Below are 40,835 nucleotides of genomic sequence, written 5' to 3' on the forward strand. Positions count from 1 at the left end.
GGTCCAGCTCAGCGGCTCTTTGCTCATTGGCCTGCAGGGCTTGTCGAGCAGTGGAGGTCTGGGTCTGAACCTCGGTTTAGGCCTGGGTGAGTTGCGTCAGTTGCTGTTGTTGCGCCTGCAGGTCCTGCAGAGTGGCGCTGAGCTGCGTTTGGGCCTGCTCGCGCGCTCGTGTAACCTGGGCCAGCTGTTGCTGAGTTGTCTGAAGCGATTGCTGCAGGGTTCCGAGCTGAGCCTGAAGCTGGTCACGAGACTGAGCTGCCTGGGTCAGCTGCTGCTCGGCGCCAGCTACCCTGGCCCGCAGGTCCGCCAGGGCTCCTCCGGTGCGCTGCTGCTCATCGAGCTGCCGTCGCAGGGTGACCTCAGCCTGCTGCAGGCGGGTTATTTCCGTTTTGGCATCCTGCCGCTGGTCGGAAGAGGAGAGCGCTACGCCAAGGGCTAGAAGCCAGCCCAGGATGGCAGCCCCAGCCAGCACCAGAGACACGGGCCGCTTCAGCTCGGAGCGGTAATCGATGGGCATCATGGTCCTCCTGCGCGAGGGCTGCTCGATCTAACGCAGAACCGTCACGAGCGTTGCCCGCTCCGGTACCCCAAATCAACCCTTCTGTTCAGGCTGGCATCAACTGCGGAACGCCTGGCTGCCCTACGGATTGTCCGTATCGCTGCACGACCTGACCAGGAGACCGACCATGGCTGATAAGGATTTGAAAGCTCTCTTTTTGCATCAGCTGAAGGACACGTACTTCGCCGAGAACGCCATCCTCAAAGCCTTGCCGCAGATGGCGGAAGCCGCTCGGGCCGAGGAGCTCAAAGGCGCCTTCGCCGTTCACCTGAAGGAGACAGAAGGGCAGGTGAAACGTCTGGAGCAGGTATTCCAGCTGTTGGGCGAGAAGCCTACGGGTGTTGGGTGCAAAGCCATTCAGGGCATCATCGAGGAAGGCCAGGAAATCCTGCAGGAGTTCAGCGGCGGCGAGGCTCTGGATGCTGGTCTGATCGCGGCTGCCCAGGCGGTGGAGCACTATGAGATCACCCGCTACGGCACCTTGCTCGCGTGGGCCAAGCAGCTTGGCCTCTCGGAGGCTGAGGGACTCATCCAGGAGACCCTGATCGAGGAAGAAAACACCGATCAGATCCTTTCTGAGTTGGCTGAGGATGCTATCAATCCTGCCGCCACCGAGTGAGCCTTTGGGAGGTATCTTTCCAAGCTTCGACGCTGACGGGCGAATGGAAACAACGCTGCCCTGGTCCTTCTTCGCTCGTGATGCGGTGACGGTCGCACGCGATCTGATTGGAGCCACCCTGCTTGTGGACGGGATCGGCGGCCGGATTGTCGAGACTGAAGCCTACACCGGCGATGATCCTGCCTCCCATAGCTTTCGTGGTCCGACGCCTCGGAACGCAGCCATGTTTGGTCCTGCCGGCCATGCCTATGTGTACCGGTCGTACGGCATACACTGGTGCCTGAACTTTGTCTGTTTGTCAGGAAGCGCGGTTCTCGTCAGGGCTGTTGAGCCAACCAGGGGCATTGAAGTCATGAAGGTGCGACGAGGTGTCGAGGACTTACGCCTTCTCTGCTCAGGTCCTGGTCGTCTGTGCCAGGCTCTGAGCGTGACAATCATCCACAATGAGTTGCCGCTGGACAAAACACCCTTCCAACTCCTCGGCCAGAGGAGCCCAGTTGAGGTTGCTGCAGGGATGCGGATCGGGATCACCCGCGCCACTGACCTGCCCTGGCGGTTTGCTCTCGCAGGTTCGCGCTTTCTGAGCCGAAAGATCTGATGCCACCCAAGAACAGGATGATCCTACCATCCGCGCCGCGGTTCCCCCTGGCGTGGGTCATCGGTGAAGTCCGGCGGAGCGCCATAGGGCTCACCACGGCGGGAGTGGTGCGGCTTGTCCGGCCAGTGCGGGTCGCGCCGTGGTTCCGGTTCGGACAAGCCATTCAGAAGGGTAAGGCCCCCCGCAGCACGGAGCGAACCGCATCAGCAGCCATATCGGCGATGTCGCGCAGCCGGAGGTTACCAACATCGCCACTGGGGCGATGCTGAGCCTGTCCATAAGGGGTGTACTGATCTGCAGGGGAGCGCTCCGGCATCAGGCCTGAGAACACGCCTGCTCCACCCAAGATCACGAGCAGAACCAGAGGAACGACAAGGCGGAATGCTAACCCTACGATCCTGGACACAATGATGTAGCCAATGACCAGGACAATTGCAGTCACGATGACGCTGGTGCTCAAGGTGCTTGAACCCTCATGATGTTCAATGCGGTGCGAAGGCCATCCAGGATATCGACGGCTTTTTTGTGAGCGCGGTGGATGAGAAGCGACACGGATTGGCCGAGTTCTGCATCTCCAATTGGATCCAGACGACTCGGGCGGCGGGAGTACGGCCGGCCTGGGGCAGATTTGCACTTGCCGCGCTGGTTTGTGACAGTGTGCAAGACACCGATGCACTCGCGCACCATGGCTGACGTCCAGGCTCGTCGCCTGCCAATCATCCTCTCCCGCGGACTAAAGATCCTGCTTCCTGCTTCGTTCGCAATGGCTCAGCTTTCCCACTCCCCGCAAAGGCGCGACAACATGTTCGTTCTTTGTTCTTTCTTTCGCCACATAAATCCTTAGAGTTCGGCTCCTCTATTAAGCACTGGATTCGGGATGACCACGGATAAGACAAAAGCGATCGAGACTGCCGTCAGTCAGATTGAACGGGCCTTTGGCAAAGGTGCCATCATGCGCCTTGGCGGTGATCAGGTTGTCGAAGTGGAGACCATCTCCACCGGTTCGCTTGGGCTCGACATCGCTCTCGGCGTCGGCGGTCTGCCGCGCGGCCGGATCATTGAGGTCTACGGACCGGAATCCTCGGGTAAGACGACGCTTGCGCTCCAAACCATCGCCGAGGCTCAGAAGAAAGGCGGCGTCTGCGGGTTTATTGATGCCGAGCACGCACTCGATCCTGCCTACGCGCGAAAGTTGGGCGTCAATCTTGATGATCTCCTGATCTCTCAACCGGACAATGGCGAGCAGGCGCTGGAGATCGCCGACACGCTCGTCCGCTCAAGCTCTGTGGATATTCTCGTCATCGACTCGGTGGCCGCCCTCACGCCTAAGGCCGAAATCGAGGGCGAGATGGGCGAGAGCCGTCCTGGTCTTCAGGCTCGTCTCATGAGCCAGGCGCTGCGCAAGCTTACCGGTTCGATCAGCCGCACCAAGACGATGGTGATCTTCATCAACCAGATCCGCATGAAGATCGGCGTCATGTACGGAAGTCCTGAGACGACCACCGGCGGCAACGCGCTGAAGTTCTATGCCTCCGTGCGCCTCGACATCCGCCGGACTTCGACCCTGAAGGACCGGGATGAGGCGATTGGCAACTCGGTGCGCGTGAAGGTCGTCAAGAACAAGGTCGCTCCGCCCTTCAAGCAGGTCGAGTTCGACATCATGTTCGGCGAGGGCATCTCGATGATGGGTGAACTGATTGATCTTGGGGTCAAGGCCAACGTGGTGGATAAGTCCGGCGCCTGGTTCTCCTACGACAGCCAGCGGCTGGGGCAGGGCCGTGAGAACGCCAAGACTTTCCTGAAGGACAATCCCGAGATTGCTTCTGAGATCGAAGGCAAGATCCGGCAGAATGCCGGTCTCCTGATCGCGGAGCTGCAAGGCAACGACGATGTGAGTGCATCAGAGGATGCAGCCTAAGGCCTCTCTTGCTGCATAACGCCGACCTTTTGCGGATCGGAGAGGTCTGCATCGCCTGCAATGTAAAAGGCCGCCCTATGGTGGGCGGCCTTATCAGTCATTGAAAACCTAAGGTGAGCTCAGGCTGCCTCGGCGACAGGGGCGGGACCGGCCTCGTCCATTGCACGCATGTAGACATCGAGCAGGCTGTCGTGCTCGTCGCGCTCATCCTGATCCTGCTTGCGCAGCTTGATGATCTCCTTGAGGATCTTGACGTCGAAGCCCTCACCCTTGGCCTCGGAGAACACCTCCTTCTTGGCCTCGTTCAGGTCCTTGATCTCGTTCTCGATCTGCTCGATGCGGACCACGAACGAGCGGATCCGATTGCCCGGAACTCCAACAACGTCACTCATGGCTTCTCCTTTGCCGTATGTGGACCGGCACTATCCGGCACCGGAGTAAGCGCCGCGTTAACCTAGAGCATCGGACTGAAAGGCAGATTCAAGAGGTTTCGGTCTGGGCTGAAGTGTGATTCCCTTGTGAGAACAGGAGGTGGATCATGACCCAGAGCTTCTCCTTGGATCTGCGCGTACGGGTTGCAGCCTTTGTCGAGGCGGGCCATTCCTGCCGGGCAGCAGCCCGCCACTTCGGCGTCAGCGACAGCTGCGCCATCAAGCTGATGCAACACCAGCGGCAGTCCGGCTCCCTCGCGCCGGCCCGGCAAGGGCGCCCGCCGGGACGCGGCAAGCTGGTGGCTTATGAGACCTTCCTGGTCCGGATCGTTGAAGCCGAGCCGGCCATCACCATGCCCGAGCTCGCCGCACGGCTGCTGGACGAGCACGGGATCGTCGCGGCTCCCGCGATGCTCTCGCGCTTCCTGTGCCGGTGCGGCTTCACGTATAAAAAAACACCTGATGGCCGCGGAGTGCGCACGCGCCGACGTGCGGGATGAACGCCACGTCTGGCGGACACAGCGTCAGGCCCGCATGCGCCAACAGCCGCACCGGCTGGTCTTTCTCGACGAGACCTACGTCAACACCAAGATGACGCGCCTGCGCGGGCGCTCGCGCCGGGGCCAGCGGTTGCGCATGAGCGCTCCCTTCGGCCACTGGAAAACCCACACCTTCATCGCGGGTCTGCGCTGTCACGAACTGAGCGCACCCTGGGTCATCGATGGTCCGATCACGCGCACGGCATTCGAGGTACACATCGAGACGCAGCTCGCGCCAACGCTGAGGTCAGGCGATGTGGTGATCCTCGACAACCTGGCGGTTCACAAGAGCGAGAAGGCCGCCCAGTGCCTGAAGCAAAGAGGCGCCTGGTTCCTGTTTCTGCCTGCCTACTCGCCCGATCTGACCCCGATTGAGCAAGCCTTCGCCAAGATCAAGGCACACCTGCGCAAGGCCGAGGCCCGAACGCTCGACGCGCTCTGGCGCGCCCTCGGTGACATCTGCAATCTCTTCGAGCCACGGGAGTGTTGGAACTTCCTCAAAGCCGCAGGATATGCATCCGTGTAACCGTCCGATGCTCTAAAGTGTCACATCACATCTGGGCTGACTTCTGGTGCAGTAGGATTGTACGGGAATGGGGTAGCAGGATGAGAATGCTCGAGCTTCTAAGGCTTGGCTTCCTCAATGCTGCCCATACGAGGAGCGCGCCCGCGCTCCCCATTCCTTCTTGGGGAGAGAGGTCGCGCCGTTCTCACACAACCAGGCTCCAGAACGAGCTTTTGCGGCCATGGTGGGCTTTGAGGCGTCTTACGTAGGCGTCACGAGCCTCGAACTTGCCGAAGTCCTCAATCTGGTCAGCAAGGTTCTCGCACTCCTCAAGGTGGCGAGCAGCGTGCTGGTACCGCTTGGTCCTGTTTCGCTTCAGGGCAAAGTCAATTAAGGCCCGGCGGAGAACAGTGGCCGCAAGAGGATCTTTTACTTCCAGCGCAGCCGCGGCCGGCGCCAGGATCTCGTAGAAGTCACCGTTGAGTTCGTCCGCACGGGTAAGCACCAGGTGCGCGGCTTGGTCCAGCGCCGGCCAGGTCACCAGAAAACCTAAGGCATGGTGCACGCTCGAATGGCTCAGGGCATGAGCGATGGCCCGCTCCTCAGCCTCAAGATCCTCAAAGTCGGGCAGGCGCTTGAGATAGGAGCGCAGATGCTCCGGGTTGAGCGAGCGCTCGAAGCAGAGCCAGCGGAACGCCTGCGCCTCATCTGCTCGTCCGAGGGCCTCTAGAACCGCAAGCCGCGTCTGCTCCCATTCGACGGGGATCCAGCCGGGCCTGTCCTGATCGATGGCATTGACGGCAGTCCAGGCTTCCTCAGCGCGGCCTGCAGCCAACAGCCGTTGTGCGATCTCCACAGCAACACTCGAAACGCCTCGAGCCTTCTCACTTTGCTGGGCGATAAAGGCGTCCACATCCCCCTGCGCATCGGCAATCGCCTCCAACGCCAGTCGAACAACGCTGCTGCGATGGCGCTCGGCCAGATCGTCGGCGTACAAGGGACCGCCCATACCCCAGCCGACGACCTTCCGGTCTTCCGCACGAGGCTTCTGCTGTGGCTCCTGTGACAACTTAAGGACGAGTTGCTTAAGGTGGTCGAGGCCTGTGGCGCCCAGTGCTGGAGCCAGAACCTCAATTGGGCGGTCATACTGACCATACTCATTCTCGATCAGAGCACGGCAGGCCTGCTCGGCGAGCACATTGGGGGTGGCATTCGCCGCGATGGCAATGTCACCGAGATCACGGCAGGCAGCCTGAAAGATCGCGATCACGCTGCCACTGCTGTCGTCACAGCGGTTGAAGATCGAATTGGCAAGCACCATGAAGCGCCAGAGAAGGTCCAGCGCTTCAGCTGCATCGACTTTGGCTACCTGACTGATGGCCTGTTTTTGGGTCTCGAGATCCGCCACAAGGACTTTGCGGTGGCGCCAATCGATGAAGGAGCGGGATTGGGCAATGGCTGTCAGGCGCTTGCGGATCTCCTGTGCCATATCGGCAGGGCTGGCGGCGCCGGCCAGTTCCAGCCGCAGGCGGCGTTGGGCGGCTGCATTGCCCCGGCTGATCTCGATCAGCAGTGCAGCCAGGCGCTCGGACCCAAGCGCCTCCTGCGCCCTTTTGGCAAAACTGCGGATCGAATGTTCGGTCTCCTTGGACCCACTGGTGGTTTGGTTTCCGGACGCGGTGGGGCCTCTCACGGTTGACAGCCGGAGTGGCAGGGGAGCACCCTTCGAGGGTGGGGGCACGCCACAAGGATGGCCGCCATGGACAACTTCGACCACATTCAGAATTGGAAGCTGAAACAGGGCTCGCACACGTTCCCGGGCCAGGACGGCGGAACCTGCATCAACGAAGCGGCTATCGTCGCGGCGGGTTTTCCGTACCGTCCCGTCCGGTCCGTGCAGGACATGCCGGACTGCTTCTCGCGCCCGATCTGTGCGCTGGCGATGCAACTGAACGATGAAGCCACCGATGAGGAGCGGCAGCATCTGCTGCCCTTCGTGACCCGTCTAGCCTGTGCCGACACACCGGAGGTTGAGCGCAAGCGGGAACTCTATATCTCCTCCCGATTGAGATACCATCTCCCGTTCCGAGCGCGGCTTGATATCCTTGAAGGTGCGCTCGCTGTTGGACATCAGGCTGACTTGCTGGAGCCGGAGGAGGTGAGGACACGCATGGCTGTCGTTCAGCAGAACGCTGCAGCACCTACCTCTGTGGCTGACCATCCCATGTTCGCCAAAATCAAGAGCTGGTTCGGCTCGGCCAAGAACAGAGAGCCCGTGAACTGACTGTACTATCCCTCCGAGGGGCGCGGGAGAAGAGGCTAGGATGTGGGACTGCCCCGCATCCTGGGTCAGAAGGTTCTAAAATGGCGTGCCCTTAGTTCATACGCCAGGAGCAGGCCTCTTGGATCATGAGGTTTTGGAATTATACGACGATATTTAAAAGTAGTCTGTTGTCGTTGAGCTGCATAGCACAAAAAATACTTAGCAATACAGAGTCTATTTGAATCTCTCTGTGTCAGAGCTTGAGTCTAGCTTGAGTCTTAAATGGCGGAAATGCGGTAAGTCCACTGCAACGTGACTGGATCCATCCGAGCGCTCGACTCATTCTGACTCAGCTTTTCAGTGGAAATCACAATCAGGATTAATCGATTTTTACAGATCGACTCCACACGTAACACCTAATCGGTTCATCTCTCATGTGTTGCGAGAGAGTGGGGTACGCAACGTCCGATAGCTTGAGGCAGCAAAATCATCAGCGCTTCCGAGAGGTCTCTCGCCAGACGGACTTCCGGGAGATCGTCGTGTTGGTGCTCAAAGAAGCCGGTGGCGAGATCAGTTCCGGCACAAGAGAGCGCATCGGTCTCATCGGACTGCGATTATCCCCGATCTCGCAACACTCTTCGAACGGGAGAAGACAACCGTGAACTAAGGCTAGGCAAAGCAAAAGGCCCACGAAGCTGGAAACTTCGAGGGCCTTTGGAGTCACCGAGGGACGGCGACCGGATTAATTTGGCGACAATCCTTATGCCATCCCGACAAGCTGCGTGTCAAGAACATCGGTTTCGGTGAACGCTCCCGCTTTGCCCTCACATTGGAGGGAAGCGATGCAACCCGCATCGTCTGGAGGCCGGCGGCTGAGACACGCTGCTTTGGCCGCGAGGAAGTTTGCGCTCGAAACTGGGCGCACTGTTACACGAAAGGAGCTTTCAGCCTCTGCTCGCGATGCTGAAAGAGCGCTCCGTCTGAGCGCGCCGCAACGACTGGTTTTAAGCCAGCTCGTCGTCTGTTGGGGCGAACACCACATGGACAGGCTTCTCGTCTGGTCGTCCAACCAGCGGCTGACGGCGGCCACCGGACTGTCGGAGCGGTCGATCCGCAATGCCATCCGGGCGCTGATTGAGCTTCAAGTGCTCATCCCGAAGGACTCCCCGAATGGCAAGCGCTACGCCGTTCGGGACGAAAAGGGGAATGTTGTCGATGCCTTCGGCTTCGATCTAACGCCGCTCTATGCACGCCGAGGCGAGTGGGCCGCCGCCACCGCTGAGCAACAGCAGCGAAAGGAACTTCTAAAGCGCTCCTTTGACGAGATCACGGTCTGCCGTCGTGCCACTGAAGCGGCTTTGAGTGCACTGGCGCAGTACTACCCCGCTGGTGATCGTGCTGCTCTTGAGAGCCGCCTCAGCACGCTGAAAGCTCGCACCCCAAAACGCCCCGGGGCGACACTCCCGGCCGGGCTCGTCGAGGTCTGGAACGAGATCAGACAGCTCGCTGAAGAAGCCTTCTATCAGGCAAGCTGTGACGGCACGACATGCCGACACATAGAGGCAGAGAATGAATCCTTGAGTAAGACTTGTCACAATGGCCGCCAGGATGACATGGAGCCTGCTGCTCAGACCGCTTTACCCACTGAGCTGTCGCTACCAATCATGATCATCGAAGCATGCCACGTGATCTCCGATTGTGCTCACCCGATCCGAGACGCTGCCGACCTTGTTTCGGCCGGACGCTTCCTTCGAGCCTCCTTGGGAGCCCACCCAAGCGCCTGGACTGAGGCCGTCGAGGCCATCGGAGCCATCCATGCTGCAACAGCTGTGATCTACGTCCTGCAACTCTATGACGACGATGTCTCAAGCGGCAAACACAGCATCCGAAACCCTAGTGGGTACTTCCGGACTATCATTCGCCTTGTTAAGAGAGGCGAAATCGACCTCCAGACTGAGCTGCTCGCCTTGCGGAGACACAAGCTTGCTCAAGGGGACAAAGTTGGTCGGCCGGGGAGTGAAGTATGTTGTGGCCCGAGTCGAAAGACTTGGGTGCATGAGGTACCCTTCCAAGGAAGCGGGCAGCAGCCAGCCCTTACCCGTGTCTGGCGCACGGGTCATCGGCAGGGCGCGAGCGGGTTGCCACCTGAAGGGCAGCTGATGGCTGTGACGTAGGGACTATGATTGGGGCAAAGCCCCTATGGGAGGACCATTCTTATGGAACTTGGACTCTACACCTTCGGCGACGTGGGCGCCGATCCGGTGACGGGGCGCCGGGTTGGCCCGGCGGAGCGCCTCCACAACCTGGTGGAAGAGATTGTCCTGGCCGACCAGGCGGGACTGGATGTGTTTGGTCTCGGCGAGCATCACCGGCCCGACTATGCAGTTTCAGCGCCTGCTGTGGCGCTGGCAGCCGCAGCGACCCAGACAAAGCGCATTCGGCTGACAAGCGCCGTGACGGTGCTCAGCTCCGATGACCCAATCCGTGTGTTTCAGCAGTTCGCCACCCTCGACAATCTCAGCCAGGGGAGAGCCGAGATCATGGCCGGCCGCGGCTCCTTCATCGAGTCTTTTCCGCTCTTCGGCTACGACCTTGATGATTACGACACGCTCTTTGCCGAGAAGCTGCGACTCCTGATGCAACTCAACGAAAGCGAGCAGGTCAGCTGGCCAGGCGGGAAACATACTCCCCCGATCACAGACCGTGGCGTCTATCCGCGGCCCTATCAGGAGAAACTCCCGATCTGGATCGCGGTCGGCGGGACCCCGCAGTCCCTTGCTCGTGCCGGGGTGCTCAATCTGCCTTTGGCGCTCGCCATCATCGGGGGAGAGCCAGCGCGCTTCGCACCCCTGTTCGACCTCTACCGGCAGGCGGCCCAGCGCGCAGGCCACGATCCGGCAGCCCTAAAGACATCGATCAACGTGCACGGCTTTGTCGCTACGACTACGCAAGAGGCTGCCGACACCTTCTATGCCCCGCAGGCGGAGGTGATGAACCGGATTGGGCGGGAGCGCGGCTGGCCGCTGACGAGTCGTCAGCAGTTCGACGCGGCCCGTGGACCGCGCGGCGCACTCTTTGTCGGAAGCCCTGCGGAGGTGACAGACAAGATCCTAGCCGCGCATGAGATCTTCCGATTCGACCGCTTCTTGATCCAAATGGCCATTGGTGTAGTGGACCACCTTAAGCTGATGGAGGCGATTGAAATTTTCGGAACGAGGGTGGCGCCGGAGGTGCGAAAGGCGCTCCGATCATAATGGTAGACGGTATGAACTGATTTCTGAGGAATGGCAGGAGGCAGTCGTTAGCGACCGCACTCCCGCGAAGATCATTTGCTATTGCCTCTTACGGCACGCACCGCCGCATCACCCGCGCAAGACGCTGCGAGAACGCCTTCGCGTCGGCCGGCAATTCCCCATCCAGAATCCGAGCCTCGTCCAATAGAAGATGAGCCGCGTCTTCACGAAGCGTCTGCTCACCCTCGCCCAGGTTAGCCAAGGCCACGACGAGGTCATGGCGCGGGTTGATCTCCAGAACGGGTTTGGCCGCTGACGTCAGCTGACCCGCGCGGGCCAGAAGCCGCTCGAGCTGGCGGTCCATGCCAGTCTCGGACGCCACGAGGCAGACGGCGCTTTCAGTCAGCCGCTCGGAGGCGCGCACATCGGCGACGGACTCCCCAAGGGTAGCCTTCACGGATTGAATGAAGCCCGTCACCACCTCCGTTGCCGGCGCGCCCGCATTCTCCTGAGCCTCGAGCAGCGGGATCTGCGCCAGGTCGGCACCGCCCTGGGTCACCGACTTGAACGGCTTGCCCTCGTAATCGACGCCAGCCGTGACCCAGAAACTGTCCACCGCATCCGGAAGCAGCAGCACCTCGATACCACGCGCCCGGAAGCCTTCGAGCTGCGGCGAAGCCTCGAGCCGGGCGAGATCCGCACCCGTCACGTAGTAGATAGCGGTCTGGTTCTCCTTGAGGGAGCCAACATAATCCTTGAGCGAGCGCCATGCGCCACCGGATGCGGTGGTCTTGAACCGGGCCAGGCCCAGCAGAGTCTGGCGCCGCTCGAAGTCCTCGTAAAGACCTTCCTTCAGCACCGGGCGAAAGGTCTCCCACACCTTGGTGTAGGCCTCCGCATCGTTCTGCGCGAGCTTCTCGATTTCACTGAGAACCCGGCTGGTCACACCCTTCTTAATCGCGGCCAGAAGCGGGCTCTCTTGGATCATCTCGCGCGAGACATTGAGTGGCAGGTCAGCCGAGTCGACCAGTCCGCGCACAAAGCGCAGGTAGCGCGGCAGGATCTCGGCCTCGTCGGTGATGAAGACCCGCTTCACATAGAGCTTCATCCGCCCGTGGCGATCGGGATCGAACAGGTCGAACGGCGTGGAGCCCGGCACGAAGGCCAGCGCCGTATATTCGTGGCGCCCCTCGGCCCGGAAATGCACCGTCAGGGCCGGCTCGTCGAATTGGCCAGCCACGCTGCGGTAGAAATCTGTGTACTCCTCAGGTGTGATCTCAGAGCGCGGCTTCACCCAGAGGGCAGCCCCATCAGCGACCTCCTGCGGCTCCGCTCCGGGCTTCTCAATAAGGGAGATCGGTACGGGGACGTGACCCGACTGCGACTTGACGATGCGCTCCAGCGTATAGCGCTCGGTGTAGGAGGCAGCGTCCTCCATTAGGTGCAGGATCACCCGGGTGCCGCGGGCCGGCGCCTCGTCCGTTGCAATCGGCGCGACTGTGTATGATCCCTTGCCGTCTGAGGACCAGATCGCCGCCTCGTCTTGACCTGCACGTCGTGAGACGACGTCGACCCGGTCGGTCACCATGAAGGCCGAGTAGAAGCCGACGCCGAACTGGCCAATGAGCTGGGCCCCTTTGTCCTCCTGGACCGCCTGGATCCGATCCATGAAAGCTTTGGTGCCCGATCGCGCGATCGTACCGAGTGCCTCAATCATCTCATCGCGGTTCATGCCGATGCCGTTATCCTGAATCGTCAGGCGGCGGTTCTCGGCATCGATCAGCAGCGTGATCCGGGGCTTGGGATCATCGCCGAGCAGGGCGGGATTGGAGATCGCCTCGTAGCGCAGCTTCTCGCAGGCGTCGGCCGCGTTCGAGATCAGCTCGCGCAGGAAGACGTCCTTATCGGAATACACCGAGTGCACCATCAGGTGCAGCAGCTTGGCGACATCGGCCTCGAAGGTGTGGCTCTCAGGAACGGGAGTGGTGTCAGCAGGCGTCATGGCGTGAGATGAACCTTGTTGCTCCGGCGGGCGATGAGATGGCGGCGAACGGTCAAGATTTGAAGCCTGAAAGCCTCGGGTGAGGCCAGCTGTGTAGAGATCTAGCAGGTGCCGCTTAGCGCGCCGAACGGAACCTCTCGAAGGCAGTAATCTTCTGGGTGTAAGGCTCGACCTCACGCCGGTAAACCTCACGCCGAAGAAACGCGAGCTCCACCTCGCCGGCCTCCTCATCAACCTCCACCCACCACGATTTTGGGCGTCCATTGGTTCCGTCATTCCAGCGGTAGCCTCGCGCCTTCAGCACGTCCTTCATGTCGAATGGGCTGCTCTCCGCCCAGATGCGCAGAAGCGACTTCCGAGCCGATGCCAGCAAGTGTTTGAAAGGGAGACCAGCCTCCGATGGTAGGGGGGAGGCCAACACCTCAAGCAGGGCGTGGCAGTCCTCGACAGCCCGGTGCCCCTGGTGGAACCAACCACACTGCGTCAGGAGATAGCCCAGCTTTGATCCCTCGAAGCCGAACCGGTTCCAGGCGATCTCGGAATGAGAGCAGGCCCAAGCCTTGACCTGGAAGTCCTTGGACAGGCGCTCACAGAAGGGCCGATCAAAGCGAGCGTTGTGCGCGATGATCAACTCCGCCGGCGCGATGAACTTCTCCACGGCCTCAGGGTCGAGCACCTGGCCGGCGACCATGTCAGGCGTGATCCCGGTCAGGCGAGTGATCTCAGGACTGATAGCTACACTCGGCTCACGTAAGCCATTGAACGTCCCGATCACATCGCTGATCCCGCCTTCCTCATCATAGGTAAAGGCGATCATGCCGAGTTCGATGACCTCGTCCCTCGTATGATCGAGACCGGTGGTTTCGGTGTCGAGGATGACGGCGATCTTCTCGCACTGGCGAGCGGTGCGGGACACGGCAACGGGGCGTGGTATCAATCGGCGCAGAACGCGATAGTCGCCTGTAGCCTCCAGCATCCGGGCGGCGGTCTCGTAATCAGGAGCCTTGAAGACCTCACTGCGATGCTTGGCTTTAATGACAATCTCACCGACGGGACCCGTCTTGATAGGACCCGGCGGTGCATCGTAGTCTAAGAAAAGGTCAGCCTGGCCCCGCATTCCCACACCTTCTGCCCGCCAACAGGACAGGCCCACGCGTGGGGCCCGGCGGGGCAGCAGACTAGAGGGTGTGGGTCGCCAGAACGTTAATGCACAAGGTATGCGGGAGGGGGTGGTCCGCTCCTATGCGTGTGGGCAGATCAGGTATACAAGATTGCAGTGGGAGTGCCTTGAGCCCAGTCCGGATTTACAGTCCGACTCTTGTTTTCCGAGGCACCCATTACGATTTCACGTGGTCCTTGTGGTGAGCCCGGACCATGATAATTCATTTCCCCTTCGACAACACCTACGCACGCCTGCCTGATCGGTTCTATGCGCGCGTAGAACCCGAAGCCGTTACGGCTCCGAGGCTCATCCGACTGAACCGGGATCTCGCGTTACACCTCGGCCTTGACCCTGATCGTCTCTCCAGTCCTGAAGGCGTTGAGCTTCTATCCGGCAACCGCGTTCCGGATGCGGCTGAGCCCATCGCCATGGCCTATGCGGGTCATCAGTTCGGGAACTTTGTGCCGCAGCTCGGTGACGGCCGCGCCATTCTCCTCGGTGAAGTGATCGACCGCAATAGCATCCGCCGGGACATCCAGCTCAAAGGCTCAGGGCCGACGCCGTTCTCGCGCCGAGGTGACGGGCGGGCGGCGTTGGGACCAGTCCTGCGCGAGTATCTCGTCAGCGAGGCAATGGCCGCGCTTGGGGTGCCGACAGCACGTGCGCTCGCTGCAGTATTGACAGGAGAAACCGTTATCCGCGAGACGCCGCTTCCCGGTGCGGTGCTCACCCGTGTCGCCTCAAGTCATGTCCGAATCGGCACGTTCCAGTTCTTCGCAGCCCGGCAGGATGTGGAAGCGCTGCGCCAACTCGCCGACTACATCATTGCCCGACATTATCCGCAGGCCGCCGAGAGCGACAGACCGTATCGCGCGTTCCTGGACCAAGTCATTGCTGCCCAAGCAGACCTTATCGCTCGCTGGCTGCATATCGGCTTCATCCACGGGGTCATGAACACCGACAACATGTCCATCGCCGGCGAGACGATCGACTATGGCCCGTGCGCTTTTATGGATACCTACGATCCCGCAACGGCCTTCAGCTCCATCGACCGGCAGGGCCGCTACGCCTATGGCAACCAGCCGCGCATTGGCCTCTGGAATATGACGCGGCTGGCTGAGACGCTTCTGCCGCTCCTGTCCCAGGACGACGAGAAGGCCGCCGCCGAGGCGAATGAAGCACTCGAAGCTTTTCCGGGCAGGTTCGAGGCGGCCTATCACGCAGGGCTCAGGCGCAAGCTCGGGCTGCTGAGGGAGCGCGAGGACGACCCGACGCTTTCCGGGGATCTCCTGAAGGCCATGGCCGAGAACCAGGCCGACTTCAGCCTGACCTTCCGGCGGCTGAGCGATGCGGCCGCTGGACCCGAGGGAGACGAGGCCGTCCGAAACCTTTTCATCAATCCGCTTGCTTATGACGCCTGGGCCGCCCGCTGGCGGGAGCGGTTGAGCCTTGAGACAGGGGACGGCGCGAGCCGCCAAGCTGCTATGCGAGCCGTCAATCCAGCCTTCATTGCGCGCAACCATCGCGTGGAGGCGGTGATACAGGCTGCGGTGGAGCGGAACGACTTTGCTCCTTTCGAAGAGCTTCTGATGGTCCTCTTGAATCCCTATGAAGATCAGCCAACTCTCGCCCACTATTCTGAGCCACCGGAACCGCACCAGCGCGTCCATCGGACATTCTGCGGGACGTAGAACGGGAAGGCTGCCTCAGCAGCTTCGCGCCTGAGCCGTTCGGCATATCTGGTGCCACTCTTCCAGCGTCCGACGAGGAACTCACCTGGACATCGATGGCCCTCCACGGCTCTTGCCTCCGCCCAGCGGCCATTTTGCTGGCTGGACGGAGGAACAGCGGCACGCGAGAATGGTCAGCGAGCCGGGGCAGCCAAATGTCGGAACATATGTTGGCGTGCCTCGTCATCCATTTCAGCTTTGAAGCTGTGCCGCTCCTTCAGCGCGGCAGCGGACTGTGCTGCCGGGCGAGCGCTGATCTCATCAAAAACACGCTTGAGGTTCGGGAGGACACCCCAGGTATTCTCGCCTAAGATGAACGGCACCATGCGCGCCCAGCCCCACAGGGCCATATCGACGATGGTATAAGTCTCGCCCACCATGTAGCGCTGCCTGGATAGATGGGCATCAATGATGCCGTAATGCCGCTTCGCTTCGTACAGATAACGATTGACAGCGTAGTCCTTGGGCTCAGGCGCAAAGTGCTTGAAATGCACGGCTTGGCCGGAGAATGGGCCCACGCCCGTTGCGATGAACATCAGCCAAGAGAGAAGCTCACCACGGGCAACCGGTGTGCTGTCGGGCAGAAACTGTCCAGTCCGCTCCGCAAGATAGAGCAGAATCGCATTCGAGTCGAAAACCCTTGCGCCGGTATCCTGGTCGATGATCACAGGCACCTTGCCATTCGGATTGATGGCCAGAAAGTCAGGCTGGTGCTGCTCCCCTTTGCGTGTATCCACGGGCTTGTGCTCATACGGGAGGCCCATCTCCTCCAGGCACAGAGCAACCTTCATCGGGTTTGGGGCAAGGTTGTAGTAGAATCTGATCAAAGGAGAACTCCAGCAGCAGGTGGACAACGTCGGGTAAGTGCTGACGGGAGCCGCTGCGGTAGACCGTGTAATCAAAGCGCGACTCGTCAGGGGCCGTCAGGCAGGACTTTGAAGAGGCGAGAGGACGTGGATCACGCGGGTCTCGATCATGTCAGCTGTCCGCTCAGTATAGGCCTGCATATGCGGGGCGGCTGCGTGCGCTTTGAGGGCTTCAGGGCTCGCCCATTTCTCGACCACGACAAAGGTGTCTGGCCCAAGTTCGGTTTGGGAGGGTCCGAATGCCGGAAGATCGACAACGGGAACGTACTCGATGCAACCCTCTTCAGCATGAACGGCCGGCATGTTCGCTTGGAACTCCCGGAGCACGGTTTCGCGCATACCGGGCTTTGCAGTGATATAGGCCAGAACGTGCAGCATGAATGATCTCCTGATCGCCGATTGTTAGACACAGCTCTGCGGCACTGCAAGCTCCTCACTCCGGATGCAGGACCTGTGGCTCTCGCGTTAAGTTCGGCGATCGAGATACATCAACCTGTCCTAAGGCCCAGGCGCCTCGGCCGCATCTCAAGAGGCTGATGGGAGATCGGACCTATGCCGCCGAGGGGAGCCCAGTGGGGCCACCGAGCCTCGGGCCCCCAGCGCCACTGGGCATGTGGATTCAAGCCGATCTCGCTTCCCTGCTCCGGGATATTGATGCCAATCGGCAACTTATAAGTAGCGGTCTGGCCCGCCCAGTCTTCACGCTGATACCGAATCTCTCGTTTGCAATGGGGACAGCGTGACGCGAGGACTTTTCTGAAGGGCTGTGGGCTTTCTGCGAGATCAGGAAGAGCCGCTTGAGCCTTGGCATAAGCGTCTGCATAGCCCTCCATCGCTTGGACCACCTCAATTTCAAGAGGGTTTCCGCGTGCTGCTTCGGCCCTGTAGGCCAGGAGAACTCTTTTTCGGCAGGTGCGGTGCCAACATTGGTCCTCACGAAGAACGAGTGGGATGATCCCGTGCCGGCCATTCCCATACCACTGAAGCTGCCCGCTGAGTGCACCAGCGACAAAGTCGGAGATGCTGAGCGACAGGCCATCGACATGCACGTGCGCTCCCGGTTGGCCATCCTGATCCTTCCAAGTCGTGGTCTTGAAGGCCGGTAGATGTGGGTCAGGCCTGAGCCAATAGTGATGCAAGGCTGCAGGCTCATGAGCAACCAGCCAGAGCGCGCGTATTCCTGAAGCCACATAGCGCTCTTGCCGCTGGCGGTAGGCTTCCTCGCCCTGGAACTGAACCTGGGCTTCAATAGCGACAGTCCAGGGCTTTCCAAGCCGGCGGCACAGGACATCAGCCCGCCAATCCTGACCATCGGGTATTGTCCCAGATTGCTCCGGCAGGGCATCCCAACCTGCGGCTCGAGCCCCAATCAGGCTCTGTGCCTTGATATAGAGATGAAGGTCGCTTTCCTTTGCTCCCTCGGAAGTCTGCCCAGGAGGATGGGCGAAGAAGCGTGTTCCAAGACGCGATGTCTTCGGGATCGCCCGCCCTTTCCCATACGGCATCCATGCATCGCGATGTCGCGCTGATCGCAATCGCTCCCATTCGTGATCGGTCATCAGTGGAGCAATCAGCGGCTCTCCTGAGTGGGTGTATGCGAGCAGCGGCATGGTCTGGCTTATATCACCTCAAGACGTGCGGATGGTGTTGACGCCCCATACTTCGAACGCGCCATGAGAAAGGAAGTTTGAGCTGTCGATCAGTGGGCAGCCAACCATTCCCGCAGTTTCGTCCAGCGCCTCTTCATCTGCCCGCCCCTGACTGCAATCCCGACAGCTTTCTTCTGGCCTACCAGCACGACCAGCCGCTTGCCACGGGTGACCCCCGTGTAGAGCAGGTTGCGGGCCAGCATGGTGTAGTGCTGCGTTACGACAGGGATAATCACGGCGGGATATTCCGAACCCTGCGACTTGTGAATGGTGGTGGCGTAGGCAGGTACCAGCGTATCGAGTTCGCCGAACGGGTAGAACACCTCCCGGCCATCGAATGAGGCAATCAACGCTCCCTCCTCGTCGTCGATCCGGACCACCATGCCGAGATCGCCGTTGAACACCTCCCGATCATAGTCGTTCTGGGTCTCCATGACCCGGTCTCCCGGCGAGAAACGCCAGCCAAACCGCTCCACCTTGGATGAAGGATTGGGATTGAGCACTTCTTGGAGCTGGATGTTGAGGTTGCGAGCGCCGAGCACACCCCGGTTCATGGGACAGAGCACCTGAACATCCTTCATCGGATCAAGCCCGAACCGGCGCGGCATGCGCTCCTTGATCATCTGGATGATCTTCGGCACACCCTCCTCGGGATCATTAATCTCGACAAAGTAGAAGTCGCTCTCCTCTCCTGCCTTCTGCGGCTCAGGCATCTGGCCCTTGTTGATCCGATGGGCGTTCACCACGATCCGGCTTTCCGCTGCCTGCCGGAAGACCTCGGTCAGCCGAGCCACCGGAATGCGCTCTGAGGCAATGATATCGGCCAGCACCTGCCCCGATCCAACCGAAGGTAACTGATCCACGTCGCCGACCAGCAGCAGACCGGCATAAGGCGGGATGGCCTTGGTCAGGGCATTCATGAGCGGCACATCGACCATGGAGGTCTCGTCCACCACCAGCAGATCGCAGTCGAGTGGGTTCTCCTCATTGCGTGAGAAGCCACCATGCTTAGGGTCGATCTCCAGCAGACGGTGGATGGTCTTGGCCTCCAACCCGGTCTGTTCGGTCATGCGCTTGGCCGCCCGACCTGTGGGTGCTGCCAACGCGACGCGAACGCCTTTGGCAACCAACACGCGCAGAATTGTGTCGAGCAGGCTTGTCTTGCCGACACCAGGACCACCGGTCACTACGGCCATTTTGGAGCCGAGCACCAGCCTCAGAGCCTCGCGCTGCGAGGTTGCCAGGGTCTTGCCGGTGCGGCTCTCCACCCATGGAATGGCCTTGTCGATGTCGATCTCAGGCCAGGGCAGTGCGCCAGACGCTCGCTCGATCAACCGAGACGCAATGGCTTGCTCGGACAAATGCAGACCTTTGAGGAAGAGACAAGTCTCGTCGCTGATGGTGTCGGAGATGATCTCTCCTTTGGCAAGCTCCTCGACAATAGCCGTTCGGATCAGTTCTCCGTCCACTTCGAGCAACTGCTCGGCCAAACGGGTGAGAGCCTCGACCGGCAGAGCGCAGTGCCCCTCGTCCGTCGCCGTCTGAAGGGCGAACGAGATACCGGCCCGGATGCGCTGCGGGGCAGTCTTTTCCATCCCGAGCTTGGCCGCGATGGCATCCGCCGTTTTGAAGCCAATCCCACGCACGTCCTTCGCCAGCCGGTATGGGTCTTCGGTCATGACTTGGATGGCCTCATAGCCATACGTCTTGAAGATGCGCACCGCCCGGGCTGTGCCGACGCCATGGGCATGCAGGAAGATCATGATCTCCCGCATCGCCTTCTGCTCGGCCCAGCCTGAGACAATCCGAGAGGCTCGCATGGGGCCAATTCCAGAAACCTCCGTCAGGCGCTCCGGGGTAGCCTCGATGATCTCAAAGGTATCGACGCCAAAGGCCGCAACAATGCGCTTGGCCATGGCCGGTCCGATGCCGCGCATCTGACCTGAGGCAAGATACTTCTCAATGCCCTCGGCACCAGTTGGTGGCGTGGTCTTGAGTACCTCAGCCTTGAACTGAAGCCCATGGGTGCGGTCGCTGATCCAAATGCCACTTGCGGTGATCCACTCCCCAGCAGAAACCGCAGGCGTATGACCAACAACCGTCACAAGGTCACGCTTGCCACGGGTGTGGACCTTCAGAACAGCGAAGCCATTCTCCGCATTGTGGAAGGTGACACGCTCCACCGATCCTGCGAGCGTCTCGAGGACGGGCCTCTGATCAACTTGTGAGGGGCGAATCATCTGGTTCATGGTGCCTACCGAGACGATCTCTCAGCCTCTCCGACTGTAACAATGGATAGCGCCGCTGACGAGGATGCTCTCTTTCTGTAGCTCCAGATGTTCTGGGTTTGTTTCAGGGCTTTTTTGCGGCGATTCGGATTAACTTGGCTCCACCGGAGGCAATCTGCCAATTTGGTTGTGATGCTGGCTATGCAAGTGCAAAACTCGAGCATTCAGAGGGTTCTGCCCGATTTCCACAGCCGAAAAGAAAGATGGTTAACGATCGGGTAACGAAGCGGTACTCAGGGGATGGCTGCTGATTGGGAGGTGGAGATGGACAACGGACCTGATGGTGGCAAGCGACCTTCAGCAGTCTCCGACACCGAACTCCTGCGCCGGATCGGGCAAGAACTCCGCTCAATTTACGCGGACGTGATCAGGCAGCCTCTTCCACAACGCATTCAAGCAACTCTGGCGCTCATCGATCGGGAGCAGAGGCTTGGTGAACAGTTGCCTCGTACGCTGCCGCACTGACGAAGGGTGGTGCTGTTCGCAAGACCACCTTGCCCGTGGTTTCGCCTGACTCCAGAGTTCGATGCGCTTGCGCCACATCTGCCAGTGCAAAAGAACGAAACTTTGGCACCTGAATGTCCCTTGCTTCTACCCAGGCGGTGAGATCGTTCACGGCCGCGTGCAGCAGGTCGGTGCGGGTAAAGAGAAACGACAAATTGAACGCCACCACGCCTTTGTTCTCAGTTGCCATCGACAAAGGGCTGAAGCGCGGCATCTTCAGCATTCCGAGGGCTGCCTTGAGGTAGTTGATGCGCCCACCCTGTTTGGGCAACAAACTATGAAAGCCATAGACCAACAGCTTACCCGTGGGCTTCAGATGGGCGTAGCTCTGCGCTAGGGTTCAGGGCCGTTCGCGTCAAAGACCAAGTCGTAGCCGTCAAGACATAGGCGCTTGGCCTCATCCCAGAGCGACTGAGTGGATTTGTCGATCACGGCGTCTGCGCCGAGTTGGCGCACATACTCGACCTTGTGACTTCTCCCCACCACACCAGTCACGTGCAGATTGTGCAACTTGCATAGTTGGACAAGCGCTGAGCCTACTCCGCCGCCGGCCAAATGCACGAGCACTCTCATGTTGGGCCGGATCACCACGTTCTGCAGCAAGCCATAATACGCAGTCAGGTGGACGGCCAAGAAAACAGCGGCGGCCTCAAAGTCCAGAGTCTGAGGCTTAGGCCACACCAGATCTGCCGGAGCACACACATGCGTGGAGTAGCCGTTGAAGAGAGTAACACCAAACACCGGATCGCCGGGCTTCACATGCTTGATCTCACGGCCACCGTCTTCCACCCAGCCTGAATATTCGAAACCGGGCGTGATCGGCCAGCCCACGAACCGGCGCGCGGACTCGTACACGCCCCAACGAACACAGATATCAGCATAGTTCACGCCCACCGCCTCGGTGCGGATCAGAACCTGTCGATCACCGGGTTTGGGCACCGGATGAGTTTCGAGCTTAAGCTGCTTGTAACCACCCGCTTTGTGAATGACCACTTTGTGCATGGATCCTGACGGCATCGCATTTTCCGCCTACAGCTTCGACTTGAAACGTCCGCACTTCCGCTGAAGCCACTTACTATGGGCGTCGGCGTAAAGCCCCGACGATCGGCCCCATAGGCATGAGCGAGTCCATCCTCTCCAATGAAGGGGCATAGAGGCTGGAGACACTTCCATCCAAGAATAGTGCATTCGGACAACCTAGCTCGTCCCGGAACAAGCGAGCGAATGTGCTGAACGTGACCGGGTCGTCTGAAATCGCAAACACGACCGTGTCTTGGCCTTTCACGCCAACGCCGTTCCGGATCTTTCGTGAGGTGCTTTGTTCAGAAAACTGAAGATGGATTTGCCCGTTGATGACGAGCATCGGGCCCGATTGCGTTGCGAAATCCGGCCTCATTTTCCGCCTCAGATAGGCTCCTGTCTCGAGCACGCCTGCCTGACGGCCTTTGACATAAAAGATGCCGTTGGGCTTGAGGTGGAAGTTTCCGGGGCCGTTCCTTGTGTTGGCCGCCTTCAGCTCCTTTCCGTTCTCAATGTAAAGTCCCACGGGCGAGCGATCCTCATGGTACATGCCCGCATTCATCGCGACCGCAAGGCGTGAACCCTCCGGTGTCTCTTTCAACCGATCAAACGAGCCAAGAACCTCCCCGTCCAGTCCGCGCCAGAACAACCTCACCTCGTATTGTCTGAGATCCACCGTGCAAACCACGAAGGTGCTGTCAGCATATTGGACTGGCCGGCATGGATCGCTGTCAGGCTGAGCCGCGGCTCGGCTGGCAGGCAGTCCAAGAGAGACGAAAATCGTGAACAGGATGATGGCTGTCCGGGAGAACGACCGGTCCAGCGTGAAGATGATCGTCTTCATGTGCAACTTTGACCCTTTCAGCGTCCGAGATATCGTTCCTGCAGGTGGGTGCGGAAGACCTCCGCAGTGAGCGGTCGCCCGGTTGCGATTCTCAGAAGCTGATCGGTGGTCATCAGGCTGCCCTTTGCATGAACATTGGCGCGCAGCCATGCTCGAAGAGGAGCAAAATCACCCTTCGACAGGCCTGGAAGGATGTCCGCGTCAGCCTGACAGGCCGCTCTGAAGAGCTGGGCCGCCGTCATGGCGCCAAGCGTGTAGGTGGGGAAGTAGCCCCACGCGCCGCCAGGCCAGTGGATATCCTGCAAGCATCCCAGGCTGTCATTGAGAACTGTGAGACCGAGAAGCTTCTTGACCTCCTCATTGAACGCTGCGGGCAAGTCCTGGATCTGAAGATCGCCGGCAATCAACGCCTTCTCGAGTTTGTAGCGGACCAGGATGTGAGCCGGGTAGGTGATCTCGTCGGCATCCACGCGGATGAACCCCGGCTCCACCTTGGTTAAGATCCGGTGGAGGTTCTCCGGGCTCCACGCTGGACCCTCGCCTTGGAACGTCTCCTGTACAAGAAGGGCGAGGTAGGTGACGAACTCCCGGCTTCGGCAGGCCTGCATCTCGATAAGCAGCGATTGACTCTCGTGCATGCTCATCCCGCGTGCGAGACCGACCGGCTGGCGGCGCCACGTCTCCGGGCGGCCCTGCTCATAGAGTGCATGTCCGGTCTCATGAAGCACGCCCATGAGCGCGCTCATGAAGTTTGCCTCGCTGTAACGGGTGGTGATCCGGACGTCGCCCGTGGATCCACCGCAGAACGGATGCAGGCTCACGTCGAGCCGGCCTTGGTTGAAATCGAACCCGACGGCCTTCATCAACTGCTCGCCGATGCGTCGCTGATCGTCAACAGGGAAGGGGCCGTTGAGCGGCTGGATGGCAGGGAATCCCTTCTGGCGCTCCTGCGCCTCCTGGATCAGGGCCGGCAGCTCGGCGCCAAGCTCTGTAAAGAGTGGATCAATTGTCTCCTGGCGCAGACCGGGGTCGTAGCTGTCGAGGAGAGCGTCGTAAGGTGACAGTTCGAGCGCCTCGCCCTTGGCCTGGCCGATCTGCCGCTGGAAGGAGAGCACCTGCGCCAGGTGCGGGAGAAGGAGGGCGAAATCTCCGTTTTGTCTCGCCTCCCGCCAGACCAATTCCGACTTGGACACGGCTCTGGAGCTGGCCTCGATGAGGTCCGCCGGAACGGCAGAACCATGGAGGTAGATCCGCTTCATCTCGCGCAGGTTGGCACGTTGCCAATCGTCGAGCTGATCCCCGTCTTCGGCGGCCTGGGCCAGCAGATCGCCCATGTCGGGCGCGGTGAGCAGTTCATGGGCGAGACCCTTAAGCGTCGCGAGCTGGTCCGAACGGCTGTCGGCAGCCCCTTCCGGCATCGTGGTCTCAGCGTCCCATTGCAGAATACCGATCGCGTCCTCGATCGAGTTAATGCGTGCAAATCGTTCTTCCAGCGAGCGGTAGACCTGCATTTTGGTGTGAACTCCGTCCTTGGCGCTGATCCCGCCGCCTCTGCGGGGAGCTAAGTGACCCTGCAGTCAGCCTAGGAAAGCACCGGGGCTGTTATTGACTTGTAGGATTTGTGGTTCTGGAATGCCCTTATTCCGGCTGCTTGTGGATTGGGTCGACCCAGTAGACCTCCTCCGGCTTTTCGACAGGATCCACGTCGGTAATGTTCACGACCACGGCCTCGTTATCGCTACGCACGAGAACGCATTCGAGGGGCTCATCCGGACTGGCGTTGATCTCCTGATGGGGCACAAAGGGCGGCACATAGATGAAGTCGCCAGGCCCAGCTTCCGCAACGAACTCCAACTGCTCACCCCAGCGCATGCGAGCTTTGCCTCGTACGACATAGATCACGCTCTCCAACTCACCATGGTGATGCACTCCGGTCTTGGCATTTGCCTGGATCGACACCGTCCCTGCCCAGATCTTCTGTGCTCCAACCCGTGCATGATTGATCGCGGCCTGGCGAAACATGCCCGGGGTCTGAGCGGTGTTCGGATCGAGGCGGTCACCCTTGATCACTCGAACGCCGTGGTGTTTCCAGTGCTCATGCTGATCATGGGACTTGTCTTGGCTATAGTCTGTCATGGTGCCCTCCGAGACGATCGGCTTCTATCCTTGTGCTGGATCACAAGCGAGGAGGATGGGGTTAATAAGGCCACCTCAGGCCTCCGGTGCGACATCGTACTGCTCGTCGGTCACATGCTCCATCCAGGTGACATGGGATTCGTCCAGTGCTTCTCGCCCGGGGGAATCCAGACAGTGTCTCCAGGGCTGATCTCTCGGACGGGTCCGCCCCAAGTTTGGACACGGCCGGCCCCGGAGAGGACATGCAGGGTTTGTCTCAACGGGTGGGTATGCCAGGCAGTGTGAGCGCCTGGCTCGAAGCTGAGACGTGCGGCGCGGACTCGGGCTGGAGCCGAGGCATCGATGATCGGGTCGTGCCAGACCGTGCCTGTAAAGGCATCCGCGGGAGCGCGCTTGGTCGTGATCGTATTCGCAGCTCGGATTTCCATGTTGGTCTCCCTGTACATATTCAGCCGCTCAGTAGCCTCATCGTTCCGTCCATAGGGGGCGGCGCCAGAATATGCTCGGCCTCACACGAGGAAACTATGCAAGGAATGGGCGCCCTCCGCAAAGCACCGGGGCCCCACAGCTGCAGCAGTTAGGTGGCTCGACGAGTGAGCCCTGGACCCCATCTTAATGGGATGGCTGCTCCAGTGTTCCCCACCAGCCGCTCGCTGCGTGAGCGGGTCGGCGCCTTGCGTCACCTCCCGTCTCTGTTCCGTCTGGTTTGGCAGGCCAGCCCTGCTCTTACAGCGGCAAGTCTCGGGCTGCGACTGACACGTTCAGTCCTGCCTATTATGATACTCTATATCGGGAAGCTCATCATTGATGAGGTGGTGGCCCAGACACAGCTCGCGTCACCAGGGGCAAATCTCAGCGATTGGATCGGGAGCGGCCGATTTGATTTTCTCGGTGGGCTGCTCGTTTTGGAGCTGGCCCTCGCGATCATCGCTGATCTCTTAGGGCGGGCCAGCTCCCTCGTCGATAGCCTCTTATCCGAGCGCTACAGCAACTTCGCCAGTGTGCGGCTGATGGAGCATGCGACGAGTCTGGATCTCGAGCAGTTCGAGAGCAGTGATCAGCAGGACCGACTGGAACGGGCTCGCCGTCAGGTCACCGGGCGAACTACTCTCCTGACCCAGATCTTCGGGCAGGCACAGGATGTGCTCACCGTCCTTTCGCTCGCTGCGGGCCTGCTCGTCTATGCGCCATGGCTCATCATCCTGATCATCCTTGCTCTCCTGCCGGCCTTTGTCGGCGAGGTGCATTTCAACGCGCAGGGCTATCGACTCAACTACTTCCGCACCCCGGAGCGACGTCAGCTCGATTATATCCGTTATCTCGGCTCGAGCGTCGAGACCGCGAAGGAGATCAAGCTTTTTGGCCTCAACGCCTTCCTGGTCGAGCGCTTCAGAGGCTTCGCTAATCGCATGTATGCGGACAATCGGCGGCTTGCGATCCGCCGGGCCGCATGGGGCACGCTCTTCGCCGCGATCGCATCATGCGCCTACTACTTGGCCTATGCTCTGATCGTGTGGCGAACCGTCCGGGGCGAGTTCAGCATCGGTGACTTGACGTTTCTGTCCGGATCCTTCCTGCGGCTGCGGGGGCTGCTCGAGGGATTGCTTCTGGGGTTCTCACAGATCGCGGGGCAAGCGCTGTACCTGGAGGATCTGTTCTCATTCTTTGATGTTCGCCCGAGTATCGCGTCACCGGCACATCCACGGCCCTTCCCGCAGCCGCTGCGGACGGGGATCGTGTTTGAAAACGTGGGCTTCCGGTATCCAGATTCAGATCACTGGACGGTCCGTCACCTGAGCTGGACGCTGACAGCCGGTGAGGTCGTAGCTTTGGTTGGGGAGAACGGAGCCGGCAAGACTACAATCGTCAAGCTTCTCGCCAGGCTCTATGACCCGGCGGAGGGACGGATTCTTCTCGATGGCTGCGACCTGCGCGACTACGATTTGACGGACCTGCGGCGCAACATCGGCGTGATCTTCCAAGACTTCGTGCGGTTTCACTTCACGGCCGGCGAGAACATCGGAGCAGGCCGCATCGAGGCCTCCGATGATCGCAGCCGGATTCAGCAGGCGGCGGAGCGCAGCTTCGCCGATCGTATTATCGAACGCCTGCCTCATGGCTATGACCAGCCGCTTGGCAAGCGGTTTCACGAGGGGGCGGACCTCTCCGGAGGCGAATGGCAGAAGATCGCCATCGCGCGCGCTTACATGAGGGATGCGGAGGTGCTTATTCTGGATGAGCCAACCGCCGCTCTCGACGCCCGCTCTGAATACGAGGTCTTCCAGCGGTTCCGGGATCTGAGCTTGGGAAAGACCGCCATTCTCATCTCGCACCGATTCTCGACCGTGCGGATGGCCGACCGCATCCTTGTTCTCGAGAACGGGCAGGTCGTGGAGGCTGGCTCACACGAACAGCTTGTTGCATCAGGCGGTCGCTACGCCGAACTGTTTGAATTGCAGGCGTCAGGCTATCGATGAGGGCACCCTTAAGTGCACCTGACAAGACCATCTCTGGACGAAGCGCTAGGTGATCAAGGCTGAGGCGATGGTCAGGAAGGCCATGTGGATGTCGGCCCTGCGCTCATAGCGGATAGCTAGACGGCGGAACTGCCCGTACCAGGCCAGAGTGCGCTCCACCACCCAGCGGTGACGTCCCAGCTCAGCACGAATCCGTTGGCGCTCTGAGAGACAACAAAATCGGCGCGATCACTGGACCGCGAGGGCAACGGGATGGAGACTCCCGATAGTTGGTTTCCGCCCGAATCGAAGGAGGCATCCGTGAAGTTTTTACCGAGAGTCGTCGCGACGCCGCGTGCAGTGGTGGCGGTCGCGGCGGCATTGGCGGCGACCGCCGGTCTCGTCAGCCAGTCGGCCGGTGCGCCGGTCGCGGTCCAGGCGACCGGGTTGCAGCAGCAACTCGACACCTTGCTTGCCGATGCGCGGTTCACCGGATCTCAGGTCGGCCTGGTGGTCCGGGACGCGGTGACCGGCGAGACGCTCTACGACCGGAACGGCTCGACCCGGCTGCTGCCCGCTTCGAGCACGAAGCTGTTCAGCTCGATGGCCGCGATGCACACCCTGGGCGCCGGCTTCCGGTTCCACACCGACGTCCTCGCCACTGCGACCGTCCGCAACGGTAAATTGCGCGGCAACCTGTACCTGAAGGGGTACGGCGACCCGACCGCGCTCGAGTCGGACTACGTCGCCCTGGCCAAGCAGATCGCGACGTCCGGCGTACGGCGGATCGACGGCGACCTGATCGCGGACGACACCTACTTCGACAAGGTGCGCCTCGGCGACAGCTGGGCCTGGGACGACGAGCTGTTCTACTACTCGGCCCAGATCTCGGCCCTCACCCTTGCGCCGAACACCGATTACGACTCCGGTACTGCGATCGTCGAGAGCCTGCCCGGCGCCACGGTCGGGGCCCCGGTGAAACTGAAACTGGTCCCGGCCAACGGCGTCCTCAAGCTCGTGAACACCGCGACGACTGGTGCGGCCGGTTCGAGCAACACGCTGTCGATCGAACGTGACCACGGCACCAATATCGTCCGGGTGACCGGCTCCGTCCCCGCCGACGACACGCTCGGCCAGGAGTGGGTGACCGTCTGGGAGCCGGCCACGTACGCCGCCGACGTGTTCCGCCGCGCTCTCGCCGCCGAGGGCGTCTGGGTCGACGGGCACATCCGCGCGGGCGCAACTCCGGCCGGCGCGCGACGACTGGCCCGGGACGAGTCGATGACGGTCGGCGAACTGATGAACCCGTTCCTCAAGCTCTCGAACAACATGCACGCCGAGACCTTGGTGAAGGCGATGGGCGCGGTGGCGAAGGCGAACGGCAGCTGGTCCGCCGGGCTCGGTGTCGTCACCGACTACGCGAAGAGCGTCGGCGTTGACACCAGCACGATCCGGCTGTCCGACGGCTCTGGTCTGTCCCGCAAGGTCAACGTGACCGCGAAGAGCGTCACCGACATCCTGCTGGCGGCACAGAAGGAGCCGTGGTTCCAGCAGTGGTACGACGCGTTGCCGATCGCGGGCAACCCCGACCTGTTCACCGGCGGCACGCTGCGCAGCCGGATGGCCAACACGCCCGCGGCGAACAACCTACACGGCAAGACCGGCTCACTTACCGGCGTCACCGCGCTGTCGGGGTACGTATCGACCAAGGACGGCCGCAAGTTGGTCTTCTCGATGATCAGCAACAACTACCTGGTCAGCCCGCGTGCGGTCGAGGATGCAGTCGGCGTGACGCTGGCTTCCTGGAGCGACCAGGCACCAGTCGCCGCGATCAAGCCGGACATCAGCCGAAGCGCACAAACGACCGAAGAAGCTTGCGGCACCGACTGGGTCAAGGCCTGCTGATTCGGTCTGGTTCGGGCTGGTCGCCGCGCCCCCTTTTTGGCCGCAACCGCCGCACTGTCCAGAGTAGCCTGGCTGAAGTCGATGGCGTTGTGGCGGCCCAGGCGGTCGAGCAGAACCTGCTGCAGCTTCTGCCAGACACCCGCCTGCTGCCAATCGCGCAAGCGTCGCCAGCACGTCATGCCAGGGCCGCAGCCCATTTCCTGAGCAGCATCTCCTAGGGCGTGCCGGAGCGGCTCGATCACCGCCCAGAGGGCGTCGGAAACAAGAGGTTTGGCCATGCCGAACCAACGCTCTCACCCCAGTTTTGTTAGGTGCACTAAACCATGAGATCTGGCTTGTTCGGGGTCATGAAAGGCAGATCGTCTACAAGCCTGCGATCCGGGCTATCCGCCCAGCAGAGCCTGTCCAGTTGAGAGATCCAGCATCATTCCGGTGAGGGACCCCTTCCCAGGCTCGGTTGATCATGCGGCTTGGATCATCCTGAAGCCGTGCTTGATCAATCAGTGCTTTCCGCCTTTTGCCGCGATGCGTTACAGTGGTTGTGCCATTTCGACCCGACAGGAGCCCGCATGAAGAAGGCGCGCAAGCTCTATGAAAGTTCAAGCGGTGACCGCTGGTACCTCATCCGAGACCCTTCAGGGGCTTTGTTCGTCCGCCACGAAGCCAATGTCGCTTCCGGAGGGCAGGTGGAACATGAAGATATCGCGGCTTTCCTGGGGCGGGGCGCAGGGCCGGAACAGCAGGAATTGCTGCGTCTGATCGGCACCCTCGTCGAGGAGCATCCCGCAAACGGGTAACCCATTCTATGAAAGCGGTGGCCCTACGAGTTCTATCCCGAATTGACGGCAGGCACGCGCAAGGGCCTCAGCTTGCTCGGGGGTGGGTGGACCGGATGGATCAGGCAGCCCCTGCCGTTCAGCAGGACGGCCAAAGGCGCGGATGAAGGTCTCGAATTCGCCTCGGGTGATGGTGAGCATGCGGGCCTCAGCCGACTCCACCCTGTAAGTGTGAGGAATGCCTTTCGGAGTGAGCAGCGTTTCTCCGGCGCTGGCGCGGTGCTCCTGATCTCCGACTCGGTAGCGCACCTCACCTTCAAGCACGTGGAAGATTTCATCCTCGTCATGGTGGATGTGCAGCGGCGGAGAGTCCCCCTGTGAGGCTCGGTGCTCAAGCACTGAGATGCCGTCCGAACCATCCCGTGACGAGATACGGATCGTGACATAGGTATTGAGGAACCAGAGGCTTCGATGATCTGTGGCAGCGCCGTTCATGCCTGTGCTCTCCCGCAACATATTGGAGAGCCGAGCGTACCCGTACTTCGATGATGAACAAGAGGAATTCCGGAGATCAGCGGGTGCGCTGCTTCCGGTACGAGTTCTTGACTGCGATCTTGCCATTGCGGAAGGTGAAGATATCGCAGCCTTGGACCTCCACATGAGCACCGTCAGGCCCTGTGGCTGTGAACACCCACTCGGAGACGCCCCGATCTCCAGCAATGAAGTGCTTAGGACCATTCCATCGGGCATCCGGAAAGGTTGCAAAAACCTCCTCAATTCCACGGCGGACTTCAGCCTGACCTGTAAAGATCGTCCCCTTCACGTCAGGACCACGGCTGGCCTCGAACACGTAGTCTTCCGTCATCATCGACAGGATTGCATCCGGGTCATGCCGGTTCCAGGCTGCCGCAAAGTTATCAAGGACGGAAATGGAAACAGCTTCTGCCATCAGGTCTCCCCTCCTGGCTCGTGAGATGCACCGGGTCAGTAGACGATGCTGCGGTCGCACTCCATCACCAGCCGCACCAGCATAGGCGGACCGGCCTTCTCGTGAGGGACACCTTGAAGGTCCGCATCGCTGACACCCCGCGCGGCACAGGACCCAGCCGAGAGATAGAGCTGGCCACCTCCGGTGATCACCTTGTCGAAATGCTCCCGAAGGGCACCCGTACCAAGCCCGACGAGGCCGGTGCGCGTGGGTTCGCGGATGAGTTGAACCGCATCGCCTGCCAGGAACACGTAAACCTGATGCCCTGCCTCGACCGCTGCTGCCGCGACGAAGAAGGCGAGTGCAGCCTTAGTGGGGTTTTCAGGCCCACAGGTGACATGGACAAGAAGGCTGGACATGAACACCTCCGCCGAACGTAGAACGGGAGAGCAGAACTATGCTCCTCGTCCGGCCGTACGCCAACGTGACGGTTCTACTATTTGGGATGAGATAAGCTGGGAGCCGTAAACCCGCCTTGTCGCCCGGAGATCTTGACGAGAGTACCTGCTCAACCCACGCTGGGACGGCCTCACTGGCTGGCCCATACCGTCCCTCATCAAACTGGCGGGCGTTATCCGAGGGCTCCAGATTGATCTTGCAGGTGCGGATGCCATGTCCCCGTGCCTCCAATACGAAGCCTGCTGCCGGGTAGACGGAGCCCGAAGTGCCAATGGCAACAAAAAGGTCTGCCCCGAGCAGAGCGTCATAGATCGCATCCATCTCCAGCGGCATCTCGCCAAACCAGACTACGTGAGGTCTCAACCCTCCGGAATAGCGGCAGGACGGGCAGGGGACCTCGACGCTCAAGTCTTTGTGCCATGGCATTGTCCCACCACAGGGTGTGCAACGGGCTTTGAGCAGTTCGCCGTGCATATGGACGAGCCGCTGTGAGCCCGCCCGCTCGTGAAGGTCGTCGATGTTCTGGGTACACAGAAACAGGCTACCGCCGCGCTCGTCCAGACCGGCCTCCAAGCGGGCAAGCGCCCGGTGAGCGGCGTTGGGCTCTGCCGACAGGAGGTTCTGGCGGCGCATGTTGTAGAAGGCATGCACCTCGTCCGGATTGTGAGCGAATGCCTCTGGTGTGGCGAGCTTCATCGGGTCAAAGCGGGACCACAGCCCATCCTTATCCCGGAAGGTGCCTAAGCCGCTTTCGGCTGACGCGCCAGCTCCGGTCGGTGCGAAGATCTTCATAGTTTCTCCTAAGGGTACGAGCACGAGCTACCTTGGTGTCCTGAGCCCTACCACCTGTTGCAACAAGACCGGCTGTGGCCATGACCCCCTCGTCGGGAGCCTCCAGGAGCATCCAGTCGAACTCACAGCCCGGGGTCATTTGCCAGGAGATCGGCTGTCCCCAGAGGCTCGAACAGCTTGGAGACAGGCTCAATCCGATCTTCAGAGGTCTGCAACATGCTGCGCATAGCCTCTCGGGTGGATCGTCCATAACCAATGAAGGTTGGCATCTGACCCTCCCTGCTCACTGCGTTCGGATGAGCCGCGAAAGTTCATCATCTCATGATTTGGGCCTCGGACAGCCTCAGATACCCACTCAGGATGAGATGCTCAGCCCAGCCTGATGTGGTTCGATGCCTATGCCGGTACCACGCAGCACTAGGAAACACGGGGCTGGGCGGCCCGATCACCTTCCTCGCTAGGGTGTGACTGCCAGCGACGCACCAGGCCAGAGAACAGCCAGAGTATCGCCGCCACTGCGACTGCGGCCATCGCCCACCAGAGCACGGTCGAGAGTGCCCCGGCGTCGATCACTGGCCAGGGATGTTGCACGAGCTCGCCGCCGCGCTCCGTCATCCAGTGCCAAGCGGTATGCGCCACCAGCGCTGACAGTATAATCGTGCCGATCCTTTCGGGGACCACATACTTGAACAAGAGACCAAGTGCCGGCACCGCCACCGCCAGCACAAGCAACTGCCCGACCTCTACACCGACATTGAACGCCAAGAGCGAGGTGATCAGGTGCGAGCCGGCAAATTGTAGGCGTTCGCTCAGCAGGAACGAGAAGGCAAAACCATGCACGAGACCAAATGCGAAGGCGACAAACCAGCGCCTCTCTGTGCTGGGGCCGACGATGTTCTCCAGCGCCATATAGAGGATCGAGATTGCCACGAGCGTCTCGATCAGCGGCGTGAACCACAAGGCGTCTGGCGCAAAGCCATAGGCCGAAGCGATCAGCGTGATCGAATGAGCGATCGTAAAGGCGGTCACCACAATGGCGAGCGGGCGAAAGCGTCGGAATGGGATGACCAGGGCGAGCAAGAAGAGAAGATGGTCGATGCCCTCCAGGATGTGGAGAAAGCCGTCCTCGGCAAAAAGCAGGAACGCCTGCAGCCAGCTCGGATCGAGATGCACAATGCCGACATCGGCGTGAACGTCAAATACCCGCTCCGGGCGGTCAGGCGACAGGAAGCGCATCATGATGTTGACCTGGAGCCCGAGACGGGTCAGTCCCGGCCGGATGGCAAAATCTGATCGGTCCGACTGGATCGTGTATTCATAGGCGACGTCCAGCAGACCCTGCTTCCAATAGATCTCCGTGTCAGCCGGTAACGGACCGCTTCGGATGTGGGCCAGCGCCTCGTCGTAGCTCGCAAAGGAGCGGTCGGAGGCCAGCGACACTCGCGCGCCGACAAGCTGGGGCTTCCCTAGCAAGGCGCCGTTCTCGTAAATTTCAACGAAATTACGGATCCAGATCTGGGCGGCGTGCTGCAGCGGCGCGTCGATCCGCGACAGGTCCAGGAATCCGTTAGGCTTTAGCGGCACATCGACGTCTCGCAGCGACTCCATCGGCGCCCGCACCAGGAAGGTCAGCGTCTTGCCCTCCGGCTTTAGGAAAGCCAGGACCGTGACCTCGTTGGGCACCTCATGAGCTGAGGTGCGCATGGGCCAGCCAATCAGCAGGGCGGCTGCGATGATGAATGCAAAGACGATCCGAAAGGGCGCCATGACTCTCAATGGTTCTCGACAGCAGAGCCCAGCTTGGCTACATTTCGATCTATTGACAAGAGCGGCGCCAAGCTGCCCGGCATGGGGGCCGGGAGGAAACAGAATGAGACAGCTCTTCTGGAGCCGCAGGGCGTTTGTCGGTGTAAGTTTCCTGGCAGTGATGGCGGTGCTCGGCACGAGCCAGCTCCTGCTGCAGAAGGCGATTGCGCAAGGCAAGGAGGCCCCGCGCTTCGAGGTCGATCCATTCTGGCCAAAACCGATGCCCAACAACTGGGTGCTTGGCCAGGCGATCGGCGTGGCGGTCGATTCGCGCGACCATATCTGGATCGTTCACCGTGGCTCGGACCCGGCCAATCTGGACAATACGGAACTGGCGGTTCCGATCACTGGCAACCGCGCCGGCCAGCGTGTCGGCGAATGCTGCAATCCATCGCCCCCGATCATGGAGTTCGACCAGGCGGGCAATCTCGTGAATGCCTGGGGCGGCCCCTCTCCGACGAGAGAATATGAGTGGCCATCGTCCAATCACGGCATCGCGGTCGATGTAGAAGGCTTCGTCTATATCGGCGGCAACGGCGCCGGCGATGCGCATGTCCTGAAATTCACCCGCGACGGTAAGTTCGTCGCCCAGTGGGGCCGGGCGGGTGCTCGCCAGGCTAAGACCGCGGCTGCGGCCTCGGATCCACTGGCTGGGTATGCCGGCGTAGCGCCGAGCGGCGGTGTTCCCGCCGCGGGCGCAGCCACTTCTGTCGCGGGCACTGTCGGTCCTTTGGCGGGGGCGGCTCCTGCCGCGAGCGCAGCCACTCCTTCCGCCGCCGCACCTGCCGCGGCAGCCGCGCCGACCTACCAGGCCAACAGCCATGATCAGGAGAGTTTCGGCCGGGTCGCGAAGATCGACCTCGTTGAGAACGCCAACGAGGCCTATCTCTCGGATGGCTATCTCAACCACCGTGTGGCCGTCGTCGACATGGATACAGGCAAGATCAAGCGCTACTGGGGCGCCTACGGCAAGCCGCCGACTGACGACGTCCTGCCGCCCTACAATCCAGCAGCTCCGGTGGCCCAGCAGTTCGCCAATCCCGTGCACTGCTCCAATGTCTCAAACGACGGCTTGGTCTATGTCTGCGACCGCGCGAATGATCGTATCCAAATCTTCCGCACCGACGGGACCTTCGTCAAAGAGGTGTTCGTCGCCACGCAAACCCTGGCCGACGGCTCGGTTTGGGACATTGATTTCTCCCATGATCCCGAACAGCGGTTCCTCTACGTCGCTGATGGCGTGAACGAGCATGTGCGCGTATTCAATCGCCAGACTATGGAGGAGCTCTACAACTTCGGCTACGGAGGTCGTCAGCCGGGCATGTTCCTCGGTGTGCACTCTATTGCTGTAGACTCCAAAGGGAACATCTACACAACTGAGACTTACACAGGTAAGCGCCTGCAGAAGTTCGTCAACAAAGGTGTCGGCCCTGTCTCAACGGTGAATGCGGCTATGCCCTGGCCGACGGCGCAGTAGATATGCTCGAACTCGCTTCGGCGTCGGCTCCTCATCGGGGCCGGCGCTTTCACTATCCGTCTTCGCCGAAAGCCACAGTGCGCGATTCTGAGCGCTGACGTGGCGCCTTGGCTCTTGGCCCTGACGGCCTACTTACGGACGCAGACGCTCGCTTTGGTGCACCATCGCTGTTGCCCGCGCGGGCTGGGCTGCGGCCTCTTGGAGCGACAGGCCGGTTCTTTTCGTCAGGATGCTGTGCCTTCAGCGAGTGTTCATCGAGAAAAGTGCGGCAAGCGGCAAAGTCAGCTAGCACTGCGGGTGGACACTCGATCCCTTTCTGTTCAGCCAAAGACCGAGCATAGCGCACCATTGCCTCACTTGGAGGACGCGGGCCCATCTGCGGTGCTGCCCTTGCTGGCCCAGACGATCGTTGTGGTGCATGTTGGTCCAGGAACGTCCGGCAGATGGCACTATTGGTCTTGAGCCCACGGGGCAGTTTCAAGCCACGCTGGGCAGCAAGCGATGTTGCGAAAGCAATCATTGCCTTTGTTGGGGGCTTCCCATCCGCTGCGGAGGGCATTGGGCGATATGTTGGATCAAGAGCAACAGCACCCGACTGTCCAATCGTCGTGATTAGCTCTCTGACACGGCTGCGGGTTCGCTCCTGATAGGCTGCCGCGCGGCGGGCCGCCTCTGCCCGTGTGGCTGCGCGCCCGATCTCAGCAAGGTCAGCCTCAAACATCGCCCGGCCAACTGGGTCGCCATAGGCTGGAAAGACACGACGAACAGCAGCGATGAATGTGAGCCCGACCTCCGTCACCTGGATCGGCGGGTCCTTACCCTTCAGCAACTCAACATACTGGCTCTTCTGGAGCTTAGGCAGGATGGTATCGCGCGTCGCCGCAGTGCCAAGGCCCTTGGGCTCATTGGGATTGGCCGGGTTCTCCAGAGCTGCTTTTAGTGCTGGATCTTCGACTTGGTCGACGAGGCGCCCCATAACGACTGGTAACTCGCCGCGGGTGATCCGACGCGGTGGCTCGGTTTTGGCTGTCTCGATCCGGGCATCCGTTGCTGTCCCAGGCTCATGATCGCGAATAGGGGGTAGGCGTCCGGTGGTAGGCTCGTCGTCCGGCTTGGCCTTGCCCGGAACAGCCTCATTATCCTCGTCGGCCTCGGCTCCATAGACGGCCCGCCAGCCTGGGTACTTGATCACGCTGCCGCTGACCGAAAACTGCTTCGGGCCGAGCGGCGTCGGGACCTGCACTGCAACGGCGGTCCGAGCGTCGATGCCGTCCGGCAGGTGGGCCGCCAAGAAACTCTTGGCGACCAGCTGCCAGAGACGCAGTTGATCCCCGCTGATGCTCCCCAACTGCGGCACCTTGCGCAAAGGCACGATGGCGTGGTGCTCGCCCGGGTCCTTGACGTAATGGCCCTTGTTGCCCTTGCGGAACACGAGGTCACCCGGAGCTGGCACGAGGCTCGCAAGATCCGTCAGGACCCCAACGACGCTTCCGATCACTGCGCTCGCATCACCTGTCTGGCTGTCGGGAAGGTGCTCGGACTCGGTGCGAGGATAGGTCAGGTATCCCTGATCATAGAGCTCCTGGGCGAGCTTCGCCGTGTGCTGAGGATCCCAGCCGAACCGCTTGGCGCAGCGGCGTGCGAGAGTGTCTTTTGAGAACAGGCGAGGGGGCGATCGACGCACATCCTTCTGCTCGACACCAAGTGCGCCCGACCAGATTGCGGCTGCCTGCTGAATCGTCTCAGCAACCTGTTGGTCGAGGATCTTGTCCTTCGGTGCATGCCAGAGGATGATCTCGGCTCCGCTGCTCGTCGCGACGGTCAGAGCAATCCTGAAATAGTCCTGCGGGATGAAGTCGCGAATGCGCTTCTCTAGGTCAGCGAGGATAGCAAGTGTCGGGGTCTGCACGCCGCCAAAGCGCCAGGGCTCCCGGAGTGTGGGCGGACGCAGCCGCAGGGAAATGGCGCGCGTGCCGTTGAGACCGAGATGATAGTCCTCATACTGGCGGCACAAGGCCTCGAGGTAGGCTGCATAGTCCCGCTCGCCGGAAGCAGGCTCCTTGGCCATCGCGGCAAAGGCTCGGCGGATTGAGACCTCATCGAGCGCTCCCAGCTTGAGACGATCCACCGGACCCCGATAACCAACGTGCTCGAGCACCTCCCAGGCGATCATTGAGCCCTCCCGTCCGGGATCGGTGGCAATGATGACCCGCTCCACGCCCTGGAGAGCCTGCTTGATCGCCTCGATCTTGGGCTTGTGTGACTGACCAGAGCGACTGGTGCCATAGGTAACGGGAATACGCTCGAGCACGATCGGGAGCGTTTCGAAGCGCCAAGGCTTCCACTCGTCGCGGACATTGCCGGGCTCCTCGGCAGCCAGGAGGTGACCCTCGGCGGAGACGCAGATCGTGCTCGGTGATTTGAAGAACCGCTGCAGCTGGCGCATGGCCGAGGGCTTTTCAAAGAAGAACAGCGTGCGCGATGCTTGATGAGCGGTCATGACGTTAGAGGATACGTTCTCGAAGCGAATGCGTGGTCGGAGCCAGTGCTCAGGTAAGCGCCTGGAACGAATAGAGAACATTACTCCTCCGGCTATCGGGCGTCAACGAACCAGCCAAGGACACTAAGCTGAGTCAGGTGATCTCACATCATCGCGTGCGCTACATCGTAAAGTGAGGACTGCTCCTCCCAATTTCCTCGCTAAGAAGTCTAGCTTGAGGTGCAGCGCAGAGCTATCTGGCTGAAACAATCCATGAATGACGTGTGTTTCCTGCAAACCTTTGACAGGAGACTCTCATGGGCGGCGGCAGCATCTCACGGCGCACCCTTCTGGTTGGCGGGCTTGCGGCTGCAGCCTCTCTTCGATCGAGTCTGGCGTTCGCCCAGAATTCAACTTCGAATCGCAATGACAACCTGCACAGCGCTGTGGCACGTCGAGCGGAGCCTCTGCCTCCGCTCGACGACGAGCAGGCTTTCGGGGCTATGTTCGACCGCTTTGCCGATGCCAAGGTTGTGCTGCTCGGCGAGTCTACCCATGGTACCTCCGAGTTCTACCACGCTCGCGCCGCGATTACTCGCCGCCTCATCACTCACCATGGGTTTACTGTCGTGGCAGTAGAGGCCGACTGGCCCGATGCCGCTCATGTTGACGCTTACATCCGAGGGAGGCCTCGGCCGCTTGCGCCCGAGAAGCCGTTCCGACGCTTTCCAACCTGGATGTGGCGCAACGAGGAGATGCGTAGTCTGGTCGACTGGCTCAAACTCCGCAATACTGGAGCCGAGCCGCCACAACAGGTGGGCTTCTATGGTCTCGATCTCTACAGCACCGCGGCCTCAATGGAGGCTGTGATGGGCTACATGGCCCAAACAGACATCCAGGTCGCTGCGGAGGTGCGAGGGCACTATGCCTGTCTGGCGGCTTACGGTGACGATCTGGCTGATTACGCTGCCGACTTGATCCGGCCTGGCTTCAACTCCTGCGAAGACGAGGTTGCATCGGCTCTAGAAATCCTGACCGCGAGAGCGCCGTCACCTGCCAACGAGGCCCATTTCGATGCACTGCAGAACGCCCGCGTGGCGGTCAGCTTGGAAGGGTTCTACCGTGCACAAGTCAAAGGGGCCGAGTCGTCCTGGAACCTGCGCGACCGGCACATGTTTAACACCCTTCTCGCGCTGCTTGAGGCACGAGGGCCGACCGCAAAGGCGGTGGTCTGGGCTCACAACTCCCATGTTGGAAACGCTGCCGCCACTGACATGCGCGATCGCGGTGAGACGAACATTGGCGAGCTCTGCAGGCAGCATTTTGGGGATGCAGCTCGGCTTGTCGGGTTCGGCACTGACCGCGGCCATGTCCTCGCCGCATCGCGCTGGGGCGCAGCGCCGGAGGTCAAGGCCGTGCGACCCTCGCTGCCTGAGAGCCACGGCGCCCTCTTTCGCGAGGTTGGGCCCGAGCGCTTTCTGCTCGACTTACGCGTGCCGGATCTAAGAAGAGTGTTACACGCCAGGCGGCCGCAGCGCGCTATAGGGGTCCTCTACCTCCCTGAGACCGAGCGGGTGAGCCACTATTTTGAGGCCTCGCTTCCCGATCAGTTCGACGCCTTCGTTTTTCTGGAGGAGACCCAGGCCGTCACACCCGTGACTGATACGACCAAGAACCTGCCCGACGATCATCCCTTCGCCTAAACTCACAGCCCGTTGGGGTGTAGGGCTCGGTTAGTAGGGCGCACGCCACTTTTCTAGTGCCGCAATTGTGGCCGTCACACTTAAGTCCTTCGGCGGAAGTAGGCACATTAGAGCTACTAAATATGCTAAGTGAATTGGCGCAGAAGGGCAAACTTGGCTTATTCTGACCTGCCGCGTTCGGGCCGGTTGTCGAACAAGGTCGTGCAACCCAGGAACTAACGCTAGCGTACCGACTCAAACGTAGAGCTCGCCGACGCTCCACAAGGCACTTCGCGAGTAGCTCGACAGGACTACACAGCAGTGCTACACAGGGCAGTGATAAAGGCGACCTAAGCACCTGAAAATGCATCAGTTTTACTGCGGCGGTGACAATCCTCCGCTGGGCACCCGCTTTGAGTGCGATCAGCTGAATTCTTATCATCCCGTCGCGGAACCACAGGCAAAAGAACTACTAGGATGGGCCTTTCTCGAAGCCTTCGGCCGATCTGAGGTGTGGGTGTAAGCGGACCTTCATACAAGGAAACACACTTCCGCCTCTGACCTGAACCGGATATTCGTCAGGCATTCTCCTGAAGGTGCTCAACCTGTGCCAGAATGGCTCTGCCATGGAGCGCAAATCCGACGAGTTCTTATGGACAAGGAGAGCGAAGCTTGGCTTTGACAACTTTTGCCTCCAATGGAACGCTTTGCTGATGTCCAGCGACCAAATCTGCAACCTTTCACTAACGGCCGAGCTTAGCCTGTTCGTATATGGCCAAGTGGCGCCTGGCCAGTCTCTAAGCGCCGGCGAAGTGGTCTGCGGGAGCCAGCGCCGGCTCATCCAGATCCCTCGTGACCTTGAGGCGAACTCCTCCCCAAACAGGGGAGCGCGCGATGGACGCTGAGCTTGAGGCAAGCGCCCGGCGGCAACTCGGCTTCCTTGCCAAAAGTGGCGAGACTGCCGCCCTGATCCTGGCGCACGATTGGTCTGCGACACCGCTCGGCCCGCCTGAGGCTTGGCCGCAATCGCTGCGTTCCTAGGCGGATCACGATCAATCGGTAGAGGTTTGCTCGCGGCGAGGGCGCCTGAACGTCCCGTGTCAATCTATTATAACATTTCGCATAATAAGCATTTTGACAAGAAGTCTGTAACCGGTGCCGTGGCAGGATCCTCTCACAGGAGGATCTCATGCGCACCAATCAGCGGCT

General features: G+C 60.7%; 33 protein-coding genes and 4 pseudogenes. 15 read left to right on the forward strand and 22 right to left on the reverse strand.

Annotated features, from left to right (window positions below; genetic code table 11):
* The 3 genes from AC0QTX_RS22965 to AC0QTX_RS22975 form a co-directional block, all read left to right on the forward strand.
* Window positions 1-439: hypothetical protein (locus tag AC0QTX_RS22965; RefSeq protein WP_474606135.1), on the forward strand; the 439-nt coding region annotated here is incomplete at its 5' end.
* A 247-nt stretch (window positions 440-686) separates the two neighbouring features.
* The gene (locus tag AC0QTX_RS22970) at window positions 687-1,178 is read left to right on the forward strand and encodes a YciE/YciF ferroxidase family protein (RefSeq protein ID WP_474606136.1); all 492 of its coding nucleotides are present in this window, start codon (window positions 687-689) and stop codon (window positions 1,176-1,178) included.
* 43 nt (window positions 1,179-1,221) lie between these two features.
* Window positions 1,222-1,776: a DNA-3-methyladenine glycosylase gene (locus tag AC0QTX_RS22975; protein WP_474606137.1), complete on the forward strand. Its 555-nt coding sequence runs from the start codon at window positions 1,222-1,224 to the stop codon at window positions 1,774-1,776.
* Between the two features lie 163 nt (window positions 1,777-1,939).
* Here the strand turns inward: AC0QTX_RS22975 and AC0QTX_RS22980 are convergent, their stop codons facing one another.
* Window positions 1,940-2,236, reverse strand: coding sequence for a hypothetical protein (locus AC0QTX_RS22980; protein ID WP_474606138.1), 297 nt, complete (start codon window positions 2,234-2,236; stop codon window positions 1,940-1,942).
* 417 nt (window positions 2,237-2,653) lie between these two features.
* Here AC0QTX_RS22980 and recA point away from each other — a divergent pair, with 417 nt between their 5' ends.
* A complete protein-coding gene (recA, locus tag AC0QTX_RS22985; RefSeq protein WP_474606139.1) occupies window positions 2,654-3,694 on the forward strand; it encodes a recombinase RecA in 1,041 nt (346 codons plus the stop codon).
* 119 nt (window positions 3,695-3,813) lie between these two features.
* Here recA and AC0QTX_RS22990 read toward each other — a convergent pair whose 3' ends face one another.
* The gene (locus AC0QTX_RS22990; protein WP_474606140.1) at window positions 3,814-4,086 is read right to left on the reverse strand and encodes a DUF2312 domain-containing protein; all 273 of its coding nucleotides are present in this window, start codon (window positions 4,084-4,086) and stop codon (window positions 3,814-3,816) included.
* A gap of 146 nt (window positions 4,087-4,232) precedes the next feature.
* Here AC0QTX_RS22990 and AC0QTX_RS22995 point away from each other — a divergent pair.
* Window positions 4,233-5,190, forward strand: a protein-coding gene (locus tag AC0QTX_RS22995) for an IS630 family transposase (RefSeq protein ID WP_474606141.1) whose coding sequence is annotated in 2 segments (ribosomal slippage) — window positions 4,233-4,583 and window positions 4,585-5,190 — 957 coding nt in all. Because the reading frame shifts where the segments join, the coding sequence is not laid out codon by codon here.
* Between the two features lie 184 nt (window positions 5,191-5,374).
* Here the strand turns inward: AC0QTX_RS22995 and AC0QTX_RS23000 are convergent.
* Window positions 5,375-6,862 carry a DUF6880 family protein gene (locus tag AC0QTX_RS23000; RefSeq protein ID WP_474606142.1) on the reverse strand — a complete coding sequence of 496 codons (1,488 nt, stop codon included), beginning with the start codon at window positions 6,860-6,862 and terminating at the stop codon, window positions 5,375-5,377.
* 66 nt (window positions 6,863-6,928) lie between these two features.
* Here AC0QTX_RS23000 and AC0QTX_RS23005 point away from each other — a divergent pair, with 66 nt between their 5' ends.
* From AC0QTX_RS23005 to AC0QTX_RS23015, 3 genes are all read left to right on the forward strand, one after another.
* The gene (locus tag AC0QTX_RS23005; protein WP_474606143.1) at window positions 6,929-7,453 is read left to right on the forward strand and encodes a hypothetical protein; all 525 of its coding nucleotides are present in this window, start codon (window positions 6,929-6,931) and stop codon (window positions 7,451-7,453) included.
* A gap of 821 nt (window positions 7,454-8,274) precedes the next feature.
* A complete protein-coding gene (gene repC / locus AC0QTX_RS23010; RefSeq protein WP_474606144.1) occupies window positions 8,275-9,606 on the forward strand; it encodes a plasmid replication protein RepC in 1,332 nt (443 codons plus the stop codon).
* Window positions 9,607-9,648: 42 nt separating this feature from the next.
* Window positions 9,649-10,686, forward strand: coding sequence for an LLM class flavin-dependent oxidoreductase (locus tag AC0QTX_RS23015; RefSeq protein ID WP_474606145.1), 1,038 nt, complete (start codon window positions 9,649-9,651; stop codon window positions 10,684-10,686).
* An 88-nt stretch (window positions 10,687-10,774) separates the two neighbouring features.
* On the opposite strand, the gene htpG is transcribed toward AC0QTX_RS23015, so the two are convergent.
* The gene (gene htpG / locus AC0QTX_RS23020) at window positions 10,775-12,667 is read right to left on the reverse strand and encodes a molecular chaperone HtpG (RefSeq protein ID WP_474606146.1); all 1,893 of its coding nucleotides are present in this window, start codon (window positions 12,665-12,667) and stop codon (window positions 10,775-10,777) included.
* Window positions 12,668-12,782: 115 nt separating this feature from the next.
* The gene (locus AC0QTX_RS23025; protein ID WP_474606147.1) at window positions 12,783-13,784 is read right to left on the reverse strand and encodes a 3'-5' exonuclease; all 1,002 of its coding nucleotides are present in this window, start codon (window positions 13,782-13,784) and stop codon (window positions 12,783-12,785) included.
* Window positions 13,785-14,041: 257 nt separating this feature from the next.
* On the opposite strand from AC0QTX_RS23025, the gene AC0QTX_RS23030 reads away from it, so the two are divergent.
* A complete protein-coding gene (locus tag AC0QTX_RS23030; protein WP_474606148.1) occupies window positions 14,042-15,520 on the forward strand; it encodes a protein adenylyltransferase SelO in 1,479 nt (492 codons plus the stop codon).
* Window positions 15,521-15,693: 173 nt separating this feature from the next.
* Here AC0QTX_RS23030 and AC0QTX_RS23035 read toward each other — a convergent pair whose 3' ends face one another.
* From AC0QTX_RS23035 to AC0QTX_RS23075, 9 genes and pseudogenes are all read right to left on the reverse strand, one after another.
* Window positions 15,694-16,386 (reverse strand): glutathione S-transferase family protein, encoded by a 693-nt coding sequence (locus AC0QTX_RS23035; RefSeq protein WP_474606167.1) that lies wholly within the window; start codon window positions 16,384-16,386, stop codon window positions 15,694-15,696.
* 96 nt (window positions 16,387-16,482) lie between these two features.
* Window positions 16,483-16,803 (reverse strand): putative quinol monooxygenase, encoded by a 321-nt coding sequence (locus tag AC0QTX_RS23040; protein ID WP_474606149.1) that lies wholly within the window; start codon window positions 16,801-16,803, stop codon window positions 16,483-16,485.
* A 1,321-nt stretch (window positions 16,804-18,124) separates the two neighbouring features.
* Window positions 18,125-20,323 carry an SF1B family DNA helicase RecD2 gene (gene recD2 / locus AC0QTX_RS23045; RefSeq protein ID WP_474606150.1) on the reverse strand — a complete coding sequence of 733 codons (2,199 nt, stop codon included), beginning with the start codon at window positions 20,321-20,323 and terminating at the stop codon, window positions 18,125-18,127.
* Window positions 20,324-20,771: 448 nt separating this feature from the next.
* A complete protein-coding gene (locus AC0QTX_RS23050; RefSeq protein ID WP_474606151.1) occupies window positions 20,772-21,161 on the reverse strand; it encodes a zinc-binding dehydrogenase in 390 nt (129 codons plus the stop codon).
* 38 nt (window positions 21,162-21,199) lie between these two features.
* On the reverse strand, window positions 21,200-21,883 hold the full coding sequence (locus tag AC0QTX_RS23055; RefSeq protein WP_474606152.1) for a zinc-binding dehydrogenase: 684 nt from the start codon (window positions 21,881-21,883) through the stop codon (window positions 21,200-21,202).
* Between the two features lie 58 nt (window positions 21,884-21,941).
* Complete coding sequence (locus tag AC0QTX_RS23060) at window positions 21,942-22,730, reverse strand: phosphodiester glycosidase family protein (protein ID WP_474606153.1); 789 nt, start codon at window positions 22,728-22,730, stop codon at window positions 21,942-21,944.
* A gap of 17 nt (window positions 22,731-22,747) precedes the next feature.
* Window positions 22,748-24,241: a carboxypeptidase M32 gene (locus tag AC0QTX_RS23065; protein ID WP_474606154.1), complete on the reverse strand. Its 1,494-nt coding sequence runs from the start codon at window positions 24,239-24,241 to the stop codon at window positions 22,748-22,750.
* 127 nt (window positions 24,242-24,368) lie between these two features.
* Complete coding sequence (locus AC0QTX_RS23070; protein ID WP_474606155.1) at window positions 24,369-24,866, reverse strand: cupin domain-containing protein; 498 nt, start codon at window positions 24,864-24,866, stop codon at window positions 24,369-24,371.
* Between the two features lie 75 nt (window positions 24,867-24,941).
* Window positions 24,942-25,294, reverse strand: a pseudogene (locus AC0QTX_RS23075) (cupin domain-containing protein).
* A 192-nt stretch (window positions 25,295-25,486) separates the two neighbouring features.
* Between AC0QTX_RS23075 and AC0QTX_RS23080 the strand changes: the two are divergent.
* On the forward strand, window positions 25,487-27,343 hold the full coding sequence (locus AC0QTX_RS23080; RefSeq protein ID WP_474606156.1) for an ABC transporter ATP-binding protein: 1,857 nt from the start codon (window positions 25,487-25,489) through the stop codon (window positions 27,341-27,343).
* Window positions 27,344-27,388: 45 nt separating this feature from the next.
* Here the strand turns inward: AC0QTX_RS23080 and AC0QTX_RS23085 are convergent.
* Window positions 27,389-27,523, reverse strand: a pseudogene (locus tag AC0QTX_RS23085) (transposase); the annotation flags it as partial.
* A 120-nt stretch (window positions 27,524-27,643) separates the two neighbouring features.
* On the opposite strand from AC0QTX_RS23085, the gene dacB reads away from it, so the two are divergent.
* Window positions 27,644-29,227, forward strand: coding sequence for a D-alanyl-D-alanine carboxypeptidase/D-alanyl-D-alanine endopeptidase (dacB, locus tag AC0QTX_RS23090; protein WP_474606157.1), 1,584 nt, complete (start codon window positions 27,644-27,646; stop codon window positions 29,225-29,227).
* On the opposite strand, the pseudogene AC0QTX_RS23095 reads toward dacB, so the two are convergent.
* Window positions 29,228-29,430: pseudogene (locus AC0QTX_RS23095) on the reverse strand (IS5/IS1182 family transposase); the annotation flags it as partial.
* Window positions 29,431-29,796: 366 nt separating this feature from the next.
* Between AC0QTX_RS23095 and AC0QTX_RS23100 the strand changes: the two are divergent.
* Entirely contained in the window at window positions 29,797-30,024 is a 228-nt protein-coding gene (locus AC0QTX_RS23100) for a hypothetical protein (protein WP_474606158.1), read from the forward strand.
* Window positions 30,025-30,030: 6 nt separating this feature from the next.
* Here the strand turns inward: AC0QTX_RS23100 and AC0QTX_RS23105 are convergent, their stop codons facing one another.
* From AC0QTX_RS23105 to AC0QTX_RS23125, 5 genes and pseudogenes are all read right to left on the reverse strand, one after another.
* Entirely contained in the window at window positions 30,031-30,498 is a 468-nt protein-coding gene (locus tag AC0QTX_RS23105) for a cupin domain-containing protein (protein ID WP_474606159.1), read from the reverse strand.
* A gap of 76 nt (window positions 30,499-30,574) precedes the next feature.
* The gene (locus AC0QTX_RS23110) at window positions 30,575-30,952 is read right to left on the reverse strand and encodes a nuclear transport factor 2 family protein (RefSeq protein ID WP_474606160.1); all 378 of its coding nucleotides are present in this window, start codon (window positions 30,950-30,952) and stop codon (window positions 30,575-30,577) included.
* A gap of 35 nt (window positions 30,953-30,987) precedes the next feature.
* The gene (locus AC0QTX_RS23115) at window positions 30,988-31,350 is read right to left on the reverse strand and encodes a DsrE family protein (RefSeq protein WP_474606161.1); all 363 of its coding nucleotides are present in this window, start codon (window positions 31,348-31,350) and stop codon (window positions 30,988-30,990) included.
* Window positions 31,351-31,486: 136 nt separating this feature from the next.
* Window positions 31,487-32,182 (reverse strand): annotated as a pseudogene (locus AC0QTX_RS23120) (NAD-dependent deacylase); the annotation flags it as partial.
* Between the two features lie 417 nt (window positions 32,183-32,599).
* The gene (locus AC0QTX_RS23125; RefSeq protein WP_474606162.1) at window positions 32,600-33,949 is read right to left on the reverse strand and encodes a HupE/UreJ family protein; all 1,350 of its coding nucleotides are present in this window, start codon (window positions 33,947-33,949) and stop codon (window positions 32,600-32,602) included.
* A gap of 103 nt (window positions 33,950-34,052) precedes the next feature.
* Between AC0QTX_RS23125 and AC0QTX_RS23130 the strand changes: the two genes are divergently transcribed.
* Window positions 34,053-35,465: an NHL repeat-containing protein gene (locus AC0QTX_RS23130; protein WP_474606163.1), complete on the forward strand. Its 1,413-nt coding sequence runs from the start codon at window positions 34,053-34,055 to the stop codon at window positions 35,463-35,465.
* A gap of 52 nt (window positions 35,466-35,517) precedes the next feature.
* On the opposite strand, the gene AC0QTX_RS23135 is transcribed toward AC0QTX_RS23130, so the two are convergent.
* Entirely contained in the window at window positions 35,518-37,965 is a 2,448-nt protein-coding gene (locus AC0QTX_RS23135) for a type IA DNA topoisomerase (protein ID WP_474606164.1), read from the reverse strand.
* 296 nt (window positions 37,966-38,261) lie between these two features.
* Here AC0QTX_RS23135 and AC0QTX_RS23140 point away from each other — a divergent pair, with 296 nt between their 5' ends.
* Both AC0QTX_RS23140 and AC0QTX_RS23145 read left to right on the forward strand, forming a co-directional pair.
* The gene (locus tag AC0QTX_RS23140) at window positions 38,262-39,647 is read left to right on the forward strand and encodes an erythromycin esterase family protein (protein WP_474606165.1); all 1,386 of its coding nucleotides are present in this window, start codon (window positions 38,262-38,264) and stop codon (window positions 39,645-39,647) included.
* 873 nt (window positions 39,648-40,520) lie between these two features.
* Entirely contained in the window at window positions 40,521-40,667 is a 147-nt protein-coding gene (locus AC0QTX_RS23145) for a hypothetical protein (RefSeq protein WP_474606166.1), read from the forward strand.
* The last annotated feature ends 168 nt before the right edge of the window (window positions 40,668-40,835 follow it).

The sequence above is a fragment of the Microvirga sp. jy35 genome (assembly GCF_056148915.1).

Coding starts and splice junctions, on each gene's coding strand:
- AC0QTX_RS23100 (WP_474606158.1), top strand. CDS start 29,797: ATGAAGAAGGCGCGCAAGCTCTATGAAAGTTCAAGCGGTGACCGCTGG.
- AC0QTX_RS23135 (WP_474606164.1), bottom strand. CDS start 37,965: ATGACCGCTCATCAAGCATCGCGCACGCTGTTCTTCTTTGAAAAGCCC.
- AC0QTX_RS23015 (WP_474606145.1), top strand. CDS start 9,649: ATGGAACTTGGACTCTACACCTTCGGCGACGTGGGCGCCGATCCGGTG.
- AC0QTX_RS23130 (WP_474606163.1), top strand. CDS start 34,053: ATGAGACAGCTCTTCTGGAGCCGCAGGGCGTTTGTCGGTGTAAGTTTC.
- repC (WP_474606144.1), top strand. CDS start 8,275: ATGCAACCCGCATCGTCTGGAGGCCGGCGGCTGAGACACGCTGCTTTG.
- AC0QTX_RS22990 (WP_474606140.1), bottom strand. CDS start 4,086: ATGAGTGACGTTGTTGGAGTTCCGGGCAATCGGATCCGCTCGTTCGTG.
- AC0QTX_RS23055 (WP_474606152.1), bottom strand. CDS start 21,883: ATGCCGTCAGGATCCATGCACAAAGTGGTCATTCACAAAGCGGGTGGT.
- recD2 (WP_474606150.1), bottom strand. CDS start 20,323: ATGAACCAGATGATTCGCCCCTCACAAGTTGATCAGAGGCCCGTCCTC.
- AC0QTX_RS23030 (WP_474606148.1), top strand. CDS start 14,042: ATGATAATTCATTTCCCCTTCGACAACACCTACGCACGCCTGCCTGAT.
- AC0QTX_RS23140 (WP_474606165.1), top strand. CDS start 38,262: ATGGGCGGCGGCAGCATCTCACGGCGCACCCTTCTGGTTGGCGGGCTT.
- AC0QTX_RS23040 (WP_474606149.1), bottom strand. CDS start 16,803: ATGCTGCACGTTCTGGCCTATATCACTGCAAAGCCCGGTATGCGCGAA.
- AC0QTX_RS23005 (WP_474606143.1), top strand. CDS start 6,929: ATGGACAACTTCGACCACATTCAGAATTGGAAGCTGAAACAGGGCTCG.
- AC0QTX_RS23110 (WP_474606160.1), bottom strand. CDS start 30,952: ATGGCAGAAGCTGTTTCCATTTCCGTCCTTGATAACTTTGCGGCAGCC.
- AC0QTX_RS22975 (WP_474606137.1), top strand. CDS start 1,222: ATGGAAACAACGCTGCCCTGGTCCTTCTTCGCTCGTGATGCGGTGACG.
- AC0QTX_RS23025 (WP_474606147.1), bottom strand. CDS start 13,784: ATGCGGGGCCAGGCTGACCTTTTCTTAGACTACGATGCACCGCCGGGT.
- AC0QTX_RS23065 (WP_474606154.1), bottom strand. CDS start 24,241: ATGCAGGTCTACCGCTCGCTGGAAGAACGATTTGCACGCATTAACTCG.
- AC0QTX_RS23070 (WP_474606155.1), bottom strand. CDS start 24,866: ATGACAGACTATAGCCAAGACAAGTCCCATGATCAGCATGAGCACTGG.
- AC0QTX_RS23105 (WP_474606159.1), bottom strand. CDS start 30,498: ATGAACGGCGCTGCCACAGATCATCGAAGCCTCTGGTTCCTCAATACC.
- recA (WP_474606139.1), top strand. CDS start 2,654: ATGACCACGGATAAGACAAAAGCGATCGAGACTGCCGTCAGTCAGATT.
- AC0QTX_RS23080 (WP_474606156.1), top strand. CDS start 25,487: ATGGCTGCTCCAGTGTTCCCCACCAGCCGCTCGCTGCGTGAGCGGGTC.
- AC0QTX_RS23145 (WP_474606166.1), top strand. CDS start 40,521: ATGGACGCTGAGCTTGAGGCAAGCGCCCGGCGGCAACTCGGCTTCCTT.
- AC0QTX_RS23060 (WP_474606153.1), bottom strand. CDS start 22,730: ATGAAGACGATCATCTTCACGCTGGACCGGTCGTTCTCCCGGACAGCC.
- AC0QTX_RS23115 (WP_474606161.1), bottom strand. CDS start 31,350: ATGTCCAGCCTTCTTGTCCATGTCACCTGTGGGCCTGAAAACCCCACT.
- htpG (WP_474606146.1), bottom strand. CDS start 12,667: ATGACGCCTGCTGACACCACTCCCGTTCCTGAGAGCCACACCTTCGAG.
- AC0QTX_RS22970 (WP_474606136.1), top strand. CDS start 687: ATGGCTGATAAGGATTTGAAAGCTCTCTTTTTGCATCAGCTGAAGGAC.
- AC0QTX_RS23125 (WP_474606162.1), bottom strand. CDS start 33,949: ATGGCGCCCTTTCGGATCGTCTTTGCATTCATCATCGCAGCCGCCCTG.